Source organism: Streptomyces sp. NPDC018019, assembly GCF_044327805.1.
Lineage (GTDB): Bacteria > Actinomycetota > Actinomycetes > Streptomycetales > Streptomycetaceae > Streptomyces.
Window position 1 is genome coordinate 1 of record NZ_JBIRGD010000006.1, and the last position, 49,879, is coordinate 49,879.

General features: G+C 69.8%; 90 protein-coding genes and 1 tRNA gene (1 of these 91 cut by a window edge). 85 read left to right on the forward strand and 6 right to left on the reverse strand.

Features of this window, described 5'->3' with window-relative positions:
- The 5 genes from ACH4FX_RS11925 to ACH4FX_RS11945 all read right to left on the reverse strand — a co-directional run.
- Positions 1–602 (reverse strand): urease accessory protein UreF (locus ACH4FX_RS11925; protein WP_398477731.1); only part of this gene is annotated, 602 nt, incomplete at its 3' end.
- Positions 603–646: 44 nt separating this feature from the next.
- Complete coding sequence (locus tag ACH4FX_RS11930) at positions 647–2,599, reverse strand: urease subunit alpha (RefSeq protein WP_398478405.1); 1,953 nt, start codon at positions 2,597–2,599, stop codon at positions 647–649.
- 5 nt (positions 2,600–2,604) lie between these two features.
- Positions 2,605–3,318, reverse strand: a complete 714-nt coding sequence (locus tag ACH4FX_RS11935) for an urease subunit gamma (protein WP_398477733.1) — start codon at positions 3,316–3,318, stop codon at positions 2,605–2,607.
- Between the two features lie 359 nt (positions 3,319–3,677).
- A complete protein-coding gene (locus tag ACH4FX_RS11940) occupies positions 3,678–5,585 on the reverse strand; it encodes an AAA family ATPase (RefSeq protein WP_398477734.1) in 1,908 nt (635 codons plus the stop codon).
- Between the two features lie 454 nt (positions 5,586–6,039).
- Entirely contained in the window at positions 6,040–6,684 is a 645-nt protein-coding gene (locus ACH4FX_RS11945; protein ID WP_398477735.1) for a uridine kinase, read from the reverse strand.
- Between the two features lie 239 nt (positions 6,685–6,923).
- Between ACH4FX_RS11945 and ACH4FX_RS11950 the strand changes: the two genes are divergently transcribed.
- Together ACH4FX_RS11950 and ACH4FX_RS11955 are read left to right on the forward strand one after the other, a co-directional pair.
- Positions 6,924–8,282, forward strand: coding sequence for a peptidase C39 family protein (locus ACH4FX_RS11950; protein ID WP_398477737.1), 1,359 nt, complete (start codon positions 6,924–6,926; stop codon positions 8,280–8,282).
- Positions 8,283–8,746: 464 nt separating this feature from the next.
- Positions 8,747–8,974 carry a hypothetical protein gene (locus ACH4FX_RS11955; protein WP_398477739.1) on the forward strand — a complete coding sequence of 76 codons (228 nt, stop codon included), beginning with the start codon at positions 8,747–8,749 and terminating at the stop codon, positions 8,972–8,974.
- Between the two features lie 4 nt (positions 8,975–8,978).
- Here ACH4FX_RS11955 and ACH4FX_RS11960 read toward each other — a convergent pair whose 3' ends face one another.
- A complete protein-coding gene (locus ACH4FX_RS11960; protein ID WP_398477741.1) occupies positions 8,979–9,113 on the reverse strand; it encodes a hypothetical protein in 135 nt (44 codons plus the stop codon).
- A gap of 228 nt (positions 9,114–9,341) precedes the next feature.
- Here ACH4FX_RS11960 and ACH4FX_RS11965 point away from each other — a divergent pair, with 228 nt between their 5' ends.
- The 83 genes from ACH4FX_RS11965 to ACH4FX_RS12375 all read left to right on the forward strand — a co-directional run.
- The gene (locus ACH4FX_RS11965; RefSeq protein WP_398477743.1) at positions 9,342–10,349 is read left to right on the forward strand and encodes a DUF932 domain-containing protein; all 1,008 of its coding nucleotides are present in this window, start codon (positions 9,342–9,344) and stop codon (positions 10,347–10,349) included.
- Between the two features lie 270 nt (positions 10,350–10,619).
- A complete protein-coding gene (locus ACH4FX_RS11970) occupies positions 10,620–10,973 on the forward strand; it encodes a hypothetical protein (protein WP_398477745.1) in 354 nt (117 codons plus the stop codon).
- A gap of 8 nt (positions 10,974–10,981) precedes the next feature.
- Entirely contained in the window at positions 10,982–11,197 is a 216-nt protein-coding gene (locus tag ACH4FX_RS11975; protein ID WP_398477746.1) for a hypothetical protein, read from the forward strand.
- Positions 11,198–11,397: 200 nt separating this feature from the next.
- A complete protein-coding gene (locus ACH4FX_RS11980; RefSeq protein WP_398477748.1) occupies positions 11,398–11,667 on the forward strand; it encodes a hypothetical protein in 270 nt (89 codons plus the stop codon).
- A gap of 129 nt (positions 11,668–11,796) precedes the next feature.
- On the forward strand, positions 11,797–12,027 hold the full coding sequence (locus ACH4FX_RS11985; protein ID WP_398477750.1) for a hypothetical protein: 231 nt from the start codon (positions 11,797–11,799) through the stop codon (positions 12,025–12,027).
- 122 nt (positions 12,028–12,149) lie between these two features.
- The gene (locus tag ACH4FX_RS11990) at positions 12,150–12,332 is read left to right on the forward strand and encodes a hypothetical protein (RefSeq protein WP_398477752.1); all 183 of its coding nucleotides are present in this window, start codon (positions 12,150–12,152) and stop codon (positions 12,330–12,332) included.
- Positions 12,326–12,994, forward strand: a complete 669-nt coding sequence (locus ACH4FX_RS11995) for a hypothetical protein (RefSeq protein WP_398477754.1) — start codon at positions 12,326–12,328, stop codon at positions 12,992–12,994. Before ACH4FX_RS11990 ends, ACH4FX_RS11995 begins: the two co-directional genes overlap by 7 nt.
- Before the next feature lie 68 nt (positions 12,995–13,062).
- Positions 13,063–13,293, forward strand: coding sequence for a hypothetical protein (locus ACH4FX_RS12000; protein ID WP_398477756.1), 231 nt, complete (start codon positions 13,063–13,065; stop codon positions 13,291–13,293).
- 471 nt (positions 13,294–13,764) lie between these two features.
- Positions 13,765–13,857, forward strand: a tRNA-Arg gene (locus ACH4FX_RS12005).
- A 104-nt stretch (positions 13,858–13,961) separates the two neighbouring features.
- Positions 13,962–14,180, forward strand: coding sequence for a hypothetical protein (locus tag ACH4FX_RS12010; protein WP_398477757.1), 219 nt, complete (start codon positions 13,962–13,964; stop codon positions 14,178–14,180).
- Positions 14,177–14,341 (forward strand): hypothetical protein, encoded by a 165-nt coding sequence (locus tag ACH4FX_RS12015; protein WP_398477759.1) that lies wholly within the window; start codon positions 14,177–14,179, stop codon positions 14,339–14,341. Before ACH4FX_RS12010 ends, ACH4FX_RS12015 begins: the two co-directional genes overlap by 4 nt.
- Entirely contained in the window at positions 14,338–14,499 is a 162-nt protein-coding gene (locus ACH4FX_RS12020; protein ID WP_398477761.1) for a hypothetical protein, read from the forward strand. The genes ACH4FX_RS12015 and ACH4FX_RS12020 overlap by 4 nt, the downstream gene beginning before the upstream one ends.
- A gap of 52 nt (positions 14,500–14,551) precedes the next feature.
- On the forward strand, positions 14,552–14,965 hold the full coding sequence (locus tag ACH4FX_RS12025) for an NUDIX domain-containing protein (protein ID WP_398477763.1): 414 nt from the start codon (positions 14,552–14,554) through the stop codon (positions 14,963–14,965).
- Entirely contained in the window at positions 14,962–15,309 is a 348-nt protein-coding gene (locus ACH4FX_RS12030; RefSeq protein ID WP_398477765.1) for a hypothetical protein, read from the forward strand. Before ACH4FX_RS12025 ends, ACH4FX_RS12030 begins: the two co-directional genes overlap by 4 nt.
- Positions 15,310–15,382: 73 nt before the next feature.
- Positions 15,383–16,795: a DNA cytosine methyltransferase gene (locus ACH4FX_RS12035; RefSeq protein WP_398477767.1), complete on the forward strand. Its 1,413-nt coding sequence runs from the start codon at positions 15,383–15,385 to the stop codon at positions 16,793–16,795.
- 128 nt (positions 16,796–16,923) lie between these two features.
- Positions 16,924–17,658, forward strand: coding sequence for a hypothetical protein (locus ACH4FX_RS12040; protein ID WP_398477769.1), 735 nt, complete (start codon positions 16,924–16,926; stop codon positions 17,656–17,658).
- On the forward strand, positions 17,636–18,040 hold the full coding sequence (locus tag ACH4FX_RS12045) for an endonuclease VII domain-containing protein (RefSeq protein ID WP_398477771.1): 405 nt from the start codon (positions 17,636–17,638) through the stop codon (positions 18,038–18,040). The genes ACH4FX_RS12040 and ACH4FX_RS12045 overlap by 23 nt, the downstream gene beginning before the upstream one ends.
- Positions 18,037–18,216, forward strand: a complete 180-nt coding sequence (locus ACH4FX_RS12050; protein WP_398477773.1) for a hypothetical protein — start codon at positions 18,037–18,039, stop codon at positions 18,214–18,216. Before ACH4FX_RS12045 ends, ACH4FX_RS12050 begins: the two co-directional genes overlap by 4 nt.
- A complete protein-coding gene (locus tag ACH4FX_RS12055; protein WP_398477775.1) occupies positions 18,209–20,017 on the forward strand; it encodes a hypothetical protein in 1,809 nt (602 codons plus the stop codon). The genes ACH4FX_RS12050 and ACH4FX_RS12055 overlap by 8 nt, the downstream gene beginning before the upstream one ends.
- A 19-nt stretch (positions 20,018–20,036) precedes the next feature.
- Positions 20,037–20,270: a hypothetical protein gene (locus ACH4FX_RS12060; RefSeq protein WP_398477776.1), complete on the forward strand. Its 234-nt coding sequence runs from the start codon at positions 20,037–20,039 to the stop codon at positions 20,268–20,270.
- On the forward strand, positions 20,267–20,467 hold the full coding sequence (locus ACH4FX_RS12065; protein WP_398477778.1) for a hypothetical protein: 201 nt from the start codon (positions 20,267–20,269) through the stop codon (positions 20,465–20,467). Before ACH4FX_RS12060 ends, ACH4FX_RS12065 begins: the two co-directional genes overlap by 4 nt.
- Before the next feature lie 140 nt (positions 20,468–20,607).
- Positions 20,608–21,174, forward strand: a complete 567-nt coding sequence (locus ACH4FX_RS12070; RefSeq protein WP_398477780.1) for a TerD family protein — start codon at positions 20,608–20,610, stop codon at positions 21,172–21,174.
- Positions 21,171–21,386, forward strand: a complete 216-nt coding sequence (locus ACH4FX_RS12075) for a hypothetical protein (protein WP_398477782.1) — start codon at positions 21,171–21,173, stop codon at positions 21,384–21,386. The genes ACH4FX_RS12070 and ACH4FX_RS12075 overlap by 4 nt, the downstream gene beginning before the upstream one ends.
- Complete coding sequence (locus ACH4FX_RS12080) at positions 21,376–21,642, forward strand: hypothetical protein (RefSeq protein WP_398477784.1); 267 nt, start codon at positions 21,376–21,378, stop codon at positions 21,640–21,642. Before ACH4FX_RS12075 ends, ACH4FX_RS12080 begins: the two co-directional genes overlap by 11 nt.
- On the forward strand, positions 21,639–21,893 hold the full coding sequence (locus ACH4FX_RS12085; protein WP_398477786.1) for a hypothetical protein: 255 nt from the start codon (positions 21,639–21,641) through the stop codon (positions 21,891–21,893). The genes ACH4FX_RS12080 and ACH4FX_RS12085 overlap by 4 nt, the downstream gene beginning before the upstream one ends.
- Entirely contained in the window at positions 21,894–22,715 is an 822-nt protein-coding gene (locus ACH4FX_RS12090; protein ID WP_398477788.1) for a hypothetical protein, read from the forward strand. It abuts the gene before it with no gap.
- A 178-nt stretch (positions 22,716–22,893) separates the two neighbouring features.
- Entirely contained in the window at positions 22,894–23,769 is an 876-nt protein-coding gene (locus ACH4FX_RS12095; protein WP_398477790.1) for a bifunctional DNA primase/polymerase, read from the forward strand.
- Positions 23,766–24,269, forward strand: coding sequence for an XF1762 family protein (locus tag ACH4FX_RS12100; RefSeq protein WP_398477792.1), 504 nt, complete (start codon positions 23,766–23,768; stop codon positions 24,267–24,269). Before ACH4FX_RS12095 ends, ACH4FX_RS12100 begins: the two co-directional genes overlap by 4 nt.
- A 32-nt stretch (positions 24,270–24,301) precedes the next feature.
- Positions 24,302–24,724: a MazG-like family protein gene (locus tag ACH4FX_RS12105; RefSeq protein WP_398477794.1), complete on the forward strand. Its 423-nt coding sequence runs from the start codon at positions 24,302–24,304 to the stop codon at positions 24,722–24,724.
- Positions 24,724–24,921 (forward strand): hypothetical protein, encoded by a 198-nt coding sequence (locus tag ACH4FX_RS12110; protein ID WP_398477796.1) that lies wholly within the window; start codon positions 24,724–24,726, stop codon positions 24,919–24,921. Before ACH4FX_RS12105 ends, ACH4FX_RS12110 begins: the two co-directional genes overlap by 1 nt.
- A gap of 306 nt (positions 24,922–25,227) precedes the next feature.
- Positions 25,228–25,512: a hypothetical protein gene (locus ACH4FX_RS12115; protein ID WP_398477797.1), complete on the forward strand. Its 285-nt coding sequence runs from the start codon at positions 25,228–25,230 to the stop codon at positions 25,510–25,512.
- Positions 25,509–25,721 (forward strand): hypothetical protein, encoded by a 213-nt coding sequence (locus ACH4FX_RS12120; RefSeq protein ID WP_398477799.1) that lies wholly within the window; start codon positions 25,509–25,511, stop codon positions 25,719–25,721. The genes ACH4FX_RS12115 and ACH4FX_RS12120 overlap by 4 nt, the downstream gene beginning before the upstream one ends.
- On the forward strand, positions 25,718–26,077 hold the full coding sequence (locus ACH4FX_RS12125; RefSeq protein WP_398477801.1) for a hypothetical protein: 360 nt from the start codon (positions 25,718–25,720) through the stop codon (positions 26,075–26,077). Before ACH4FX_RS12120 ends, ACH4FX_RS12125 begins: the two co-directional genes overlap by 4 nt.
- Positions 26,078–26,091: 14 nt before the next feature.
- On the forward strand, positions 26,092–27,000 hold the full coding sequence (locus tag ACH4FX_RS12130; protein WP_398477803.1) for a glycoside hydrolase family 16 protein: 909 nt from the start codon (positions 26,092–26,094) through the stop codon (positions 26,998–27,000).
- Positions 27,000–27,245 (forward strand): hypothetical protein, encoded by a 246-nt coding sequence (locus tag ACH4FX_RS12135; RefSeq protein ID WP_398477804.1) that lies wholly within the window; start codon positions 27,000–27,002, stop codon positions 27,243–27,245. The genes ACH4FX_RS12130 and ACH4FX_RS12135 overlap by 1 nt, the downstream gene beginning before the upstream one ends.
- 66 nt (positions 27,246–27,311) lie before the next feature.
- The gene (locus ACH4FX_RS12140) at positions 27,312–27,503 is read left to right on the forward strand and encodes a hypothetical protein (RefSeq protein ID WP_398477806.1); all 192 of its coding nucleotides are present in this window, start codon (positions 27,312–27,314) and stop codon (positions 27,501–27,503) included.
- Positions 27,503–27,745 (forward strand): hypothetical protein, encoded by a 243-nt coding sequence (locus tag ACH4FX_RS12145; RefSeq protein WP_398477808.1) that lies wholly within the window; start codon positions 27,503–27,505, stop codon positions 27,743–27,745. Before ACH4FX_RS12140 ends, ACH4FX_RS12145 begins: the two co-directional genes overlap by 1 nt.
- Positions 27,742–28,206: a hypothetical protein gene (locus ACH4FX_RS12150; protein ID WP_398477810.1), complete on the forward strand. Its 465-nt coding sequence runs from the start codon at positions 27,742–27,744 to the stop codon at positions 28,204–28,206. The genes ACH4FX_RS12145 and ACH4FX_RS12150 overlap by 4 nt, the downstream gene beginning before the upstream one ends.
- Positions 28,203–28,466: a hypothetical protein gene (locus tag ACH4FX_RS12155; RefSeq protein WP_398477812.1), complete on the forward strand. Its 264-nt coding sequence runs from the start codon at positions 28,203–28,205 to the stop codon at positions 28,464–28,466. The genes ACH4FX_RS12150 and ACH4FX_RS12155 overlap by 4 nt, the downstream gene beginning before the upstream one ends.
- Before the next feature lie 202 nt (positions 28,467–28,668).
- Positions 28,669–29,124, forward strand: coding sequence for a hypothetical protein (locus tag ACH4FX_RS12160; RefSeq protein ID WP_398477814.1), 456 nt, complete (start codon positions 28,669–28,671; stop codon positions 29,122–29,124).
- Positions 29,121–29,351: a hypothetical protein gene (locus tag ACH4FX_RS12165; protein WP_398477815.1), complete on the forward strand. Its 231-nt coding sequence runs from the start codon at positions 29,121–29,123 to the stop codon at positions 29,349–29,351. Before ACH4FX_RS12160 ends, ACH4FX_RS12165 begins: the two co-directional genes overlap by 4 nt.
- Complete coding sequence (locus ACH4FX_RS12170; RefSeq protein WP_398477817.1) at positions 29,351–29,692, forward strand: hypothetical protein; 342 nt, start codon at positions 29,351–29,353, stop codon at positions 29,690–29,692. The genes ACH4FX_RS12165 and ACH4FX_RS12170 overlap by 1 nt, the downstream gene beginning before the upstream one ends.
- Positions 29,689–30,075 carry a hypothetical protein gene (locus tag ACH4FX_RS12175; RefSeq protein WP_398477819.1) on the forward strand — a complete coding sequence of 129 codons (387 nt, stop codon included), beginning with the start codon at positions 29,689–29,691 and terminating at the stop codon, positions 30,073–30,075. Before ACH4FX_RS12170 ends, ACH4FX_RS12175 begins: the two co-directional genes overlap by 4 nt.
- Entirely contained in the window at positions 30,075–30,272 is a 198-nt protein-coding gene (locus tag ACH4FX_RS12180) for a hypothetical protein (protein WP_398477820.1), read from the forward strand. Before ACH4FX_RS12175 ends, ACH4FX_RS12180 begins: the two co-directional genes overlap by 1 nt.
- On the forward strand, positions 30,269–30,718 hold the full coding sequence (locus tag ACH4FX_RS12185) for a hypothetical protein (RefSeq protein ID WP_398477822.1): 450 nt from the start codon (positions 30,269–30,271) through the stop codon (positions 30,716–30,718). Before ACH4FX_RS12180 ends, ACH4FX_RS12185 begins: the two co-directional genes overlap by 4 nt.
- Positions 30,718–30,987, forward strand: a complete 270-nt coding sequence (locus ACH4FX_RS12190; RefSeq protein ID WP_398477824.1) for a hypothetical protein — start codon at positions 30,718–30,720, stop codon at positions 30,985–30,987. The genes ACH4FX_RS12185 and ACH4FX_RS12190 overlap by 1 nt, the downstream gene beginning before the upstream one ends.
- Positions 30,988–31,285: 298 nt before the next feature.
- The gene (locus tag ACH4FX_RS12195; RefSeq protein WP_398477826.1) at positions 31,286–31,540 is read left to right on the forward strand and encodes a hypothetical protein; all 255 of its coding nucleotides are present in this window, start codon (positions 31,286–31,288) and stop codon (positions 31,538–31,540) included.
- The gene (locus tag ACH4FX_RS12200) at positions 31,537–32,550 is read left to right on the forward strand and encodes a hypothetical protein (RefSeq protein WP_398477828.1); all 1,014 of its coding nucleotides are present in this window, start codon (positions 31,537–31,539) and stop codon (positions 32,548–32,550) included. Before ACH4FX_RS12195 ends, ACH4FX_RS12200 begins: the two co-directional genes overlap by 4 nt.
- Positions 32,547–32,858, forward strand: coding sequence for a hypothetical protein (locus tag ACH4FX_RS12205; protein ID WP_398477830.1), 312 nt, complete (start codon positions 32,547–32,549; stop codon positions 32,856–32,858). The genes ACH4FX_RS12200 and ACH4FX_RS12205 overlap by 4 nt, the downstream gene beginning before the upstream one ends.
- Before the next feature lie 88 nt (positions 32,859–32,946).
- Positions 32,947–33,162 (forward strand): hypothetical protein, encoded by a 216-nt coding sequence (locus ACH4FX_RS12210; RefSeq protein ID WP_398477831.1) that lies wholly within the window; start codon positions 32,947–32,949, stop codon positions 33,160–33,162.
- Between the two features lie 82 nt (positions 33,163–33,244).
- Positions 33,245–33,421 carry a pRL2-8 gene (locus ACH4FX_RS12215; RefSeq protein WP_398477833.1) on the forward strand — a complete coding sequence of 59 codons (177 nt, stop codon included), beginning with the start codon at positions 33,245–33,247 and terminating at the stop codon, positions 33,419–33,421.
- A gap of 137 nt (positions 33,422–33,558) precedes the next feature.
- Positions 33,559–33,699: a hypothetical protein gene (locus ACH4FX_RS12220; protein ID WP_398477835.1), complete on the forward strand. Its 141-nt coding sequence runs from the start codon at positions 33,559–33,561 to the stop codon at positions 33,697–33,699.
- Complete coding sequence (locus ACH4FX_RS12225) at positions 33,699–33,890, forward strand: hypothetical protein (RefSeq protein ID WP_398477837.1); 192 nt, start codon at positions 33,699–33,701, stop codon at positions 33,888–33,890. The genes ACH4FX_RS12220 and ACH4FX_RS12225 overlap by 1 nt, the downstream gene beginning before the upstream one ends.
- Before the next feature lie 7 nt (positions 33,891–33,897).
- Positions 33,898–34,020 (forward strand): hypothetical protein, encoded by a 123-nt coding sequence (locus ACH4FX_RS12230; RefSeq protein ID WP_398477839.1) that lies wholly within the window; start codon positions 33,898–33,900, stop codon positions 34,018–34,020.
- 10 nt (positions 34,021–34,030) lie between these two features.
- Complete coding sequence (locus ACH4FX_RS12235) at positions 34,031–34,186, forward strand: hypothetical protein (protein WP_398477841.1); 156 nt, start codon at positions 34,031–34,033, stop codon at positions 34,184–34,186.
- A 97-nt stretch (positions 34,187–34,283) separates the two neighbouring features.
- Positions 34,284–34,487, forward strand: a complete 204-nt coding sequence (locus ACH4FX_RS12240; protein ID WP_398477843.1) for a hypothetical protein — start codon at positions 34,284–34,286, stop codon at positions 34,485–34,487.
- Positions 34,484–34,672 (forward strand): hypothetical protein, encoded by a 189-nt coding sequence (locus ACH4FX_RS12245; RefSeq protein ID WP_398477844.1) that lies wholly within the window; start codon positions 34,484–34,486, stop codon positions 34,670–34,672. The genes ACH4FX_RS12240 and ACH4FX_RS12245 overlap by 4 nt, the downstream gene beginning before the upstream one ends.
- The gene (locus ACH4FX_RS12250) at positions 34,669–34,839 is read left to right on the forward strand and encodes a DUF6257 family protein (protein ID WP_398477846.1); all 171 of its coding nucleotides are present in this window, start codon (positions 34,669–34,671) and stop codon (positions 34,837–34,839) included. The genes ACH4FX_RS12245 and ACH4FX_RS12250 overlap by 4 nt, the downstream gene beginning before the upstream one ends.
- A 30-nt stretch (positions 34,840–34,869) precedes the next feature.
- Positions 34,870–35,121, forward strand: coding sequence for a hypothetical protein (locus tag ACH4FX_RS12255; RefSeq protein ID WP_398477848.1), 252 nt, complete (start codon positions 34,870–34,872; stop codon positions 35,119–35,121).
- Positions 35,122–35,205: 84 nt separating this feature from the next.
- Positions 35,206–37,350, forward strand: coding sequence for a cell division protein FtsK (locus tag ACH4FX_RS12260; protein WP_398477850.1), 2,145 nt, complete (start codon positions 35,206–35,208; stop codon positions 37,348–37,350).
- Between the two features lie 141 nt (positions 37,351–37,491).
- A complete protein-coding gene (locus ACH4FX_RS12265) occupies positions 37,492–37,743 on the forward strand; it encodes a hypothetical protein (RefSeq protein WP_398477852.1) in 252 nt (83 codons plus the stop codon).
- A gap of 94 nt (positions 37,744–37,837) precedes the next feature.
- Positions 37,838–38,014, forward strand: coding sequence for a hypothetical protein (locus tag ACH4FX_RS12270; protein WP_398477854.1), 177 nt, complete (start codon positions 37,838–37,840; stop codon positions 38,012–38,014).
- Between the two features lie 82 nt (positions 38,015–38,096).
- Positions 38,097–38,261: a hypothetical protein gene (locus ACH4FX_RS12275; RefSeq protein ID WP_398477856.1), complete on the forward strand. Its 165-nt coding sequence runs from the start codon at positions 38,097–38,099 to the stop codon at positions 38,259–38,261.
- 75 nt (positions 38,262–38,336) lie between these two features.
- Positions 38,337–38,906: a hypothetical protein gene (locus ACH4FX_RS12280; RefSeq protein ID WP_398477858.1), complete on the forward strand. Its 570-nt coding sequence runs from the start codon at positions 38,337–38,339 to the stop codon at positions 38,904–38,906.
- A complete protein-coding gene (locus ACH4FX_RS12285; RefSeq protein ID WP_398477860.1) occupies positions 38,899–39,180 on the forward strand; it encodes a hypothetical protein in 282 nt (93 codons plus the stop codon). The genes ACH4FX_RS12280 and ACH4FX_RS12285 overlap by 8 nt, the downstream gene beginning before the upstream one ends.
- Positions 39,138–39,554, forward strand: coding sequence for an SsgA family sporulation/cell division regulator (locus tag ACH4FX_RS12290; protein WP_398477861.1), 417 nt, complete (start codon positions 39,138–39,140; stop codon positions 39,552–39,554). Before ACH4FX_RS12285 ends, ACH4FX_RS12290 begins: the two co-directional genes overlap by 43 nt.
- Positions 39,551–39,802 carry a hypothetical protein gene (locus ACH4FX_RS12295; RefSeq protein WP_398477863.1) on the forward strand — a complete coding sequence of 84 codons (252 nt, stop codon included), beginning with the start codon at positions 39,551–39,553 and terminating at the stop codon, positions 39,800–39,802. Before ACH4FX_RS12290 ends, ACH4FX_RS12295 begins: the two co-directional genes overlap by 4 nt.
- On the forward strand, positions 39,799–40,245 hold the full coding sequence (locus ACH4FX_RS12300) for a hypothetical protein (protein WP_398477865.1): 447 nt from the start codon (positions 39,799–39,801) through the stop codon (positions 40,243–40,245). The genes ACH4FX_RS12295 and ACH4FX_RS12300 overlap by 4 nt, the downstream gene beginning before the upstream one ends.
- Positions 40,242–40,478 carry a hypothetical protein gene (locus ACH4FX_RS12305; protein WP_398477867.1) on the forward strand — a complete coding sequence of 79 codons (237 nt, stop codon included), beginning with the start codon at positions 40,242–40,244 and terminating at the stop codon, positions 40,476–40,478. Before ACH4FX_RS12300 ends, ACH4FX_RS12305 begins: the two co-directional genes overlap by 4 nt.
- The gene (locus ACH4FX_RS12310; protein ID WP_398477869.1) at positions 40,471–40,884 is read left to right on the forward strand and encodes a hypothetical protein; all 414 of its coding nucleotides are present in this window, start codon (positions 40,471–40,473) and stop codon (positions 40,882–40,884) included. Before ACH4FX_RS12305 ends, ACH4FX_RS12310 begins: the two co-directional genes overlap by 8 nt.
- Positions 40,881–41,222: a hypothetical protein gene (locus ACH4FX_RS12315; protein WP_398477871.1), complete on the forward strand. Its 342-nt coding sequence runs from the start codon at positions 40,881–40,883 to the stop codon at positions 41,220–41,222. The genes ACH4FX_RS12310 and ACH4FX_RS12315 overlap by 4 nt, the downstream gene beginning before the upstream one ends.
- A complete protein-coding gene (locus ACH4FX_RS12320; RefSeq protein ID WP_398477873.1) occupies positions 41,219–41,953 on the forward strand; it encodes a LuxR C-terminal-related transcriptional regulator in 735 nt (244 codons plus the stop codon). The genes ACH4FX_RS12315 and ACH4FX_RS12320 overlap by 4 nt, the downstream gene beginning before the upstream one ends.
- Positions 41,950–43,320, forward strand: a complete 1,371-nt coding sequence (locus tag ACH4FX_RS12325) for an AAA family ATPase (protein WP_398477875.1) — start codon at positions 41,950–41,952, stop codon at positions 43,318–43,320. Before ACH4FX_RS12320 ends, ACH4FX_RS12325 begins: the two co-directional genes overlap by 4 nt.
- A 1,311-nt stretch (positions 43,321–44,631) precedes the next feature.
- Complete coding sequence (locus tag ACH4FX_RS12330) at positions 44,632–45,363, forward strand: hypothetical protein (protein ID WP_398477877.1); 732 nt, start codon at positions 44,632–44,634, stop codon at positions 45,361–45,363.
- Between the two features lie 170 nt (positions 45,364–45,533).
- Complete coding sequence (locus tag ACH4FX_RS12335) at positions 45,534–45,896, forward strand: DUF6221 family protein (protein ID WP_398477879.1); 363 nt, start codon at positions 45,534–45,536, stop codon at positions 45,894–45,896.
- Entirely contained in the window at positions 45,893–46,309 is a 417-nt protein-coding gene (locus ACH4FX_RS12340) for a DUF6221 family protein (RefSeq protein WP_398477881.1), read from the forward strand. The genes ACH4FX_RS12335 and ACH4FX_RS12340 overlap by 4 nt, the downstream gene beginning before the upstream one ends.
- Positions 46,310–46,340: 31 nt before the next feature.
- Positions 46,341–46,523 (forward strand): hypothetical protein, encoded by a 183-nt coding sequence (locus tag ACH4FX_RS12345; RefSeq protein WP_398477883.1) that lies wholly within the window; start codon positions 46,341–46,343, stop codon positions 46,521–46,523.
- A gap of 184 nt (positions 46,524–46,707) precedes the next feature.
- Positions 46,708–47,082: a DUF6221 family protein gene (locus ACH4FX_RS12350; RefSeq protein ID WP_398477885.1), complete on the forward strand. Its 375-nt coding sequence runs from the start codon at positions 46,708–46,710 to the stop codon at positions 47,080–47,082.
- Positions 47,079–47,474, forward strand: a complete 396-nt coding sequence (locus tag ACH4FX_RS12355) for a DUF6221 family protein (RefSeq protein ID WP_398477887.1) — start codon at positions 47,079–47,081, stop codon at positions 47,472–47,474. Before ACH4FX_RS12350 ends, ACH4FX_RS12355 begins: the two co-directional genes overlap by 4 nt.
- Positions 47,471–47,830, forward strand: coding sequence for a hypothetical protein (locus ACH4FX_RS12360; protein ID WP_398477889.1), 360 nt, complete (start codon positions 47,471–47,473; stop codon positions 47,828–47,830). The genes ACH4FX_RS12355 and ACH4FX_RS12360 overlap by 4 nt, the downstream gene beginning before the upstream one ends.
- Positions 47,827–47,967: a hypothetical protein gene (locus tag ACH4FX_RS12365; RefSeq protein WP_398477891.1), complete on the forward strand. Its 141-nt coding sequence runs from the start codon at positions 47,827–47,829 to the stop codon at positions 47,965–47,967. The genes ACH4FX_RS12360 and ACH4FX_RS12365 overlap by 4 nt, the downstream gene beginning before the upstream one ends.
- Positions 47,968–48,425: 458 nt before the next feature.
- Complete coding sequence (locus ACH4FX_RS12370; RefSeq protein WP_398477893.1) at positions 48,426–49,634, forward strand: transglycosylase family protein; 1,209 nt, start codon at positions 48,426–48,428, stop codon at positions 49,632–49,634.
- 93 nt (positions 49,635–49,727) lie between these two features.
- Positions 49,728–49,879 carry the 5' portion of an HNH endonuclease signature motif containing protein gene (locus ACH4FX_RS12375; protein ID WP_398477895.1) on the forward strand. The gene runs 139 nt beyond the window's last position, so the window shows 152 of its 291 coding nt (coding positions 1–152); it begins with the start codon at positions 49,728–49,730; its stop codon lies off the right edge, out of view.

The window sequence follows — 49,879 nt, forward strand, 5'->3', positions numbered from 1 at the left end:
GCGGGCAGCGCACCGGTCCCCTCCGCGGGCACCCGGCGGGCCGCGTCGGCGGCCTGCCCGGCGACCTGTTCCAGCGGCCCCGCCAGACGGGCCAGCACGGCGGTCGCCTCGAACGGGTCCAGGCTGAGCAGGCGGACGGCGGCGGTGGCCGGGCCGCTGACGTTCTCATACGCCGCGGCACAGGCGGCATCCAGCGGCACCAGCCCCGCCGAGCGGGCCGCCAGCCCCAGCACGATGGGCTGGTGCGCGCCGCGCGGCCGGGCCGCGGCCAGCGCGTCCAGCTCCGCCGAGGGCCAGGTGGCGCGGGCGGCGCGCATCATCTGCCGTCCGAGCCGGCGCGCCGCCAGCCGCAGCGCGGGCACCGGCGTCCGGGCATCGGCCGCCTCATCCAGCACCACCGGATCGCACCCGGCCGCCGCGGCCGCGGCCAGGGCCGCCGCGACCAGGCCCGCGGTGTGCAGCCGGCCCCGGCAGAACGCCTCCAGGCTCACCGCGTCCCGGATCCGCCCCGCCTTCACGGCCGCCTCAGCACCACCGGAATGCGCATGCCCGCCCGCCGGAAACCGGCCGTCCGCCAGAACGAGCAGCGCCGCCCGGCTCATCGCCGTACCTCCTTCTTCGGCCTCTCGCACGTGTACCGGACCGCTCAGAAGAGGAAGTAACGCTGGGCCATCGGCAGTTCGGACACATAGGCCCGGTCGACGATCTGGTCGTCGACGAACGACGTCACGTCCGTCACCTTCGCTCCGCCGATGACGACCTCGTAGGTGTCGGGGTCGATACGGACATCGGGAGTGGCGTCGTTCTCCCTCATGTCGGCCTTGGTCACCGTGCGCGTGTCCTTGATGGCCCGGAACCCCTTGGTCAGCCTGCGCCCCTTGGCCAGCCCCTTCCTGAGGGCCCGCTCGGTGACGAAGTTGTACGAGATGGCGCCGGGAGCCAGCCCCGTGGCTCCCCACATGGGGCGCGGCAGCACCGGCTGCGGGGTCGGGATGGAGGCGTTGGCGTCACCCACCTGCGCGTAGGCGATCTGGCCGCCCTTGATGACAAGGTGCGGGCTGACCCCGAAGAACTTCGGCTCCCACAGCACCAGGTCGGCCAGCTTGCCGCACTCCACCGAGCCCACGACGGCATCGATGCCCTGGGCGAGGGCGGGGTTGATGGTGTACTTGGCGACGTAGCGGCGGGCGCGCCGGTTGTCGGCCGGCGGCTCGGGCTCCGGCGTACCGCCCTGCTCCGTGTTCTCGGGACCGGTCTGCGGCCTGTCCTTGGGCTGGTCCTCCGGCAGGAAGCCGCGGCGCACCTTCATCACATGCGCGGTCTGCCAGGTACGCATGATCATCTCGCCGATGCGGCCCATGGCCTGGGCGTCCGACGACATGATCGAGATGGCGCCGAGGTCGTGCAGAACGTCCTCGGCCGCCATCGTCGAGGGCCGGATCCGGGAGTCGGCGAACGCCAGGTCCTCCTCGACCTTGGGGTTCAGGTGATGGCAGACCATGACCATGTCGAAGTGCTCCTTGACCGTGTTGACGGTCAGCGGCCGGGTGGGGTTGGTGGAGGCCGGCAGCACGTTCGGCTCGGAGACCATGGCGATCATGTCGGGCGCGTGGCCGCCGCCGGCGCCCTCGACGTGGAAGACGTGCAGGGGCCGCCCGGCGACGGCGTCGAGGGTGTCCTGGACGAAACCGGCCTCGTTCAGCGAGTCGGCGTGCAGCGCGAGCTGGACACCGGTCTCCTCGCAGACCCGCAGACACGCGTCGATGACGGCCGGGGTGGCGCCCCAGTCCTCGTGGACCTTGAGCCCGATGACGCCGGCGTCCACCTGATCCAGCATGGACTCCTTCGACATGGTGGCGCCCTTGCCGAGCAGCCCGATGTTGACCGGGAAGCCGTCCAGCGCCTCGAAGGCGCGGTCGAGGTGCCAGGAACCGGGCGTCACGGTGGTGGCCTTGCTGCCTTCCGCCGGCCCCGTTCCGCCGCCGATCAGCGTGGTGACGCCCGCGGCCAGCGCCTCACGCACCTGCTCTGGGCAGACGAAGTGCACGTGCGTGTCGATTCCGCCGGCGGTCAGGATGCGGCCGTTGCCCGCGATCACCTCGGTCTCCGGGCCGACGACGAAGTCGGTGGGCGCCGGGCCGATGCCGTGGTGACGGGTGCCGCTCTCCGCGTGCAGAGGATCCATCGTCTCGGGGTTGTACGCCTTGCCCAGCGCGACGATCTCGCCGTCCCGGATGGCGACGTCGGCCTTGACGACGCCCCAGTGGTCCAGCACCACCGCGCCGGTGATGACGGTGTCGGGCGGCAGCACACGACCGCCGGCGGCCCGGCCGGTCTTGTGCCGGCCCGGGTTCCGCGGCGCGACGGACTGCCCCATCGACTCGCGGATCACTTTGCCGCCGCCGAAGACCATCTCGTGACCGCTGCGCCCGGGACCGCCCGACCAGTCGTCTTCGATCCTGATGCACAGTGCCGTGTCGGCGAGGCGGATACGGTCGCGGGTCGTGGGGCCGAACCGGTCCGCATAGTCGGCACGCGGCAGGGGATCGAAGGGGCCCGGCTCCGGCGGGCAGCAGGAGCAGTCGGGGCACGCGTCCATGGATGTCACATCTGCTCCTCGGCGAACGAGCCCTTGATGTCGTCGAGCGAACCCTTGGTCTTCCGGGGCAGTGCCCTGACCTTGCCGCGCAGGCCGTGGACCACGCGCTCACCCTCGATCGGCACGAGCTCGACCTCTTGGGTGATGCCGGGTTCGAACCGTACGGAGCTGCCGGCGGGGACGTTCAGCCGCTTGCCCCACGCCTTCTCACGAGAGAACCGCAGACCGTCGTTGGCCTCCGCGAAGTGGTAGTGGGAGCCGACCTGGACGGGACGGTCGGTCGGGTTCCCGACCGTCAGCGTCGTGATCTCGTTCTCCCTCCGGTTGCGTTCGTTGAAGACCACCACCGCGTCTTCCGCGCGCGGGGAGAAGTCGACTTTTCCCGGCCAGACGTCCGGCTCGTCGTCCCGGCCCACCGCCGGAAAGGGATCGTGGACGGTCACCAGCTTCGTCCCGTCCGGGAACGTGGCTTCCACCTGCACGTTCTCGATCATCTCCGGGACGCCATCCATCACCTCCTCCCGGGACAGCAGCTTCCGGCCGGAGGACATCAGGTCGGCGACGGTCCTGCCGTCCCGGGCGCCTTCGAGAACGTGCACGATCAGCAGGGCCATCGTCTCGGGATAGTTGAGCCGCACGCCCCGGGCCCTGCGCTTCTCGGCGACGTCCGCCGCCACGTGCAGCATCAGGCGTTCTTGTTCGTGTGGAGTCAGGTGCACAGCCGCATCCCTGCCTTCGCTCCTGTCCAGAACGTCCGCCCTGGACCGCGTGTTGGGCTCTGGCCACGCGTCACCGGCACCCCGGACAGCGTCCTGCGACGTCATCCCGTGCCGGCGCTCCAGCGCAACGGCCACCGACGGCCGTTCCCCAACCCGACATGGGCTCATCATGAGGACGCCGGTGGCCGGCGAGCGGCGGATCACGTGTCCGGCACCCGGATGAGTGAAGACCGGGCGGACCGGCAGAAGAGCGCGGCATTTGGTGCTCGCGGGCGGTCGGCCGACCCGTCGACCGCCCGGGGCGCCCGCGCTGCCGGGCGCCCCGGTGCCGTCGGAGCGGTGGCCTCGGAGCGGTGGCCTCAGAGCGGTGGCGGGGCGTCCGGGCCCGGGCCGGTGGCCGGACCGCGGCCGGAGAGGACCTCGCCGTACGCCTGCATCAGGTCCGGCAGGCGCAAGGTGGCCAGGTCGTCGCGGGTCGGGGTGCCGGACCAGGTGGACAGCCGCAGGTCACGGTAGGCGCAGCTCTTCTCGTACAGGGTGCGCAGGAAGCGGCCGTTGCCCAGTTCGTCGATCCAGCCCTGTTCGACGACGTGCCCGCTGATGCTCCGCAGCTCCTCCAGGGACTCCTCGTCCCAGTGGTCGCCGTTCTCGGCGGCCAGCACCTCGCCGATGGCGGTCAGCTCCGCCGGCCGGTAGCTCGGGAAGTCGACGCGCGAGGTGAAGCGCGAGGACAGGCCGGGGTTGGCGGCCAGCAGGCGGTCCATGCCCTCCGGGTAGCCGGCGAGGATGACGACCAGCCGGTCCCGGTTGTCCTCGGCCCGCTTGAGCAGCACCTGCAACGCCTCGTCGCCGTACGCGTCGCCCTTGCTGTACGCCGAGTTCGACAGGCTGTACGCCTCGTCCACGAACAGCACCCCGCCCAGCGCCGAGTCGATCAGCTCGTTCGCCTTCACGGCGGTCTGCCCCAGGAACTCGCCCACCAGGTCGGCCCGTTGCGCCTCGACGAGGTGGTCGCCGCCCAGCAGGCCGAGCGCATAGAACACCCGGCCGAGTATCCGGGCCACGGTGGTCTTGCCGGTGCCCGAGGGCCCCGAGAAGACGAAGTGTCGTTTCGGCGGCTGCACCGGCAGCCCCTGGCCCGCCCGCAGCCGGGCCATCCGCAACTGCGCCGACAGCGCCCTGACCTGACGCTTCACCGGCTCCAGCCCGACCATCCGCTCCAGCTCGGCCAGCGCCTTCTCCAGCAGCACCGGGTCGGACGGGCCGGTGGGCAGCTGGTCGGCGCCGCGTGGCGCGCCGAGCGCGGCCTTCTCCCGTACGGCCGGGCCGGCGTCCCCCGGCGAGCCGCCCGCCAGGTCGCCGTCCGGGCCCTCCGGCTCGGTCGCGGCCAGCAGCTCCCGCCCGTCCACCGGGTCGAGCGGGGACAGCGGATCGAGGTCGCCGCCCGCCTCCTGGCCGAGGCCGGAGGCGGAGACGGCCGCCAGGTCGGCCCCCTCCTCCAGGCCGTCCCCCTCGGCGATGGCCGCCAGCCGCGCCGAGGTGTCCATGAACGCCGGATCGACCCGGTGCACCGCGCGGTACAGCGGCAGCGCCGCCGCGCTGCGGCCGGTGCCCTCGTGGGCCCGGGCGAGCCAGTACCGCAGCTCCTTGCGCTGCGGCTGTTCGCTGCGGCAGCGCATCAGGGCGGCCGACAGCAGCGGCTCGGCCTGCCCGTACATCTCCTGGCGCACCCGTGCCATGCCGCCGAACAGCCCGGCCTCGATGCCGAGCAGCGGATCGTCGAGCAGAGGTTCGGTGTGCCGGACGAGCTGGTCCCAGTCCTTGACGAGATAGGCGCGGCAGGCGTGCAGGAAGCGCACCTGCGGGTCGGTGTCCACCGGCGGGCAGCCGGCCAGCGCCTGGTCCAGCTCGGCCACATGGCGGCCGTCGAGCCAGTGCGAGGCGTGGGCCAGCAGCAGGTCGCGGCCGGTCTCCAGCACCGGCTGCACCCACCAGCCCAGCCAGTACCAGGAATTGAGCGTGCGTCGATGCCGGGCCCGCTGTTCCCCGAAACGGTCGCGGTGCCGGTGCATGCGCAGCAGCGCGGTCGAGGTGTCCGCACGCAGCGCGTGCAGGCCGAGCCAGCCGTCGGCCATCGTCGGGTCCATCCGCACCGCGGCCCGGAACTCCTCCTCGGCCTGCGGGTACGCGCCTACCGTGTAGGCGTCCACCGCGCGAAGCCAGGCGAGTTCGGCCGGGGCGTGCGTGCCCTGGGTGCCGAAATCCATCACGTCCCCCACAAAACGTCCCCCGTGGTGTGCCGCCGGGCGAGTGCCAGGCCGCAGCGTGTTCGAACCGCCGTACTGCGGACGGGCGTTGCCCGCCGTCCGGGCTCTTCGATTGCGTCCTTCGGTGGCACAGACTCGCATCGTACCTGCGGTATCGGTGCAGGCCGAAGAGGGCGGTACGGGGGAAGACGGGGCTCCGCGGCGCGAAGGGAGCGGTGACATAGGGTGAGGGGCGGGCGGTACGCGACGCACCCCGGGCGTCCGGGCACAGAACGAAGCCCCCGATCACGGGGGAACAACCGGGGGCTTCGCGTCTGCGGGCGGTCCGTCAGAACCGCACATTGAGAACGTAAGTCCTGTACGCCCCCCAGGTCAAGCCGAGTTGAGGCAGTCGGCGGTACGCGCACGGCGACGATCTGCGTACCGCCGGTGGTCCGTCACGTACGGTGACGGTTCAGGGGGTACCGTCCGCCCCGCCCGGCCCCGGCAGCACCGCGTATCCCTCGGCGCGCCCGCGCACCAGCAGGGCGGCGTGCGGACGGGTGGGGTCCGCGGCGAAATGGGCGCGCTCCGCAGAGATCCAGTCATCCCAGAACCCGTCGAGCGCCGGACCGTCCCGCAGCCTTCCGCGTTCCCAGGACTGAGCTGCCGTCAGGTCCATCCACAGCAGACACGCCAGATACGGGCGCAGGGCGCGGCGGCCCGCGCCCACGCCCTCCACGACGACGGCGTGCGCCGGTGCCAGCTCGCGGCGCGCGGTGAACTCCCTGCGCTCCCAGTCGTACACCCGGTACCGCGCGGTCTCCCCGCGGGACAGCGGATCCAGCACCTCGTCCCGGAACCGGTCCGTCCAGGCGAACAGTTCGCGATGGGTGGCGATGTCGTCCACGTGGACGACCGGGGCGTCGCCGAGCGCCGCGGCCAGGCACCGCGCGAAGGTGCTCTTCCCGGACCCGGCGTGCCCGTCCACCGCGATCAGCCGCACCGGGCCGCAGGACGGGGCCAGCGCGCGCAGCCGGCCGGCGAGGCCGGTCAGGGCGGTCGCCCCGGGTGACGGCCGCGCCCCGGGCGGGAACGGCCGGGTCGGCTCTTGACGCACGCTGCTGCCTGTCTCCTGTGACGGGTGGGACGCGGCAAGATTACCGGTACGGGGTGTCCGGACCGCGGGCCGTCGAAGACCCGCCCCCGCGGGGGCCCGGACCCGCCCCGGCTGCCGCAAACAGCTGATCCCTGCCGCGACGCGCGACGAACGGCTGGCCGTCGGGCGGAGGCGGGGGAATAGTGGGGCTCCACCGCTCTCCTGGCTCAACCCTTCGCATCCGACTGGGGGACCCCACCATGAGCAGACCCACACCCCGGCGTACCGTTCTGGCCGCCGCCCTCGCCGTCGCGGCGGGCGCGGCGACCCCTCTGGCGCACGGCGCCTCCCCTTCCGCACCGTCCGCCGCACCGAAGGCGAAGCGTCTCGTGGACTACCGGGCCTGGCACACCGCAGCTGACTGGAACCAGGGCGTCGCGAACGGCACCCGTGTCGTGAGCGCGGGCCGCCCCGGGGTGGCGATCGACCGCCCGGCGGGCTCGGCCGACTACCGCGATCCGCACACCGGCACCACCGCCACGTGGGAGTACGCGGTCTGGACCTCCCCGGCCCGCCCCCTGAAGGTCCCCGCCACGGAAGCCGTCGTGTCCTGGAACGCCGACACACCGGCCGGCACCTGGATCACCGTCGAACTGCGCGGCACGTACAGCGACGGCGGGCGCACCCCGTGGTACGTGATGGGCCGCTGGGCCGCCGGGGACGGCGACATCCGCCGTACCTCCGTCGACGGCCAGAAGGACGGCAGGAGCAGCATCTCCACCGACACCTTCGCGATCGACGACCCCGCGAGCGGGCTGCGGCTGGCCTCCTACGAACTGCGGGCCACGCTCCACCGCAGGCCCGGCACCACTCTGACCCCCACCGTGTGGCGCCTGGGCCTGATGGGGTCCGACGTCCCCGACCGCTTCGACGTGCCGGCCTCGAAGCCGGGCGTGGCGACCGGCCGCGAGCTGGCCGTGCCGCGGTACTCGCAGGAGATCCACAAGGGGCAGTACCCGGAGTACGACAACGGGGGCGAGGCGTGGTGCAGCCCCACCTCGTCACAGATGATCATCGAGTACTGGGGCCGCAGGCCCACCGCCGCCGACCTGGCCTGGGTCAACCCGTCCTACGCCGACCCCCAGGTCTGCCACGCCGCCCGCTTCACCTACGACTACCAGTACCAGGGCTGCGGCAACTGGCCCTTCAACACCGCCTACGCGGCCACGTACCGGGACATGGAGGCCGCCGTCACCCGGCTCGGCAGCCTCTCCGACGCCGAGACCCTGGTCCGCGCCGGCATCCCGGTCATCACCTCGCAGTCCTTCCTGGCCCCCGAACTGACCGGCGCGGGCTACGGCACCGCCGGCCACCTGATGACCGTCATCGGCTTCACCAAGTCCGGCGACGTGATCGCCAACGACCCCAACTCGCCGGCCAACGCCGCCGTCCGCCGCGTCTACCAGCGCCGCCAGTTCGAGAACATCTGGCTCCGCACCAAACGCAAGAACGCCGAGGGCAAGGTCGTCAGCGGCACCGGCGGCATCTGCTACGTGTACTTCCCCACCGAGGTCACGGCGGTCCAGCGGCACGCGCTGGCCGCGGTCGGCATCTGCTGAACCCGTCGTTCCTCTCCGTCCCCTCCGGCGGCCGGGGCCGTCCGCCGTCTACCGGTTGCGCGCAACCTGTGGCGCAATGGGACCGACGGGGCCGATGGGGTTCCGGCAGTCGGAAGTTGGGGGAGGGACGCATGTCCGTAGCGGTGTGTTCATTGCTCTGGGACGCGGAGAAGCACGGGGCCGGCACGCAGAAGATCTCGTACGACAGCGACGGGTACCACCTGGTGCGCTTTCCGTACGCGGCGGACGCCGAGTCGTACGACCCGTGGAAGTTAATGACTTTATTACCTCGTCACTGACCTGCGGCAATCCGGCCCGTGGGGAATAGATGTTCCCATGGCGTCGCACTGGGTTTCCCGTTTCCGGAAACAGTCGCAGGCTAAATCGAACGGCACATGACCGCAGCCCATGCGTGCCGGGCGGCGGTCTTTTTGTGCGCCAGGCACGGCATCCCGAGGAGACCCGTGGACCGCATTGCGCAAGCCATCCGTATCTGTCTGCACCTGTACCGCCTGGTGTGGCGGCAGGCCAGAAAAGCTGCCCCGCCCCTGGTCGTCCTGTTCGGCGCGGCGTCCGTCGCCGCTCAGATCATCGGCGCGCAGACGGGGAACATCGTCCTGGTCTTCGCCCCTGTGGCCTACGCGGCAGTCCTGTGCGTCGGCTGCGCGGTACTGGAGCTGCCTTTGCGGTAGCGCGTCAGCCGGCGCCGCGCTCGCGCTTCCGCCGGGCGGCGTCGACCCGCCTCCGGAGGTCGGCGTTGACCCATGCGGTGACCGTTGTACCCGCTGCTGCCGCCTCTTCCAGCGCGGCCTTCCAGAGTTCGTCGGGCACGCGAATATTCCGCAGCGGCGTCTTCCCCGTGGCGGGCCGTCCCATGGCGTGGCCTCCCGGTTGATGTAGGTACAGAAAACCTAGCAGGGGTGCGGCCTCGCGTCTCCGCCGGTTCGTGGCGGGCAGCCTTTTGTGTACCTACATAAATCATGGCGGCGGCCATTGACGCCCTACGATCCCAGCAGGATTATGTAGGTACAGGAACCCTTAGTGACCAGGGAGGTCGCTATGTCGAAGGAAACGCATCAGTGGCTCAGTGAGAACACTCTGATCGGCTTCACCGACAAGCGCGGCACGGCGTGGCACTACCGGCAGGGCGACCAGAACCACTTCCCGGGCGCCGTCCCGGTGACCGAGGTCGAGAAGCGGCTGTTCGACTGGACGGCCGAAGAGAAGGAAATCTTCATCAAGTCCAGCGGCGGCAGCGGGACGATGCTGGTCCCCGGCCGCAAGGCGGTCGTCCGCAGCGACAACGGCCACGTGATGGGCGTCTTCAAGAACGGCTACCAGCCGCACCAGTACGGCGAGTGGCTGGTCAAGTCCGTGGCGAGCATCCTGGATGACTCCCTGTCCATCGGGTCGGCCGGACTGCTGCGGGGCGGCGCGGTCGCGTGGGTCTCGGTAGAGGTCCCCGACACGATCGAGACCCCGGAAGGCGTCAGGTTCCGCCCGAACCTTCTGGCGTGCGCCTCCTTCGACGGCAGCGTGGCGACGACCTTCAAGCGGGTCGTGACCAACGTCGTCTGCGACAACACCATGGCGGTCGCGCTGGGGGAGCGGCACGAGCAGGTGTTCAAGGTCAAGTCGACCAGCCGGAGTCTTGGCCGCCTGGGCGATGCCCGCCAAGCGCTCGGCATCGTGTACTCCACCGCGGACGACTTCGCGGCCAGCGTCAGGGAGCTGTGCGCGGTCAAGGTCGATGACGCCACCTGGACGCGGATCGTAAACGACCTTGCGCCGCTGCCCAAGGAGAAGGACGCCAAGAACACCCGCGCCCGCACCATGGCGGAGAACAAGCGGGCGGCGCTGCGCACGCTGTGGACGACGGACGAGCGTGTCGCCCCGTGGCGCGGTACGGCCTTCGGCGCCTGGCAGGCGATGAACACCTACCAGCACCACGGCAGCATCGTGCGCGGCATGGAGCGGCCGGAGCGCAACATGCTCCGTGCGGTCACCGGTGAGACCGAGACCGCCGACGCGGACACCGTCCGCCGTGTGCTCGCTCTGGCCGCCTGACCGCCCGGTCCCTCCCGGGAGGCACTGCTTCCCGGGCGGGGTGCCGCTTCCCGGGCCGACGCCCCGCACCTGTCCTCGGTGCGGGGTGTCACCTTGAGTGGCTACCGGCGCTTCGCCGGCCACCTGCCGGATGACGGCCCCGGTGCTACGGAAGACTCCGCACCGGCGCCTTTTATGTACCTACAGAAATCATGGCTGTAGCCATTGACGCTCCATGATCCAGGCGAGATTATGTAGGTACAGAAACAGTGGCTGAACAGGGGGAGCGGCATGAAAATCACCGTCGCTGAGTACCTGGTCACCCGGGGACTGCCCGCCACCTGGCGCTATGCCTCCCCGTTCGGCCGCATCGCTGCCGAGACCTACCGCAGCATCTACCGCCGCGAGCCCCGCAAGGCGTTCCGGCTGATCAACGGCCGCTTCCGGCGCGTGATGGCCTACCGAGCGAGCGAGCTGCACGTCCTCGCCGAAGCGTGGGAGAGCTACCCGCGCACCGCCAACCCGTCCGCCGTCCCGTCGCCGCGCCGCACCGTCGAACGCATCGACCGCGTGCTGGCCGACTACGTCAGCGGCGACGCGATGCGGTGGCAACCCAGCTCTGAGCCGCTGACGCGGCACCCGTAGGGGGAGTCATGAACGAGCAAGACATCAAGGCAGGCCAGCGCATCCGCATCCGCCGCTGGAAGCCCGACGCCAAAGCGCCCGTCACCATCACGGGCCTGGTCGTCGAAGCTGCCTGGCCCCACTGCGTCCAGCTCAATGACGACGACGGCGGACGCGGCTACTACGCCTACAGCCACCACAACCTCGGCACCGGTTGGCGCCAGGAGATCGAGGCAGCATCATGATCCTCTCCATCGTCGTCTGGGTCTGGGGCCACTGGTTCCTGTACATGTTCGCCGCCGCGCTGGTCATGGTGGCCGTGGCGGTGACCGTGAGGACCCGCTGATCGATCTTCCCGCCCCGGTCCGGTCTCCACGGACGTACGCAGCGATGCAGACCGGAGCACCCATTCCGATCCCACCCGCAAGCCCCAAGGAGGGGCGTCATGGGCAACGACTACGGCATCGCGCCGCTGGCCAGCTACCAGAACCCGGCTTACTGCGACTTGGACCGATCCGCAGCAGAGGCGTTGCGGCTGCCGCTGCTGGCACTGCTGCTCGGGCGTCCGGCCTCCGAGCGCGCAGAGTGGCTCGCCACACTCGTGGCCGGGTTCAGCGACGGACTTGAGTACCGGGAGGGTGTCAACCGCGAGTCGGACACGTACTGGGTGGGGCACCGCATGGCGCTGCTGATCGTGGAAGAGGGGCACGCCTGATGACGGGCGCAGCGCCTCGCTGGAAGTCCGGCCGTCCGAATATATCGCCGGTCACAGACTTCCAGGGCCTCAAGGAAGGCGACCAGGTCGAGGTTGGGCCCGAAGAGCAGGCACCTGAGGACGGCGACGATGCCTGAGCCCTACGCCTGGACGTGGACGGAAGACGGCATCCGCCGCCAGGCCAAGATCCACGTGACCCGTGACGACCGCACCGTGGTCTGGTCGCCGCGCTTCCTGGGAGATCCCCGCCCGTGGTTCGACGCGGACTATGCGGAAGGCGACCCCGCCGCGTACTTCGAGGACGCCGACCTCCTCACGCTAGGCATCCCGGTGGCCGCCTGGTCCGGCTTCGACGGCTGAACTCCCGCCCGGGACGCATCCCCCCGCCACCCGGGCGGGCCCCGCGGCGCCCCTTGCCTGTTCCCTCCCCTCCGGGCGGGGGCGCCGCCTCTTTCCCGATCACTGCCCCGGAAGGGGGCGTCATGGCACAGCGTCAGCTGTTCTGTCCGTACTGCGACCACACGTCCAGCCTGGGCAGCGCCCTGAACGAGCACGTGCAGTCCGAGCACCCGCCTCCGCTCCCTGCCGGCGCGTACGAGTGGAGCGTGGCCGTCTCGCTCGGCAGCTCCGTGGAGTGCGGCTACTACGACAACGGGGAGTGCTGATGACCAGCACACCGCCGGACGGATACGCCGTCCCGAAGACCGTCACGGGCCTGGTGACTTACGCAACGGCGTACGGCTGGAAGACGCTCGTGCAGTGGGCGGCCGACAGTGGGGGCAACCCGTTCGTCAACGTGGAGATCGGGCGGCTGCTGACTGCCGATGAGGCGAAGAGGCAGCGCGGCGACCGCTTCGATTTCAGGCTGACGTACCACTCGCGCAGCTGTACGCCTGGCATGCTCAAGAGGTTCGGCACCGGTCTCGCGCAGACCCCGGACAAGCCTCAGTGGCACGACGCTCCGGCGCTCTGGAAGATCCGCGAAGTGATCTACCTCAACCCCGCGCCTGACGCGGCCACCACCTTCAAGGGGCCGATCACCAAAGAGGAGTTCAACACCATCCCGAACGCCCGCGCGCTGCGCTTCTCGCACGACCGGATGGGGCGTCGGTACACAGAGTGGATCGAGAACATGCCCCGGTGGGGCTGGTCGCTCATGAGCGATTACGGCCAGCCGGAACACCCCTGCCACGTCTCCCGCGCCGACTCGCGCGCCATGGCCGCCGACCACCTCACCGCATTCCTCGCCCCGAGCCGCGCGTACGGCGGCGACCACCTCACCGTGGACGAATGGGAGATTGGGCCATGGCCTGTCCGGAGTACCTGACCCTGCATCTGAGCGGCCCGGCCCGCCGGTCGGCCCCTGAACCACAGCCTCAGAAGGAGGTGCATGTCATGACCAGCAACGAGCAGTGGCACCAGGACCGCATCCAGTTGTGGCAGAACCTCTGCGACGCACTGAACGCGCTGGAGGGCGCGGGCGAGCGGCCCGGCCTGAACCTGATTGAGGAGAACGGCGCCATCGTGCGGCGCTACGTCGACGGCGAGACCGCCCGCGTGAACCACTCCGCCTCGGAACCCGGCGTCTGGACGCTCGAAGTCGCCATGGATGTCTTCCCCGCCTGACCCGCACGGCCCCGGTCCGGTCGTAACGGACGTAGCCGCGAAGGCAGGCCGGGGCACCAAGACTCCCCGGGGGAGGGGACGCCCCCGCTCACGAGAAGGACCCCGGGCACTGGGAGTCCCTGCCCGGACAGCCCCGTCGCGCCGCACGCACGCGGCCGGCGGCGGGACCGCCCGCCTGGAACGCAGCGCGCCGCAGTGGTGGCCGGCGCAGCGCAGCCCAGCCGCCCGTTCAAGCCGGGCCGGGGCCTTCATCCAAGGAGGAGTAGTGCTGCTCTATCCGTACAGCCTTCCGCCCCCTGACAGGCTGACCACCCGTCAGCTCAGCGGCATGGACTGCGGCCGGTGGCAACTGCGGCCTGCTGCGCCCCGTCGGACGCCTGCTGGGTGCACAGGTCCTCGCGCACAAGGAATGCGCCGACGAACACCGGATCAGCGACTGATCACGCACTACCCCGCCGGTCCGGCGGGCCCGCCCCCGTAGCTCAGTCAGGAAGAGCCGGGCGCCGCCGATCCCAGTCCCCTGCGGCGGCGCCCGAGACCCCGGTTCGAGTCCGGGCGGGGGCACTTTCACGCACCGGTAACGCCCCGCCCCTTGGGGGAACGGGGCCCTTCGGCGTGCCTTCGGCGCCGCCCGCAGTACCCGCAGGCCCGGCCCCGGAGGGGGCGCCATGTCCGTCATCCACTTCCACTTCCGCATCACCGCCCGGCATCCGATCGCAGCCGTGCTGCGCCATCCCGTCCGTACGCGCCGCCTCGCCCGGCTGGAGATACTGCGCCTGCGTCTGCCGCTGGACGACCCCGACCGCCACGCGCTGGACAGCGACGCCGACGCGGCGTTCGCCGCCCTCGCCGTGTGTTTCGAGATACCGCCCGGCGGTGCGGAATGACGCAGCGCCGCGTGCAGCTCGCCAAGGCCGTACGCACCCGCAAGCGGGGCAGCGGCGGCGCGGGCGGGCAGCAGGACCGGGCCCGCGCTGCGAAGGCGTCCGGCCGGGCGCAGCAGGTCTCCCGTGCGGCAGGACGCTTCCTTGCGAGGACCGCACCGTGAACTTCGAGGTGAGCCCCGAGACGCTGCGCGCCGCCCGCGTCCTGTCGCAGAGCGATGTCGACCACCGCGCCCTGGTGCGCGCAGCCCTGGACGCCGCGCCGCTGGACGTGGCCGACGCCCGCAGCCATCACGCCGAGTACGGCTCGGCCGAGCACTAGGTGCGCCGCCCGACCGGGGCCGGCGCCACCACCGCAATCACCGAGGGGCGACATGACCGAGACCATTCAGTACACCGCCGACACTGTGGCCGTCACACCGGACGGCCGCGTTCTGCTCATCGAACGCGACTGGCCGCCGTACGAAGGTGAGTGGGCCCTTCCGGGGGGCCATGTCGATTCCGGGGAGGCGAGCCGGGCGGCAGCAGCGCGGGAGCTGGAGGAGGAGACCGGCGTCCGCGTGGACGCCGAGGACCTGCTCCCGGTCGGCACGTGGGCCGAGCCGGGCCGTGACCCGCGCGGCCGGTACGCCACGGACGTGTATCTCGCCCGAGTGCCCGCGGAGACGCCCGTCAAGGCCGGGAGCGACGCCCGTAACGCCCGGTGGTGGCCGCTGGCCGCCCTGCCGCCGCTGGCGTTCGACCACGCCGACATCATCGCAGCCGTGGCCTCCGGGAACCGGGGATGACCGAGGAGAACAGGCCCGCCGCAGTGACGGTCGGCGAGGACGTGGTGGCGCTGTACGAAGAAGTGCGCGCCGCCGCCGAGGCGAAGAGCCGCTGGGCGAAGCACGAGAAGGCGCTGAAGGCGCAGCTGCTGGACGCGCTCGGCTACGACCCCGAGGACACGCGCCCCGCGTCGTCGCTGGCGCTCGGGCCGGACGGGACGCCTGCCTTCGAGGTGGCCGTCACCTACCGGCGCGGCCTGGACGGCGAATACCTGAAGACGCGCTATCCCGCGGTGTACGCGGAGTGCGAGCGGGACACCCCGGTCAAGTCCGTAAGGCCGGCGTCGTCCGATCAGCACAACTAGAACCACAGCGCGCCCACCTGTACGCCCCGCTCCGGACATCGGCCGCGGGGCGCCCGCACGTTGAGAGGCACATGTGAATCCGGCACAGAAGGCAGCGCTGTTCGAGAGGCTGGCCGGTCTCGGGCCGGTCGAATGGCTGGACGGCTTCAGCGGCATCGGAGGATCAACTTTCGGAATCCATCTCATCCCAGGCCAGCGGACCGCCATGGCCATCAACCACTGGCCGGCCGCGGTAGCCGTCCACCAGGAAAACCACCCGGACACAAAGCATGACTGCGCAGACATTTCGCAGGTCGACCCGCGACGTTATGCACGTACGGACTGTGCGTGGTTCTCTCCCTCATGCACGAAGCACAGTATCGCCCAGGGTGCGCGGATGATGTCCGACACGGATGCGGCTGAACGCAGCAGGGCAACCATGTGGGATGTGCAACGCTTCGCGGAAGTGCACCAGTACCGCTTCATTATCGTGGAGAACGTAGTGGAGGTCAGGAAATGGTGGGCCTTCCGTGGCTGGCGGATTGCGCTGGAGGACACCGGCTACTGTCTTCATGAGGTTTTCCTGAACGCGGCGCACGCTAATATCCTGGGGCTCGCCGCCAACCAGTGGCGTGACCGGTGGTTCTGTCTGATGCACCCGAAGGGCACACCGTGCCCGGACACACAGCGGTGGCTCGCGCCGATGGCGCAGTGTTCCAACTGCGGCCATGTGCGCGGCCGTCAGGTGTGGAAGAAGGGCAAGGGCGCAGGCAAGTACCGCACGCAGTACATGTATGCGTGCCCGGCCTGTAACGAGGTCGTCCGGCCGTACGTCCGGCCGGCCCGTGAGCTGATCGACTGGGACCGCCCGGCGCAGTTGATCGGTGACCGGAAGGGCACGCTCGCCGACAAGACCATGTGGCGCATCGAATACGGACTGCGTACGTACGGCGCCTCTCTGGTCCCCGTGGAAGGCAGGGACGGCAAGCGGCCGACCGCCGCCGCAGGTCCCATGCGTACGGTGACAACGCGGAACGAGACCGGGATTGCCATCCCTCCGTTCATCGCGGAGCTGCGCGGCGGAAGCTCGAAGAGCCGCCGTGTCACCGAGCCGCTGTCCACGGTCTGCGCCAGCGGAAACCATCACGGACTGCTGATTCCGTATTACTCGCGTTCGAAGGCGCGGACCACGGAGCAGCCCTTCATGACCGTGACCACCGTCGACCGTGCAGGGCTGTTGCCCGACCCGTGCCGCGGGGCGTCTCTTACCGAGATTCTGTCCATGCACCGCAGGAAATCACGCGCCTGGCGCCACTTCGTGAATGCCTGCGGATTCCGGATGCTGGAACCCTACGAGTACGCCCGGTTCCAGGCGTTCCCCGACTCGTACCTGTGGGGCGAAGACACGTACAGCAAGCGCGACCGCGTGAAAATGATCGGCAATGCAGTGCCGCCGCCAATGGCGCGGGACCTGGTCGGCTGCGCCCTGGAATCAATGGCGGAGTGACCGACGGGGTGCCGGGGGAAAACGCCGGGCGGGCGCATTGGGGGCAGCCAGGCCGACCTGAAGACGGCTGATGTGCTCTGTGCCCCGATCCGGTTTCCTTGACCCCCGAGACAAGTGGGCTGGAACCGATGACGACGAATAACATCGAATTTCCTGAGCTAGGTGACGAGGAAGAGTGGGATGTTCCTCTTGACCTGCCCGCCATGGTCGGCCTGCTGGATATGGAGGTCCGTCCCATGGCCGCGCGGCCCGCACGGGAGCTGGCAGAAAGGGAGCACTACCTGCACCGCAAACCCGCGGTCTCCTTCGCGTTCGGGCTGTACTGCGAGGCAGCACCCGTGGGTCTGGTCACTCTGGGCTGCCCGGCAAGCGGCCATCTCCAGCGCGGCGCCTGTCCCGCGGAGCCGTCCCGGGTCATCGAGCTGAACCGGCTGTGGGTCGCCGACGCCATGCCGAAGAACACAGCGAGCTGGTTCGTATCCCGGGCGCTGCGCCAGGTGCCTCCGCACGTCATCGTGTCCTACGCAGACACCACACAGGGGCACATGGGCTACGTGTACCGCGCCATGTCGTTCCGCTACGCGGGCTGGACGGATATGGAGCGCCGCACCCCGCGGCTGGATTACGTGCCGCTGAGGGGCGGGCACAGCCGGGAGGCGATGCGCTCCGGATACCGAGGCACGGTCCGGCGCAAACCCAAGGTCAAGTACTGGACGACGACGGGGGATCGGCGCCAGCGGCGCCGGCTTGCCGCCCAGTGCACTTGGCCGTCGCTGGACTGGAAGCGGCTGCCGCCGCCGACCGAGCACCGGTATCACCGAATCACCAGGGAGGATCTGCATGGCCGCGGCCAGGCGCTGTAAGGACTGCCCGCCGGGCGCACGCCGCCCCGCTCCGCACCCCGGCCCGCGCTGTGCGACGCACCACCGGGCGGAGAACCGGCGGCGCAGGGAGGCGGCGCACGAGAGGTCTGCGCAGCGGACGTACGGGCTGGGGCCGGGTGAGTACGCCCGGCTCTACGCAGTGCAGGGCGGGCGCTGCGCAATCTGCCGCCGCGCCACGGGGGCGACGCGGCGCCTGAGCATTGACCACAACCACAGGGACGGGGCGGTGCGCGGCCTTCTGTGCCGCCCTTGCAACTCGATGCTCGGCCACGCGCGGGACAGCGTTCTCTTCTTCTCCCGCGCGATGGCGTACCTGGGCGATCCGCCTGCACGGCAACTCAAGGAAGGAGGCGACGGGTGATCTACACGAAGACCCAGAAGAGCGGACTGACGTGGCACGACCTGTGCGAACTGATCAAGACGGTGACGGGCTCGGGCGGCGGCGCGGCGCAGGACGCCTTGATCAAAGCAAGGGTCAGCTTCCGCGGCCGGCTCACGAGTATCAGCATCGACACCGGCGCGGACGACGATGGCTGAGGCACGGAAGTACCGCTGCCCGGACTGCCACAAGAACATCACGGCCACGACGGCCGACCGCTTCCGCAGGCACGACGGCGCCGACGGCAGCAAGTGCGGCATGTCAGCCGAATCCATCCCGGCGCACCTGCTCCAACGCGGGCCCGAGACGGACAACGACGACCGGCCCGTCAAGGGCCGCGACTACGCCGACTGCCCGGAGTGCGACCGCTCGCCGGCCATCGGCCGGGACGGCCGCCTCGCGGAGCACCGCAAGGACCCGCCGAAGCCGGAGATGTGCCCGGCGGGCGGCACGCCGTACAGGGCGCCCAGCGAGGACAGGAAGAACGAGCAGCCCACCGAGGCAGCGGAGCTGATCAGCAAGTGGGGAAAGGCCGCAAGGAAGATCGAGGAACGGAAGCTGCCGCCGCCCTCTCCGGAGTCGATGCCTACGCCGCCGGACTCGCCGAAGCCGCAGAGCGTCCGATCCGGCCTCTCGATAACTGCGACGAGCCCAACTGGTGCGGGCTGTGCGGGTGGTGCTGGTGCCGGGGAATCTACCCCGCTGCCGGAGATCCATGCGCTGGCGGCGGCGTTCCCGAAGAAGGCGGCGGCGCCGCGCCGGTGCAACATCACCACGAAGCACCTCTCGCACCAGTGGTTGCTGAACCGGCAGGCGTTGAGCTGCCCGGGGTATGCGCCGCCGGCTGCGCCCGGGGAACCTGCTCCGGGCCCGGCTTCTGCGGAGGCTGTTGCCGCTGTCTCGGAGGATGCTCCGTCCAGCACGGGCATCCACGAGTCGCAGACGAGCCCTGCTGCCTCAATCCACAGGGCGGCGTCTACGGAGAGTGCGACTGCCCGGAAGCTGACCGTAGGCGAACCGCCCCCGGCGGTGCCGGAGACGCTGGCCCGGTACGAGGCGATGCCGATCGCTGCCCCTTCGCCGATACCGGATGCGGGACCTTCGACGGCTGCAGGCCCGACGACCCCAGCCACTGCGCCGCCTTCGAGGACTGAATTCGCCCGGCCCGGCAGCCCGTTCAGCCAGCCGGACGCCGCGCCGCGCGTCGTCACCGAAGTCCAGCCGATGACGCTCAGAGGCGAGCAGATAGCGGCGCGGCTGAAGGAAATGTTCTATGCGTATTCCACCCGGCTGGACCGCAGCGTTCAGGAAACCATGGGCCCGAGCGACATCGGCACCCCATGTGACCGACGTATCGCAATGTCCCTTCTGCGCGTGGCTCCCGTCAGTCCCGGCCGAGACAACTGGGCCTCCTTCAAGGGAACCTGCATTCACGCCGGTCTCGCTGACATGTTCCAGTGGGCAGATGCCGGACAGGGGCGCTTTGCGGTAGAAGTACCACTGCAATTCCCTTCGGAGCGCGTACCGAAGGGGACAGCGGACCTGCTGGACCGCGTCCTGTTCATGGTCGGTGATCACAAAGTCCAGGGGCGCCGGAGCCAGGACCGGCTGCGTACCAAGGGCATGACGCCCCTCTACCGCGCGCAGCTCCATGTGTACGGCTTTGGCGCCCGTTTGAGGGGCGAGCAGGTCGATTACGTAGCGCTCATCTCCTGGCCCATGGAGGCGTCCACGCTGGACGATCTGTACGTAGTGGTGGAGCGCTACGACCCGCAGATCGCCCGCGACGCGCTGGCGCGGGTGGACGGGATAGCGGCCAAGATCAGCGACTGTGACCATTTCGGCGCGAACGGTGCACTGAAAGTCGCCGCCACATTTCCCGTTGCCGACGACTGCCGCTATTGCCAGTTCCACGCACCCGGTGATCCGGATATGACGCGCGGCTGCCCGGGTCGGTGACCAAGAGAATGGAAGAGAGATGAACGACGCAATCCAGTGGCTGGAAGCCGCCCCGGACAGTCCCGGGCGGCTGGAGCTGTGCGAGTTCGTAGACAGCCAGGAAGCCTGCTTCACGCCGGAGCTGCACATCGTGCACACGGCCGGCTGCTACGGCAGTCGCAGGACCTACGTACGCCCCATGTTTGAGCTGATTCCCGATGACGCTCACCCTGCCCCCGCGTACTACAGCCCGCCGCAGGACGGCAACGCATGAAGACCACCGTCTGTGACCACGAGCGCATCACCGTGACGGTCAGCGGCATCTGGCGGCATCTGCGCTGCCCCGACTGCCCGGCCTTCGCTCATGCGCCGTATCGGACGCCCGCGCTCCCGCCGCCGTTCGCCGTACAGGCGAAGGTCCGGCGCGGGACGAGGAAGCCGCGCACAGCCCGGCGCGGGGCGTCCCGGTGAGGCGCCTCGCGCACCGCCTCTTTCCGTTCCTGCACCGCTGGACGGAGGAGCCGCGCGTCCCGCTGGGCTGGACGTGCGCCGGCTGCCGTGCGCGCCGCAGGGAGATGCCCGGATGAACACAACGAGAGGAGACCCACCGCATGCTGAGTCTGAAGAAGAGGACCCCTGAGCTGCTGACGAACATCACGGTCCTGCGCGCCGGGGTCGCCTGGAGCACGTCCGGCGGCGGCAGGAAGGGGCTGCTGGGCAAGGTCAAGAAGTTCCGCGGCACGGACCTGGATCTCGCGTGCATCGCCCTGTCGGAGGGGCGCCCGGTCAGGATGGCGTGGTTCGACAACGAGGACCCCTTCGAGGACGGCTCGCTGGTCACCTCCGGCGACAACACCAGCGGCAAGGGCAGCGGCGATGACGAGATGGTCACCGCCCAGTTGGACGCCATACCCGCGAGCGTCGACGCGCTGGTCTTCGTTGTCAGCGCGTACAAGGAGGGCGTCTCCTTCAGCAACGTCGAAGGCATCACGCTGAACCTCTACGACGACGACAAGAAGATCGGCGCGTACTGGCCCGACATCGACGCCCGCGGCAACGCCTGCGTCATGGCCAGGGCGCGGCGCGAGGGCAGCGCCTGGTCGATCGAGATCATCAACGGGCTGGGCACCGCGCGCTCCAGGGACCAGCTCCTGCAACTCGCCCGGAGTGCCGTATGAAGAGCCGCGGCGGCGCCCTGCTGTCCTGGCTCGCCGTGATCGCCGCCCTGGCGCTGAACGGCTGCGGCGGCGAGAAGCGCACGTGCGCCGAGTGGGAGACGCACTACGTCACCAAGAGCGTGACGGACAAGAACGGCAAGAAGAAGACGCACAAGGTGCCCGTGCGCACCTGCGGGCGCTACGAGGAGAGCAAGGAGACGCATGCACCCTGACTCGCACCCGCTCGCAGGAAAGTCCGCGACCGCCGACCTCGGAGAGGGGCCGGCGGTCTTTGGCATTGAGGACTGGTGGGACCGCGTCGGCGGGGAGTCCTGGATGTTCTGCGAGGGCAATCCCGCCTGCCTGGCGTACGCGCTCCGGGGCGTGAGCTGCGATCTGCCGCTGGACGACGAAGTCCTCTACGGCAAGGACACGGGCGACTTCGGCCGGCTCATCCACGTCTCGGAGATCAGGGAAGAGGGGCCGTGACCATCGTCATCACCGACGGCCGGATGCGCGATGCCGAATGGTACCCGCGGGTGGGCGCCTGGCTCAGGGCCAACGGGATCGACGCCGAGAACGTCTCGTGCCGCCACCCCATCACGATCGAGGGCGACACGCTCGCGTACACGCGATGGCTCACCGACGACCAGGGGCAGCCGTACTTCCTTCCCGGCCAGAGCGACGCCGCGCACGCACCCGCCACCGCAACGATCACAGTCCCATGGAATGAGGCGTAAGTGACCACTCCGTTCGCACAGCCCGCCAAGGGCGGGGACTTCTTCTCGCCCCGCAACCACCCGGAATGGTTGGGCAAGCTGTTCCTGATCTATCCCGACGGCGTGGTGCAGAAGACCTTCCAGCCGGAGGAGGGGCCCGTCGACATCGTGGAAGCCGACGTGGTGATCATCGACCTCCCGGACCCGCAGACCGGCCAGCCTGTCGTGATGACGGGAGCGAGCATCGGCGGCAAGGGGCTCGTGCCGCAGCTCAAGAAGCAGGTCGGCGCGATGGTGCTCGGACGCCTCCAGAAGGCGGCGCCGCAGGGCCAGAAGGACGGCGCGTACTTCCTCGCGGACTACACCGACGCCGACGCTCAGATGGCCATGGCGTACGTCCAGGCGCACCCGCGGCAGCAGTTCACGCAGCCGCAGGTGCAGCAGGCGCCGCCCGCCGTTGCTCCGTACGGACAGCCGCCGCAGAACGTGACGCAGATGCCGGGGTATGGCGGGTCCCAGCCGAACGGCGCCGCCCCGGCTCCGCAGCACGTCTCTCAGGCCCTGCCGTACGACCCGTGGCAGGGCACCGCGACGGCCCCCGGTCCGGCACCCCAGGGGGCGCCCGCAGGCCCTCCTGCGGGGCAGTGGGGGACGCCGCCCGCCGGGCAGCAGCCCTTGCCGCCGACTGCCCCTTCGAACGGGGCTGCGACGGCGGCCCCTGCGGCAGCTGCCCCGCCCCTTGACCCCGGACTGGCCGACTTCCTGCGCAGCAAGGGCGTCAACCCCGACGGCATGTCGGACGCACAGGCCCGCATGATCGCGCAGACCTTCGCGCCCCAGTAGTAGCAGCAACGCACCATCACGCCAGACGCGCCCCGCTCCGGGCCGCGTCTTTTTATGCCCTGAGCGGGCCCGTGCAGCAGCGGGCCCGCTCTCGTCATGCGGGCAGGGGGTCGCATTCCCCCGTGCGGGAGGCAACCGGCCTCCAGCCCCCTGCCCGCTTGATGAGAGGAGAGCGGCGGTGAACCTGATCGCCCACGCCATCGCCGCCGTACAGCGCGGCTTCGCCGTCTTCCCGTGCAATCCCGCCGGGACGCGGTGCCCGCAGTCCGGCGACGTGATCGACAAGCAGCCGCACCTGCTCCGCCCGGACGCCCCGTACAAGATCCGGTGGAGCGAGGAGGCAACGTGCGACCTGGACCGGGTCATCGCGATCTGGACATGGTCCCCGGCGGCGAACATCGCCATCGCCTGCAAGCCGTCCGGCCTGCTGGTCGTGGACTGCGATGTCCCGAAAGACGGCACGGGGCCGGACGGCACGTACGCGCTGGTGGACCTGTGCGTCGCCCAGGGCGGCACGGTCGAGTCGCTGGACGCGACGCGCCATGTGGTGACCGGCAGCGGCGGGCTGCACCTGTATTACCGCTGGCCACACGGCGTGAAGGCGTCGCAGTCCTCGCCCGTCAAGGGTCTCGTGGACGTGCGCGGCAACGGCGGTGAGCACGGCGGCTACGTGCTCGCCGCCGGCTCGGTCACCACGGCCGGGACCTATACCGCCGACAACGCCTTTCCTGCCGCCGACGCACCGCCGTGGCTGGTGGAGCTGTGCCGGGAGAAGCCGCGCCCGGCCCGCCCCGCACCGCTGTTCGCGCAGCCGCGCGGCGCCAGCTCCGTCGCCGGACTGGTGCGCGCAGTCGAAAGCGCCCCGGACGGAGACCTCAACTCGATGACGTTCTGGGCGGCTCGCTCAGCCTGCTCCGACGGCATTCCGATTGAAGAGGCCGTAGCGCAGCTGGGCGATGCCTATGTAACGGCCAACGGCCGGGGTGGGGCGCGTCAGGCCGAATCCACGATCAGATCTGCCTACAGGAACCAGTCAAGAAAGGAGGGGCTTTGACGGCACAGGGGACGAGCGCTGAGCGGTCCCGGCTCCATTGCCTTCCCATAAGTTTTCGCCAGGCGTGTACGTGGATAGCGGAACATCACCGGCACAACAAGCCGCCGCGCGGGCATAAGTTCTCGATCGCCGCTGCGGATGAGGAAGGCACTGTCCACGGCGTGGCAATGGTCGGCCGCCCCGTGGCCAGAGCTTATGACAACGGCCGCACGCTCGAAGTGAACCGGACATGCACCGACGGTGCGTCTAACGTGAACAGCTTCCTCTACGCGGCGTCCTGGCGAATAGCTCGCGAGATGGGATATCTGCGCGTGGTGACGTACACGCAAGGTGACGAGCCTGGAACGTCTCTCGTGGCTGCTGGCTGGCGAGTAATCGGAAAGCGTCCGGCTCGCGGTTCGTGGCAAGAGAGCACGAAAGCCCAGGCACTCGTCAACATGCGTGACCCGAAAGGAAACGGCGGAGTTCCCAGGAAGGTCCGGGAAGTCCTGGCCTGGTAAGCGCTCCGCAATCAGCGAAGGAAAGAGGGACTGTGACCACATCCTGGAGGGCCATCACCCGCCTGACGGCATGGCTGGACGAACGCGACTCGATCAGCGACCGGGGCGAGTCCACCGCGCTGCGCATCCTGAAACTCTCCGAGGAAGTGGGGGAGGTGGCGGAAGCGTACGACGGGTACGCCGGACGGAAGCCGCACAAGGATATGGCGCGGCAGATCCTCAAACTGACGCAAAAGGCTGGCAAGGCAGTGCGGGCGTACATCGGCTACACCGGCCAGAATCCTCGCAAGGGCTTCACGCACACGAAGCATGACGTGCTGGAGGAACTGACCGACGTGGCGGTGACGGCACTGGTCGCCATGGAATCCCTCGCGCCGCTCGAAGCGGAGGCCGTGTTCCAAAAGCGCATCGAGAGGCTGTGCGAGCGCGTGCAGTGGAAGAGCGAGCGTGAGTAGTGGCTCTGAGCGAAATCGTCATCGCGGAGCTGAACGCCCGCATCGCCCAGCTCGAACTGCGACGGGCGCAGATGAACCTGAGCCTGCCCAGCGAGGGAGACGCGGCGAAAAGCCGCCGGTACCGCGAGCGGCGGCGCCTGGCATCGATGGCGGACGACTACCGCCGCCTGGTCGAACTCGCCCAAACGCACGGCTGACCCCGAAGGGGGGAGTCTCCATGGAAGACGTATGCCCCATCTGCGGGAAGAAGTTCCCGTGCCTGGACCACGCGAGCTGATGGCCAGGGCAAAGAAGAAGGCCGCACCGGACGCACACAACCTCGCCATTACGGCGAAGATCCGGGCGGACCTGGCGGAATGGAAACCGGGCCTGTGGGCGGAAACCGTCGCCTACGGGCCCGCATGCATATGCGGGCTCAGCGCCCGCTACCTCGAAGGAAACCGTGGATATACCAGGCACGGCATTCCTACCGGACGGTGCGAGAGGCACGGGAAAGAGCAGACATGAGCATCCGGGAATTCAACCGGAAAGCAAACCGGGCGCGGTGCGTGGAGGCGGCGCCGCGTTTCTGTGATCCGGGGCCGCGCTACTACTGCCCCGGCTGCGGGGAGGTGCAGCGCAGCTACGGCTCGCGGAAGACGGTGACGGGCAACCGCGTACAGAAGCACTGGCGCTGGACGGTGGCGGATGCCGGAGAGGGTGCCGACACCCTGACGCGCAGCGAGGTGCTGCGGCAGGTCCGCTGCGAGGGCGGGGCCATCGACCCGGTGAAGGACCGTGCGCCGTGAAGGGCCGCACTTTCGAAGACCTCGCCGGGGCGGAATGGGGCAGCGACGATGCCGCACCGCCGGTCCGGCGCTACGAGGCGACCGTGACCTTCGAGGACGCCGAGACCGGTGAGGAATGCGGCCAGGTCACCGCCACGGGCGGCGCCGCCTTCCTCGCCTTGGTCGTCCGCTCCACAGCCGACGCGTTCGAAGAGGACGGCACTCGGTGAGCGATCTCTACTACGCCTGCAAGAAGGGGCGTCCCGACAACGCCGTGTACGGCACGTGCCGCCACGAGGCGTGCCGGCCCGAGGGCCCGGTCTCCGCAGAACTGCTCCAGCTCTTTCCGGACGCGGAGCCCCCGGGTGCGCAGGAGCAGACCGACTTCGCTTCGCCGGCCGAAGCCGCGGAAGTCGTCGCCGCCTGCACGAGGCGGATCGCGACGCTCGGGCGCGCGGTAGAAGCCGCGCAGCACTCCATCTCCTGCTGGCAGCGCTCGCTGGAGCGCGATGCCGCAGAGCTGGACGGGCTCAGCCGCGAGTGTGCGTCCGCCATCGCCTTCATCACCCGAAGCACCGCCCCGTGAAAGAGACACACGCCATGATCCCTGCCTGGTCCCGCATCACGACCGCGGCAGCCGCCGTCGTCCTGACCGCGTCCTTCGCCGCGCTGCCCGGCGAGGCGCGGGCGGCGGCGCCGACGGCGGACGCCTGCCACACCACCGATTACAACCTGCCGCGCGGCGACTGCGGCAGCTTCCGGCAAACCTTCGCCGAGAACTTCAACGGCGACAGGGTGCCGCTGGGCTCCTTCTCCGACTGCGACCACAACGCCGACACCCGCCGGGCCTACTGCGGCGGCCTGAAGGGTGACTACCGGGCCAACTGGTGGGCGTACCCGCGGGGGTGGGAAGACACCGCGAAGTCCGGCGCCGACGGCAACGGCGGGCGGTCCGTCGGCGGGACGTACCACCCGGAGGACACGGTCAGTGTCGGCCCGTCAGCGAACGGCGACGGCCGCATGAACATCAACATGTGGCGGCCGGAGAGCGGCGGCGACATCCACTCCGCCGCCGTCGTGCCGAAGAAGGCGATGGAGCAGGCGTACGGGAAGTTCAGCGCCCGCCTGCGCGTCACCAAGCCGGCGCCCGGCTACAAGTCGGCGTGGCTGCACTACGGCAACGGCTGCGAGATTGACTACCCCGAGCAGAACTGGACGGACACGATCACCGGCTTCCATCACCCGTGTAACGGCGGCAAGCAGGGCTACTACCCGACCAAGGCCCGCTGGACCGACTGGCACACCGTGAGCACCGAGTGGACCCCGGACTCGGTCAAGTTCTACCTGGACGGCCGGCTCATCGGCCACGCGACCCGGGGGGTGGCATCGCAGCCGCTGTCCTGGATTCTCCAGAACGAGTCCGCCCTGTACGGCCCGTATGCCGCAGCGGGCAGCAGCGCCCGGATGCAGATCACCTGGGTGGCGACGTACGCGTGGAAGGGGAAGTGATGGACCAGCGCACGCGCGCCCACCTCAAGGCCGTCACCCAGGAGATGAAACGGCAGACCGATGACAGCGGCAGCTCTGCCCAGGTGTTCATATCCGGAATACTGACGGGGCTGGCCACGGCCGTACGCATCATGGACGGCGCCACGGCTGAGGACGCGCTCGAAACGGTGGACACGCAGCTCGCCGCCGCTGTCGGCCGCGCCTACCTCAGCGGCGACCTGCCCGACCGGCGCTTCATCAACTGACCAGCCCCGTCTGACCGGATCACCGGACGGCGGGGCTTCTTTGTGCCCTGAACAGGAAGGAACGCCATGAGCTACATCAACATCCATGCCGTCCAAGCCATCAACGGCAGTGACATCACCGCCGAACTCGGCCTCGATCCCGAGCCCGACCACTCACTGCGTGACGGCGAAGAGATCGTCGCCTGCGCTCGCATCCTGGACCTACTGGGTGATCTCAACAATGGCGAGGCACTCGTGATCACCAGGGAACTGTCGTGATGTCCCCCTCCGACCTGCTGGGCGCGGACCGGATCGTCTTCGGGCCGTTGCACATCGTGCGGCAGCGCCACCTGCCGCACCACCTGCCCGCCTGCGGGTGTCTGTGGTGCACGCCGCACTGCATCGGCTGCCGCCGCAGGATCACCGTGGATGCCCAGATCGCCTGGGACACGGACCCCTGGGAGCGGCCCGTCGCCCTGTGCGGCGGCTGCTGCGACGCGGCGGAGAAGGGGGCGGCATGAGCAGGGCCTCACGCTTCACCGCCGCATATGCCGTCCTGACGGCCGCGCACGAAGTAGCGGATCACATCGTCCAGCGGGACGCGGATGCCGTCGCCAAGGGCCGGGACGGCTGCGAGGGCAGGGCCGCGTGTCTCCGGCATGTCTCCAGCTACACCCTCACCCAGGCCTTCGCCCTTGCGGCAGCCGACCGCGGTCTCGGCCTGCGTCTGTCCTGGCGGTACGCCGCCGCGGGACTCGCGGTATCCGCGGTCACGCACTACGCCGCGGACCGGTCCGGCGGACGCTGGGACGAAGACCCGGAGAAGCAGCCCACGAGGCGGATGGTGCGCGCCGCACACGCGATCGGCAAGGGCAAGTGGCTGATGCGGGACCCGCAGGCCGGATACCGCTTCGACCAGGCGTGGCACAAGGGCTGGATCGCCGCTGCCGCGGCCGTCGCCTCCATGGGGCGCGAGGCATGACCCGCCCTCCGGCCGCGACGCGGATCACCGGCACGGGTGGCGACCTCCAGGTGCCGGGCCTTGCGACCTACACCAAGGATGTCGACTGGTTCGCGGTGGAGCGCGCTGCCAACGGGACGCTGGACCCGGGCGAACTCACCGGCGAGGAACGGCGCGAGGCGGCGCTGTTGATGCGGCGCCGGTACAGCAGGCGCGAGGTATCCGTCCGGCTCGGCATCTACGAGCGGCTGGTCCAGGAATGGGAGGAGGCGGACGCGTGAAAGCCCGCCGCGTAACCGACGGCATCCCGGCCAAGGGGGGCCGTCGGCGGCGCGGTCACGCCGTACCGCTGCGCGAGACGACGCCCGAGCAGTGTGAGCGGGTGCGCCTGCTCGTGGCGTCCCTCGCCCGCAGCGACGCGGACTGTGATCACCTGCTGGGCGCTCTGGGACTGGACGCCTCCGACACCGTGAAGGAAAAGACATGCACGAGACACCGCCCTGCCCGCACTGCCCCGACGGGCACACGCCGCCCGACGGCGGCAGCCAGCCGTGGGCCGCATGGCTGTCCGAAGCCCGTGACGGCGACGGGCAGCCGACGGTCATCCACGTCGCCCGCAGCGGCGGCGCGCACGTCGCCGAGTCCGACGCCCAGTGGCTGCGCGAACTGATCAACGACAGCGGGCGCCGGTACCGGAAGGCGACGAACCCCGTCGCCTTCGAGAACATCTCGATGGGTGACCGCATCAGCACTACGCCCCTGTGCCACGACATGGACATGCACCGCCTGGACGAAGATGCCGACGCCGGGACGCGCGCCGACATGGACGCCGGGAGCATCGGCCGGTGGCAGTGCTGGAAATGCGACTGCGAGGTCTACTCCGACGCGCAGGGAATCGTGACCGAGCCGCCGTACGACGCCTGCGGTGATCACGAGTGAGCGCCCGCGCCGCGCTGCTGAAGGCGCTGGCCGTGCGCGGCCCGTGGCGGCCCGACGGGCCGGACCTGGTCGCCGCGTTCGAGGCGGAGAAAGACGCCGGGACGCGCCACGGCATTGCCGCGCAAGTGCGCGGAGCCAAGGTGTGCGATCCAGCCGACGAGACGGAGAAGCACGTGAACGCAGTCCTCGCCAGCCTTGCCGACGAGAATGAAAGGGGACAGGGGTAGTGGACATCGTCTCTGACGAGATCCGACAAGAGCGCGAGAGGCGGGGCGAGCAGAATCACCCTGCCCTGACCGGCGATGCGACCGTGCAGTGCGATGCACGCGCCATGTTCGGCAGCTGGGCGGAGAAGTACCGCGCCAACAACCGCCGCGAGTTCGACCCCCGCGACACGGACCGCCGCCTGGACTGGACGGGAATCCTGCTGGAAGAGGTCTATGCGGCCCTGTCCGAATCGGACCCGGCGAAGATCCGCACAGAGCTGGTCCAGGTCGCCGCTGTCGCAGCCGCATGGATCGAGTGCATCGACCGCAGCGGCGAGTCAGTGCCGGGAGTTGAGGGATGACCAAGCGGACGGGGCGCCGCATCGGCGGCGATCCGCGCAGGGCGGGCGGGGACATCGCAGGTCCCGGCGGTCCGCGCGACCGCGACGCGGTGATCATCGACACCACAGACTCCGTGCTGCTGGACGCCACCAGCGTCTGCCTGATGGAGACCGGCAGCGGCCATGAAGTGGTTCTTGCTGCGCTGCTGGAGGGACGGATCAACCAGAGCAGCGAGCGCAGCCGCGTGCTGTACCTCATGAACAGTGACGGCGCCGCTGCGCTGGTCACCGAACTGCTGGCGCTGGCTTACCGCGTCGGACCCGAATTCGGCAAGACCCTGATCTCCCGTGTCCGCCGGCTCGTGGACGAAGGCGCCGCAGAACCGCCCGGGGGCAGCGACTGATGCGCCTGACCGTGAAGTCCGCCGGGCGACGGGTCGAGATCCGCATCAGCGGCGACTCGCCCGGGCTGCTGGCTGCGGCAGAGGCGTCGGCGCAGAGACTGCTGGACGCGCTGCCGCCCGAGACCGGGCGCCCGCCGTTCGGCTATGCCGTGAGCAGCGAGACCGAACGCGCAGAAAACGAGGACGATGAATCATGACAGGTCACCAGGGACCGCTGTCCGGCATCGAAGTCCGGGACCGCTGTCCGTACTGTCCGGGCGAACGGCTTGTTCCCCGGCACATGTTGGAACTGCACATACAGGAGAGGCACGCGACCGAGGACGCTGCCCTGCCAGGGCTGCACCCTCTCGCAGCGGTGATCGCGCGGACGCTGCGCAGTACGCCCGTGCCGCCTCACCTTCCGGAGGGCCTGGTGGCCCGGCTGGCCGTCGCAGTTGCCGTCTATCTGGACAAGCAGACCAGTGGCGACGCCCCCCACCGCTACCTGTCCACCGGCTGCCTGCACGGGGAGCACGGCTACTGCCAGTCCAGCACCGGCAGCAACGGCACCAAGGTCCCGGCTACTTGCAAATTCTGCGCGGCGCCGTGTGAGTGCCCGTGCCACCAGGCTTCAGACCTGCCCCGCGAAGGCGGAGTCGCCTGATGCCCCGCGTGATCCGCGTCCGCGGCGTCGAGACGGTCCTCGCCGCCGACGGCTGCGAGCCGTCTGAGTACGACCCGCAGTGCGGCTGGGAGCCCGGCTACCGTGCCGTCCAGGCCGGCCGCCGCCAGGTCAACGTCTTCCACGACGGGCCTGGCGAGGAAGGCGGCCTGGAGCAGTACACGGCCGAACTCCGGGCCACCGGGTTCCACGTCGTGGCCGACCAGATGCCCGGCGGCGGACGGCGCCGCCTGCATGTCACCCGCCCCTGACCCGTTACGGCGGCGCGGCGGCCTCCGCCCCGGTGATGACGAGCGGGGGCTTCGCTGACCGGGCGTCCGGCGGCCACTAGCGCACCGCACACCAAGAGCGCAAGGCCCCGTATTCCGGGCGCCTGTTCTATGCCACATTCGAAGAGCGGCCCCCGGCGGCGTTGGAGCGCCACCGGGGGCCTGACCGCACATCCTGAACCAACCAGGAGACGGCTATGAAAGATCATGTCATGCCCGTGCGCGGGCGGACCCTCCCCTTCACGCCACGTCCCGCCGCGAACAGCGGGGGGCGGGCCTGATGGGACTGCGCGACAAGGTCCGCGGCGCCGCGCTGGACGCCACCACCGGACGCAACGGCGAACCCGCAGCCTCGCTGCGCGCCACACAGTTGGCCACCGCCGCGGCGAGCGCGGCAACGAGCGCCGGTCACACGGAACTCGCCGCCGCGGCCGGAGCAGCCGCAGCGCTGATCGTCGCCGCGGACTGCGCCCGCAACCAGCCGCACGGCGGCGACGGGTACGCGACGTTCGATGACGAGGACGGCGCCGGATGAGCCTGCAATCCTCCGTGATGCCGTGGCGCGCCGTACTGGCGGCCCTGTCCCTGGCGGCCCTGGGTACCACAGGCTGGTCGCTGTACGTCGTCGGGCTGCACTTCAAGGCGCCGGAACTCGTGGCAGGGGCCACGGTCGCCGTGTTCGACGGCACCGCGTACGCCTGTCTGCGCCTCGCCTCCGAGGCGTCCGCAGCGGGGCGCTCCGCCGTCGGAGCGCGGCTCGCCACGCTGGTCAACAGCGGCATATCCGTCTACCTGAACTGCTTCCATGCTGACCTGATCGACGGTGGCGTGCAGGCGGCGCTGCTCTTCAGCGCCCCGACGCTGGCCCTGCTCGCCGTGTCCGAGCTGTCGTGGGCGGGGCCGCGCGCCGCCGCCCGCAAGGCCCTGGGCGAGATCCCCTTCAGGCTTCCGGCGTTCGGCGGCTGGGCATGGCTGCTCGCGCCGCGGCGCGCCGGACGCGCCGTCAGGGAGCGAGCACTGGACCACATCAAGAGCGCCGGACAGCCTGTCCGGACAGATCCGGGCAGGGAGCGGAGCGCCACGGACAGGCTGCGCGACCTCTTCGCCGGGTACGAGCCGGAGGACGCGATCCGCTTCGCCCACGAGTCCATGCCGACCGAGGGGCCTGCGGCGCTGGCAGAGGTGCTGCGCACCTACGGCGTCAATGTGGACGCCTTCCAGGTGGCGCTGGTCCTGAACGGCCGTCCTGCCGAGATCACGGTCGATCGTCCGGACACTGTCCGGACAGATCCGGACATGATCAAGGCAGCCGATCCGCAGACCGGGCCGACCAGGGCGGACATTGTCCGGACACTGTCCGAGCAGCATCCGGAGGGCATCACCGACGCGGTGCGGCAGCTCGTCGCCCGCGAGATCACCGACCGGGACGCGGTCGTATCGATCACGCGCGAGGTACTGGGTCCGGACACGAATCCGGACACGGTCCGGCGCACCTTCGACCGCGAGATCGGCAAGGCTGGCGGCCAGTTCGGGTTCCGCACATGAGCGAGCCGGCCGAACCTGCCATACGGCAGCAGATCGGCATGACGCATGACGGGCGGCCCCTGTACGCGTGGCCCGAGTCCGCGCCGCCCGTCCTCAACCAGCCGATCAAGGCGCACCCGTGGGGCGCGTACCTGGGGGGCGGGTGCCTCGTGCTCGCCGCCCTGGCCGTCGTGGCGTTCATCCTCATGGCCATCCTGATCGGCCTGTCCATCGCCCTGGCGGTGCTCGCCGTCGCTCTGGTCGCCCTGACCACCTGCGTCCTGGTGCTGCGCTCGGTGTGGCGCGACTACCAGCGCGAACGGTACTGACGGCCGCCTCCGTCCTTCGCGGCACGCCCGCGGGGGAGCGGAGGGGCCGGACAGACCGGGCCCGCACGCACCGGAAGGACCACCAGCCATGAGCGCAGCACGCCACTTCTTCGAGGACGGCGCCTTCCCGGGCGACCTGGAGACGGACATCCAGGACGACAACGCATCGGCGCACGGGGCGCGGCGCGACTGCGAGCGCCACGGACAGACCGAGATGGCGCAGCAGATGGGCAGGGCCAAGGACGAGTGTCTGGACGAACTGACCGATCTCAAGGGCGGCACGTGGCGCCCGAAGCACACCTGACCAGCTGCCCGCGTCGCCCCGGCCTGCTCCGGGGCGGCAAGGGGAGCCGGGACAGTCCCGCGCCCACGAGAAATGAGATGGCATGTGCAAGATCATTCCCCCTGGCGAGTGCCCGCAGTGCTACCACCACGGGAATTGCCTCCACAACCCCTGGTCCAGCGATTGCGAGCCGTCGAAGGGCGACTGCCAGCAGTGCATCGCCTGCAAGGCAGCCGGCCACCCCAACCTCGTGCCGAAGACCGAGTCCACCTGGTGGTGACGGCTGCCCGCGTCGCCCCGGCACCGGCCGGGGCGGCAAGGGGAGCCGGGACAGCCCCGGCATCGAAAAAGGAAGAGCCATGCCACGTAAGCGCGACTACAGCGGCATGAACGAACAGGAAACTGCACGACTCGGCGGTGGACGACCTGCGCTGCCAGAGCCGGGCCAGGGCCTGGGGGCTGAACGACCAGGCCGCACGGTTCAGCGACGCCGCGGACGACAAGGTGCGGGAGCTGAACGATCGGGTTCGCGCCGAAGAGGAAGAGCGGGAGACCTGATGGCCAAGAACGTCCGCAACGAAGCCGGCGCCGTCGAGGCCGACGACCTGACGCAGATCGGGTCCGCCAGCGGTGCGACGCACCTGGGCGACGGCGGCCGGGCCATCAGCACCGAGATCGACGGCGACGGCACCACCGTCATCAACGGCGACCACACGCACACCAACGTCAGTCACACCTTCAACAAGTAGGAGCCCTATGTACCTCTTCCGCCGCAACAACACCGACGACCCCGAGGGTCGCAAACTGACGGCCGCTCGCGACGCGCTCGCCAGCGACCCCGTCAACCGCGGCGACGGCACCGACACCAACCGCCCCTGAGAGGAACACCGTGCCCCTACCCCGTCAGCTCCCAGCTGGCTCTTCCCGCTCGCTCCTGATCCTCGACGCCTACGCCGACGCCCTGCGCGCTGCGGGTGAGGACGTGCAGGTCGTCTACAGCGCGCACGGCGACGTATTCAAGATCGTGCACCGGGCGGAGGGGTAGACCGTACCCCCGTCGTGCACCGCCTGACCCTCCGCCCGGCAGCCCCGCACGGACGGTGAGAGAAGCCGGGACAGCCCCGGCCGGAAGGAGACTGACCATGGCGAAGAACCGCGGCAACGAGGGTACCGACGTGTCGGCCTGCGCCCAGATGCGGATCGAGTCTGTGGATGCCCCCACCCACCTGGGCTCAGGTGACCAGATCAACGGCACCCAGATCAACGGTGACGGCGCCACCGTCATCAACGGCGACGGTGCCACCGCCGACATCAGCCATACCTTCAATGAGCAAGGCAGGACATGAAAGACACCCGCTACGAAGCCGAGGTCGACTTCGAACGCGCCGACGGCAGCCGCGTCACCTACCGCGGTGACGGCGTCGGGCCCGACGGCGAGAGCGGCGACCAGCTCCTGGACGGCGCCGAAGCCGCGGCGCTTGCCGAAGAGCCGGGCGCACATGTCATCGCTTCCCGGGTCCGGCACGCATGAGCTACAAGGACCCGCCACTGACGGCCTGGGAGAAGACCCGGCTCGCCTGGCTGGGCGCCCGGATGTGCAAGCGCGAGCTGCTGGCCGGCGAAGACGTATACCAGGACGACCTGCAAGACGAGTTCGACCAGATCCTCAGTGACGCCTGGGCACGCGCCGGGCGCTGACCGACATCCACAACGGCGAAGGAGCCGACCGTGGGCTACATGTACTACGAGGTCACGCGCCAGGACGGCGTGACGATCGAGGCCGGATACGGCGTACCGGCCGTCTGTGAGAAGGACGGCTGCGACGAAGAGATCAACCGCGGCCTCGGCTGCCTCTGCGGTGAGGTGCCCGGCGGTGACGAGTACGGCTGTGGCCGGTACTTCTGCGGCTGGCACCTGTACGGCGCTCCCGCTGACGAGCCCGGCGGCCGGTGCGCCGACTGCCGCGACCAGCGGCGCTGACACAGACACCAGGGGCGGCCATACCCCGCGAAGGTCACCGGCCGCCCCTGGTCCTCCTGCACACGAGCACAGGACTACACCAGCATGACGGACACCCTCACACCCGCGATACCCGCTGCCCGCACGCCTGCGCCGGAGACGGCGCGGGCGGTGGACCTGACCAAGCAACCTCCTCCAGCCCCCGGACCGCCACCGGAGCCGGAGGACGACGGCCGGCCTTCGCGGCCCGTCGACCCCCCGGGCCTTCCCCCACCCGGCGTCACCACCGTCAGGCGACGGCCCATCGTCGCGCCGTGGCTGAAGAACCGGCGCGACTTCCTCGCCGCAGCCCAGCGCTGCGGGGGGCACGTGCTGTACGCCTCGCTCTTCCACGGGCTGCGCGTCCCCGCCTACACCGCCCGCCTGGCCACCATGGCGCCGCGCGGCGCCGCGCGTCTGGTCACCTCGACCGGCCGCTGGATCTGGGACCGCGAGGCGGCGCCACTGCGGGGCGCGGCCGTACGCGATGAGGCGATCAGCGAGTACATGCTGCTCGCCCGCATCCGCAGCCACCGCGTCAAGCTGCGCGGCCTGGTGGCCGTCATCAGCGCAACGCTCGGCCTCGCCTTCGCACTGACGCTGCTGGTGATGGCGCCCGGCTGGCTGGCCGCCGCCGCGGCGGCGGGCGTGCTCGCGCTCGGCTATGCCGGGCAGCAGCCGGACGCGCCGGTCATCGGGCCGGCGGTCATGAAGACCGAGCTGGAGAAGCTGACCGGGTCGATCGTCCTGCGCGGCCTCGACTCGATCGGCAACGCCAAGATCAGCGCGGCCATCAAGAGGGGCCTGGGCGAGGACACGGGCCTGAAGTTCGTCTCGGAGATCTGCCGCGACGGCCCCGGATACCGCGCCGAGATCGACCTGCCGTACGGGGTGACGCCCGAGGACGTGATGGAGGAGCGGCAGGCGCTCGCCTCCGGCCTGCGGCGCAAGATGGGCTGCGTGTGGCCGTCCGGCGACCCGGACGAGCACGAGGGCCGGATGGTCCTGTGGGTGGGCGACAGGCCCATGAACGAGGCGAAGAAGCCGGAATGGCCGTTGTTGAAGTCGGGGCAGGTGGACCTCTTCGACCCAGTGGTCTTCGGCAACGACCAGCGGATGCGCTGGATGCGCGTCACGTTGATGTTCGCCTCGGTGATCATTGGCAGCATCCCCCGCATGGGCAAGACGTTCCTGATGCGCCTGCTGCTGCTGATCTGCGCGCTGGACCCCCGCTGTGAGCTGGACATGTTCGACTTCAAAGGCACCGGGGACTTCAGGACACTGATGCCGGTGGCGCACCGGTACCGCTCGGGCGAGGAGGACGAAGATGTCCTGTACTGCCTGGAATCGCTGAGGGAACGCAAGGCGGAGCTAAGGCGCCGCGCAAAAGTCATCAACTCTCTTCCGCACGACATCTGCCCGGAATCCAAGGTCACCTCGGCGCTGGCCGGTGACAGAAGCCTGGGGCTGCACCCCATAGCCATCGCACTTGATGAGTGCCAGGTCGCTTTCGAGCACGACCAGTACGGCGAAGAGATCGAGTCGATCTGCGCCGACCTGGTCAAGCGGGGCCCCGCGCTCGGCATGATCGTCATGTTCGGGACACAGCGCCCCGACAAGAAATCGCTGCCCACCGCGATCAGCGCAAACGCGATCCTGCGGTTCGCGCTCAAGGTCATGGGACAGATCGAGAACGACATGATCCTGGGCACGTCGATGTACAAAGCCGGGTACCGCGCGACGATGTTCTCCCGCGGCGAGAAGGGCATCTGCTGGATGTCCGGCGAAGGGGACGACCCGTCCATCGTGTGCGGCAGTTTCATCGATGCGCCGAAGGCCGAACTGGTCGTCGCGCGGGCCCGCAAGCTGCGCGAGGAGTACGGCAACATCACCGGCTACGCGATCGGCCAGCAGCCGGAGACTGGGGAGCCGGAGTACGACCTGCTCGCCGACATCCTCAAGGTCACCGGGGCAGATGAAGAGCGAATCTGGAACGAACGGATCGCCGCGCGGCTCAACTCCCTGAGGCCCGAGGTATACGGCGGCTGGAAGGGCGAGACGGTGACTGCCGCCCTCAAGCCGACCGCCGTCGTCGTCGACCAGCGGTGGGGGATCGCCGATGACGGCGAGGGCAGGAATCGGCGGGGCATCCTGCGTGCCGATGTCATCGCCGCCGTCACCAAGCGTGACGAGAAGAAGGCCGCGGCCTGAGCGTCGCCCGCCGCTAGGCCTAGCACCCCCCCACTGCTAGGTCTAGCACCCCCGCTAGCACCCGAACCCCACCGTAACCAGGCGTCTAGCACCTAGCAGCCGCCTTCCCGGGAAACGGGAAACACCCCACAGGAGACCCGCATGCTCCTTGTCCTCGTCGCTGCTATAGCGGTCCTCGCGATCGTCTTCGGCTACCCGCTGCTGTGCTACCTCTCGCCGCTCACCGCCTGCCGCCGCTGCGACGGCTGGGGTCACGCAACGAAGACCGGCCGCGACGGGCAGCTCAGGCGCGGCAAGGACTGCCGCCGCTGCCGCACGACCGGCAAGCGCGTCCGCATCGGCCGGCGCATCTACGAGCGCGCCGCCGAAGTCCACCGTCTCGGCTCGAAGTGACATGCGGCTGAGCGTCCGGCCCCCGTCCCTCACGGAGCAGTCCGCGGGGGAGCAGCGGCCGGACGGACCGGCTGACAGATCAAGGAGGCACTACATGTCCCGAGAGAGCCGCGCGACCGACGAGATGAGGGCCGCCGCCCTGCGCAACGACCTGCACCGCTACCGGCGGGAGGCGGATGCCGACACCGAATTCAGCGACGTTGTCGCCAACGGCATGACGCACGATGTCGGCTACCCGCCCGAGGGGCACGGCTACCCCGAGCAGGACTGACGCACCGTCCGCACACCGCCTCCGCCGGTCCGCCCGCCCGGCGAGGGCGTCCGCGTACCCGCACAGCAGAAGGAGACCCGCAATGAGCATCCGCGACAAAATCTTCGGCACCCGTGAGGCCATTGAAGCGCACCGCCGGGCGAGCGAAGACCTGGAGGCGCAGACGGACCCGGACAGCGACGAGTTCCTGGCCGCCAACGACCGCAAGGGCGAGACCGCCAAGGATGTGCCCTGGTTCCGCCGCTGACATCACCCGCACACCGCCCCTGCCGCGACCACCGCGGCAGGGGCGTCCGCATACCCGCACACCGGAAGGAAGAGCATGAGCACCCGGGGATTCCTCAGCTTCGCCGTCGATGGCGAGACCAAGACCTCGTACGTCCACCACAGCGCGCATCCGGAAGGTCTGGGACTGACTGTTCTCGCCTGGCTGCTCACAGCCGACTTCGCAGTCGCCAAGAGCGCCGCCCAGGCGCTGCGCGTCGTCAGCGAAAGCGACGAACCGACGGCACAGGACATCACCCGCCTGTGGCAGTACTACGACCCGAACGTCGGCGGGCGCTCGGAGCACCCGACCTGGTACCAGCTGCTGCGCGGCACCCAGGGCGATCCGGCCGCGATCCTGGACGCCGGAGTGATCGAGGATGCGTCCTCCTTTCCGGCCGAGTCGCTGTTCGCCGAGTGGGGCTACGTCATCGACTTCGACACCCAGGCGCTGGAGGTCTACTGCGGCTTCCAGGAAGAGCCCCACGACGAAGGGCGCTTCGCCGCCCTGGCTCCGACCGGGGACGGCTACTGGCCGGTGCGGCTGACCGTCTCCTGGCCGCTGGACGCCCTGCCGAGCGACGCCGTGTTCACCGACGACGTGGAGAGGGCGGAAGCCGGTGCCTGAGCACCTGCTCTGGCTCGCCGCATCAGTGGTCATCGGCGGCGCCGCGGGCTTCATCGTCTCCGCGTTGATGCCGTCCGGGCGCAGGCGCGGTCCGCACCGCCGCTGGTGGCGAAGGCATCCGCCCGGCCGGGCCGGCCGCAGCTTGGAGAGGAGCGCACCGGCCCCGCTCGCCGACGCCGTCACCGAGACCGTTCTGTACATCCCGGCACTGCCCGTCCCTGAGGGGGAGGAATGGACACCCACCGCATCTGCGCGCCGCTCGATCTCGAACTGATCGAATCCGACCGCAGCCTGACACCGCTCGACGCCGTGCTGATCTACGACAGCAGCGATCCGTTCGTGATCAGGCTGGACATCGACCAGGGGGAGTGCCCGGCCACTGTCTGGGCGCTGGGGCGTGACCTGCTGGCCGACGGCATCGGCTCAGCACGCACCGCGGGCAGCGGCGACGTGAAGATCAGGCGCTGCGACTCCCATCAGATCCACATCCGTCTGACCGCCTCCAGGGGCGAAGCGCGGCTCATCGCCTCATGGGACCAGGCGTACCGCTTCGTGCGGCAGACGTACGGACTCGTGCCGCGCGGATGCGAGGCCGACCATGTGGACATCGACGCCGAACTGCGGCTGCTCCTGGGGGAGGCAGCGTGATCATCACGGGTGCCGCCAGGATGGCGGACGCGCTGCGCGAGCTGGAAGAGCCCGGCTCCCGCGCCCGCAGGCAGGAACTGATCGCCGCCGTCGTCCACTTCGCCGAGGAGCGCCAGCGGCGCGCGTCGGCGCAGAAGATCATCGACAGCCTGGAAGCCCAGTACGCCAGCGGCATGTACGAGGCGGGGATGCGGCGTGCCGCATTCCTGACCTCGCCCGAGATCAGCCAGGGATGGGAGACGCAGTGAGCGCACGCGAGGAACTGTTCGAGGCGATGACCGGCGGCTGGCCGCTGGCACCCGGCGAAGCGGAGAGCGTGAACCGGATGATCGACGCCTTCCGCGCCGAGGTGCTCGGCGAGGCCGCCCCGCTGCTGGATGCCGTGTGCGAGAAGGAAGGAGAAGAGCGGTGTCCGGACGGGGGCGCCGTGATCACCCGTGACGACCAGTCCGGGACTCCGTACGTCGTCATGACCGGAAGCATTCCGCTCGGGACCGCCGCGTCCCTGGAGGCGGCACAGGCACACGCGGAAGCCGAGGCAACGCGGTACGGAACCACACGCGAACTCCGCTGGGACGTGCACTACGCCGGCTGCCGGCTGATGAGCCGTACCGGCGGGCGTGGCCGTTTCTCGTGGTCTCAGTACTGGGTCGCCGAGGTGCCCGTCATCGTCAGTGGAGGTGCGGCATGACCACCCGCACCCACCAGTCCGTACGGCTGGATGTGCTGCTGGCCGAAGCCCGCCGCACCCCGCACACGCAGATCACGTCCGGGTCGGCGATGCACCTGTACGCGCGGCTCGGCCTCGCCTGCCGACGGACCACCGCCCAGGGCGACCTGCGCGCCGCCGCCGCACGCGGTTGGCTCACCCCGCACGGACCCGACAACCGACGGCACTACACACTCAGGGGGAACCGTGACTGACCGCCTCGCACAGATCAAGGCCCGTGCCGAGGCGGCCACCTCGGAACCATGGCTGCTTCAGGAAGACGACGGCGATACGTTCCGGGCCCCCGCCTGGGAGATCGTGCACGCCCAGTCAGGACGCATGCTCGCGCGAGTACCAGACTGGGCTGTCTCTGACGCCGAGTTCATCGCCCATGTGCCAGCCGACGTGCCGTGGCTGGTCGACCAGCTGGAGCAGGCCCGGAGTATCGCCGTCGGGCTGGAGAACGAAGTGGCGCGGCTGCGGGGCCTCGTCGCCGACTTCATGGACCCCGACCCGTGCCACTACGACCACCACGGCTACTGCCAGGCGCACTCCTGGTTGCAGACCGATCCCGCCTGCCCCCACCGCCGGGCGCGCGAACTCGAAGGCGGTGCGGCATGAGCAGCCTGGACGCGGCGACATGGGGGTACTGCCCGCACTGCCGCCGGGAGGTCGAGACACGGCGTATGCGCGGCGTGCTGCGGCTGATCGGGCACCGGACGGGCGCCGCCTTCCCGAGTGACTGCGAGGGGTCACACGGCCCGCCCGGCGTGCCGCCCGGCGACGAGGCGGGCGACTGGTCGTGGGTGAGCACTGAGGAGCGCGAGGCCCGGGTCAGGGAGGTTATGCCGGGACCGGGCGGGGGCGGCCGGCACACGGCCGACTGGTACCTGGCCAGCCGGAGCATGGGCTTGCGGACGGCTGCGCCGGTGCGTCCGCCGGGGAGCCGGGAGCCGTGACCCTGCTGTGCAGGAAGGGCCTGCACGACCTTGACGACCCGGCGGTGGCCCGGACCGCGGCCTGCCCGTGCGGGTGCGCCCGGCGCTACTGCCTGCTGTGCCGTACGGCCGCGGAACGCGAACGCCGGGCACGCGCCCGGGAAGTGCGCCGCGGCCCCGTCCAGCTCGAATGGACGGGGCCGCGGCGGCTCTCGCGCTCGGGGCGCTACCAGCGGCGCAGGGGCCGCGGCGCCCCGCTCGGGCTGCGCACCGGCAGGCTGGCCTACCGGATCACGCCGCAGGAACGGCAGGTCCTGCAACTGCTGGCCGACGGACTGTCCGGCAGCGAGATCGCTGAGCGGCTGTGGCTGGCCCGGCTCACCGTCCGCGACCGGCTGATGAAGAACATCCGGCTGAAGTACGGCGTCGCATCGAACGCGGCGGCCGTCGCCCAGGGCCTGAAGCGCGGCGCGGTCCGGCCCGACCCGGCGGGGCGCAGGCTGCCGAGAACCAAGGCCGTGCGGGACGGGGCGCGGTCCGTCATCCGCCTGGTCAAAGGAGAGCGCCGGCCGCGGCACGACCGTTCGCGCGCTCTCCAGGCGATGCTGGACGGCCTGTACGCCTGGAGCGAGGCGCACGCCGTGAGCCTGCTGTGGTCGGCGGGGCACATCACCTCGCGCCATGTACCCCAGACACGCAACGCCTACCGGGGGGAGGGCGTGCGCACGCGAGCAGCGAAAGAGGCGGCATGACAGCGACGCAGGCCGGGGCGCAGTCCCCTTTTGCCCAGCCCGCACGGACCCTTTCCGGCGCGGCCCTCGAAGCCCTCGCCCAGGCGCGCGCCGCCGAGACGGATGACGCACGCTACGCCGCCATCGCCCTTCTGGTGCCCGACGGCCAGAAGGGCGAATTCGAGGAGCTGGTCAAACTCGCGGTGCACAGCGAGGCGGCGAAGGAACGGCGGGAGAAGGACACCGAGAAACGCCGCCTGCGGCTCCTGGAAGAAGCCCGGAAAGAATACGAACAGGAATGCACCGAACGCCTCACATCCAGCGAGGGCATGGCGGAAGCGGCGCAGCAGTTCGCCTCAGGAGTCATGGACCGTGACGGCATCCTCGCAATGCCGGAGGCCATTCCGCTCATCAATGACTTCCTGTGCCGCGAGCAGCTGTGCCGCATCTTCGGGCCGCCGAAATCGCTGAAGAGCTTCATCGCACTGGATATGGCCATGTCCGTCTCCACGGGGGTGAGATGGGCCGGCTACGGCACACACCGGGCCCGCGTGCTCTACGTCGTGGCGGAGGGCGCACGGGGCACCAAGCGGCGCATGGCCGCCTGGGAGCAGCACCACGGCGGCATGCTGTCCGAGGTGCGGTGGTATCCGAGGGCCGTCCAGATCGGCGACCCGGAGCAGATGCGGCAGCTCATCGCGTACTGCGCGGTGCTCGGGGTGGGCTTCGTCATCTTCGACACGCAGGCGCGCTGCACGGTCGGAAGGGAGGAGAACTCCAACAGCGAGATGGGCCAGATCATCGCCGCGCTGGACGCCCTGAAGGAAGCGACCAGCGCCTGCGTCCTGCTCGTGCACCACAGCGGCACGGAGGGCGGCAGGGGGCGCGGCGCAACCGCCTGGGACGGCGCGGTCGATGCGGAGTTCGAGGTCAGGCGCGAGGAGGGCTCGACCAGGGTGGTACTGCGCACCCGCTTCCAGAAGGACATCGAGGAAGCCCCGGAGATCGCCCTGGAGGGGGTCAGGACAGGAGAGTCGCTGGCCTTCCAGCCCGAAGGGGACACCCCGCCGCCTCCGGTCGAAATCCTGGTCACGGACAAGCAGGCGATGGCACTGCGCGCGGTTTCGGAGTTCGGGGAGATCGGCGTTGCCGTCACGGGCATCGCCGCGGCGCTCGGACTGACCTCCAAGGAACGCAACTCCATGGGCACCCGCGTCAGCGCGCTGCTGGAGAAAGGCTTCCTCAGGAAGGTCAGCGGCACCGCCCGGTACGAGATCACCTACCACGGCAGGCGGCAGCTCGACGCGATCACCTCCGCGCTGCGCAGCGAGACGCCGGCGGAACCGGAGCCGGACCCGGAACAGCCCGGACTCGACATCGATACGTGATCGTGTCGTGCCCGTCGTGAGTCCGTCGTGCCCGTGTCGTGGATGCGGCACGACGCCTCGGACCGCCCCCGGGCGTCGTGGATGCGTCGTGCCCGTCGTGCCCTGTCGCGGCCGAATCCACGACATATCCACGACGCCGGTCGCGACGGGGGTGCGACAGGCCCCGGAACGGGCCGGATTTTGACATGACGACCAGCTATGTCAATGGCCTCTGAGCAGGTGTGTCGTGACCTCATTAGCACCCTGACCTGCGATGTCGTGGATGTGTCGTGGATTTCAAGATCATGTCGTGCCGTTTGTCGTGGATTCGTCGTGCCCTGTCGTGAGGGTGTCGTGAGTACTGCAACGCTCTGACCAGCGACGTCGTGAGTCGTCGTGAGCGCGTCTTGTTTTTTCAAGGTCATGTCGTGTCGGGGTGGGGGGTCTAGGAACTAGACCCCACCCACGACAGACCCGACAGGACAGGAGGAAAAGAAAGATCCAATGCAAGGTCATCTCATAGACACAGAGATCAAACTGGCCACCTGCAACCGCTGCGGAAGCTACGTGTTCGCATGCCGTGTCTCCGGCGTCGCAACGGCAGCGGATCCCGAACCGCTGGACGGAGAGTCCTACCGCGCCGCGCTGATCGCCGGGCGCCGGACCTATGACGTGATGACGCAAGCCGCTGGGCGGCCCTGGAAGCTGATCGCGCGGACGGCGGCGGCCTCTGCGACGCCGCGTGTCATCGTCGCCGCCCACGCGTGCGGCGCCCTGGGGCTGGACACCACGTCGGTGACCGAGGTGCCGGCGGACCCTTGCCCAGCCCCTGCGAGCGCTACGGCGGGCTCTGCGGGGGCGCTGGCGGCCCTGGGGGCGTCGGAAGCTGCGCCGACTGCGACAGGCCGCCGTTCTGAGCCCGTGGCGGTGTGCGGGCGCTGTGGTGTCGTCATCCTGTCCGGCGCCCCCCGCTGGTCGGTCGTGTGGGGCTCCCGCACCGTCTGGGCGGAGCACGACGGCCCCTGTCCATGATTTGAAGCTCTGTACGCCTTTGCACGGCCCTGGCGGGCGTCGCCCGCCTCCCGGTGCCGCCTGGGGTGTCCGAGGGCGTCCTGAAGGCGTCCAGGGCTGTCCTGGGGTGTCTGGGCCCGCCCGCTCCCTGCCGAGAGAGGCTGCTCATGATCTGTAAGGAATGTGCCTGGGAGGCCGACCACCCCGTTGCTGCACGGGAGTTCCCGGAGCGCGGCCACGGCGCCTGCCGCGGCGTCAGCTGGTGCGACTGCGCCCACGGCGAGCGCAATCCCTGGAATCTTCCGGAGCGGGGGAGCAGCGGTGAATGATGCCGAAGCCATCGCAGAGTCCGCCGCACAGCTCGCCACCGGATGTGAAGAGCGCGTGCAATTCACGGTCATCGTCCGCCAGCACGCGCCGCAGTGCCGGCTCCAGCGGGCGGCCATGACGCCGGGGCGGCGCAAACACCATGAATGCGACTGTCCGGGCCATCTCGAAGAGCGGGCGGAGACGAAGCGGTTTCCTGCGCTCATCCAGCAGTTGGAGGCGGCCGTGTTCGAGCCGGCGTCTGCCGCCGGTGATTCCGGGGGCGGGGCCGACAAGCCGCATTCGAATCCGCCCGGCAATCAGGCTGTGCTGGATCTGCTGTTCGCCGTCAAGGCGCGGACGTTCGGCTATTACCACCAGCTGCGGAACGCACTGTTCCCGGACTACCGCGATGCTCCGGCCACGTCGACCGCCAATGCGCTGGCACAGATCGCCGACTGGGCGGCCATGGCGTGTGACGGGACGCTGGAGTGCAGCGAGGAACTGGTGCACGACATCCGCACGGGGCTCGGCCGGCTCGTGCGCGGTGCGAGGATCACGCTCGGCCACGACGCCCCGCAGCGGATGCTGGCCGACACCGTCTGCGGCGAGTGCGGCGGCGCCCTGGTGGTCGCCGACGACGCCTCCTCGGACGTGCGCTGCATCGGCACGCCGGAGGCGCCGCCGTGCGGTACGAAGTACTTCAGGTGGCAGTGGGTCGACCTTCTGGAAGGGGAGGGTGCGTGAGGGGCTACGACTGTGTGCGCATCGAGATCACTGCTTTCGTCTCCGGCACAACGCGCCGGATGACGAGGAGCAGGACCGTCTGTGGGAAGAGCTGTGCGAGCGCGTCAGAGCGGTCGCGGGAGATCCGAAGTACGCCGACCTGTGCGTGACGATGTGAGGTGGAGGACCGGATGACCGATGGGCTCGCCGTATTCCTGCGGGCGAGGGTTGCAGAAGACATGGAAGCTGCCGCAGATGCGGCGGTTGCCGGGTGGGATGACCGCGACGTGGACGCAGGCAGCCCGGTGGCGCGCCATGTCGTACGGCATGACCCGGCCCGGGTGCTGATCGAGGCCGGGTCCCAAAAGCGCATCATCGAAGAACACGCGCCGTCCAGGCCGGAGTACCTGAAGCGCACGGAGCGGGGCTGCCAGACGTGCTGCACTGCTCAGGCATGGGATGCGCAGGCGAACGAGTCGAACTGCCTGACTCTGCGCCTGCTCGCCCGTCCCTACGACGACCACCCCGATTTCCGCGAGGAGTGGCGGTCGTGAACGCTGATCTTGTCGAGTTCATCCGGGCGCGGCTGGACGACGACGAGCAGGTGGCACGGGCGGCGAGTGACGGTCCATGGGCTGCGTGGGTGGGACCGCCGCTGCAAAGGCTCGGCGCGCTGATGCATCCTGTCCGGACAGCCGGGGAGGGCCCTTCGTTGCAGCCCACGATCGAGACGGCCTTGTGGATGGACTCGCGGCACATCGCGGAGTGGGACCCGGCCCGCGTCCTCGCCGAAGTCGAAGCCAAGCGGGGGGTTCTCGACAGGTACGAGCGCGCACTGGAGAACCGTCGCGCCCACCCGGGCGACCTCGCGTCAGCTGGTGCAGTCCTTGCGCTGCATGGGGTGGTCAAGACGCTCACCCTGCCCTACGCCGGTCATCCCGACTACCAAGAGCGGTGGCGCCTGTGAGCGGCGACGGCTGGACTGCCGAGGTGAGTTCATGGCCCGCACGGAGGCCGTGGCCGCGATCGACCGCAACTCCGAGCGCGTGCAGGAGCTGGCGGGCCGCATGAACCGCTCCGAGGGCAAGGGTGCCGGGATGCACGCCGGGCGGGCCTACCTGGTGGACGGGGCCGGCGTGCTGGGCACTGTGATCGCCATCTATCTGGCCGTCAGCAAGTGAGGGAAGCGGTACTACTGGGGTCGACCTTCTGGAAGGGGAGGGATACGTGAGTGAGTCCGAGGAAACGGTGACGGTGAGCCTGGTGTGTGATGAGTGGGAGGAGCCGTTCGTCCGTCCGGACCATCACCCGAGGGCAGTTGGGGCAGCGGCTTATGCAGATTGAAGAAATGGCGGCGGAGGGCCAGTGACTGACGACCTGGTCGCGTTCCTGCGGGCGCGGCTCGATGAGGATGAGGCTCGTGCCTTTCACTGGCACGGTCTTGCGTGTGAGATCTTCCGGCGCATCGGTGGGGGCTTGAACACCATGGTTGCCGTGGTGGCCATGCTCCATGAGGCGCCGGGCGCCGTATGCGACTGCGACGGGCCGGCCCGCCTCCTTTCTGATATCGGGGCCAAGCGGCTGGTCCTCGCCGAGTACGAGAAAGAGGAGCGGGTGATGGAACGGGGCCACGTCACCGGGTGGACGGAGGGAGGGCAGGCCGCGCGCCTCACGGCGCTCAGGGCGTTTGCCGCCGTATACGCCGATCACCCGGATTTCCGAGAGGAGTGGCGGCCGTGAGTGCTGATCTCGTGGAGTTCATCCGGGCGCGGCTCGGCGAGGACGGGGAGGCAGCCCGAGCGACGACCGAGCGGCAGCCGTATACCGAGTGGGACGCGGTCGGAGCGGGTGACGACAGTGATTCCAGGCTGTCTCACTGGGAGGTCGTGAAGATTGCGTGCCCGCATCCGACTCCGGCGGCGAAAGCGATCGCTGTTCACATCGCCCGCCACGACCCGGCCCGTGTGCTCGCCGAAGTCGAAGCCAAGCGGGAGATCGTGGATGACCTGGCTGCGGTCGCCGGCGGGGACTACATCGACGCTGGCGAGCCGGTGCTCGCTGAACGCGTCCTGCGCCTGCTCGCCCTGCCTTACGGCGGGCATGCGGATTTCAATGAGAGGTGGCGGTCGTGAGCGATCACTCAGCGGCGCAGACCGACGTGCTTGTCAGTTCATTCCTTCTGCGCGAGTTCCTGGAAGTCGCCCGCGAGAGCGTGGGGAGCGTTTCGCGCTGGCGCCGCCGCCAGGTGAGCGACGACGCCCGGCACCTCGCCGGCTGCCCGACCGCGAAGGTCGTCGGCCAGGAGGCAGGCGTCGACACCTCCGACCCGGACTGCGGGTACGCGACGCTCACGGCTGTGATCGGCTGCGAGCACGGCCGTGAGCATGAGTTCGCGTACGGCGACTTCGGCGACCTCGCCGACCTGATCGCGCGGGTTGTCGATGAAGAGTCGCGCAGGCTAGCTCAACGTGAGGAGCGGCGTCCGTGAATATCTGGCGCGCTTACTGGCATTCGTACGGCATCGGCTACGGGCTCTTCCGGGCATTCATGGTCACCATGTGGGGGGCGAGCGGCGTCGGCATGCTCGCCGGTCTCGCGTGGACCTGGTGGGAGGGCCGGCCGTGAGGCTCGCCGACACCGAGGCGGCCTGCCTGTACACCGGCAGACCGCGCGGAACGCTGTACCGCTGGGCAACGGAGGGGCGCATCACCCGGCACGGCAGCAGAGCGCAGAACGGGGCTCTGTGGGACGTTGACGAGCTGCCCGCGCGTATTCCGGGCGAGCCTTTGCCCAAGCCGCCTCCCGTGCGCCAGGGGGCAGTTGCTTGACACTGTGAGCTCGGTGACTGAAGATGGGGCCGTACCAGGCGTGCCCAGAGCCGCCTGAAGAAGCTCCCCCGGACCCGCCTGCTGACCCTGGTGGGTCCTTTTGCTGTGCGCCGCCGTCGGGCGGCGCGGCTGGAGCCCGTGGCCCGGTAATGCGGCCACGCGGATACGGACGGCCGTCTGAAGGCCGTTCCGCTGCCCGCTTCACTGGCGGGCCCGTGGTTTGAGCGGGGGCAGACCCTTACCCGAGGGAATCTCGTGGTGAATGAACGTGCTGACGTACTTTCGGCTTCCGGGCGTCACAGGAAGCCCAAAGCGTGGAAATCCAAACGCAAGTTCGCCGTAATCGCGGCAACGGGCGTGGCGGGGACGGGGCTTACCGCCGTCGCGGCGCGTCCGGCCGAAGCCGCGCCCGCCAGCGTCTGGGACAAGGTCGCCCAGTGCGAGTCCGGCGGCAACTGGAAGATCAACACTGGCAACGGCTTCTACGGGGGCCTCCAGTTCACCCCGAGCACCTGGCGGGCGTTCGGGGGCGGTAAGTATGCCTCCCGCGCTGACCGGGCGACCAAGGCGCAGCAGATCGCGATCGCCGAAAGGGTGCTCAAAGCCCAGGGCCCCGGTGCATGGCCCGTGTGCTCCGTACGGGCCGGTCTCCGGCGCGGTATGGCCGCGCCCTACAGCGGGGCCGCCAAAGCGGCGGCGCCCAAGTACAAGAAGGCGCCGAAACGCGCTGCCAGCGGCACCGGGGCCAGGGCGGCGGCGTACGCACTGCGGCAGCTCGGCAAGCCGTACGTCTACGGCGCCACCGGCCCGTATGCCTTCGACTGCTCGGGCCTGACCCAGGCGGCATGGCGTGCGGCTGGCGTATCCATCCCCCGCACCTCCCAGGCGCAGTGGCGGGGGCTGAAGCGGGTGCCCCTGAAGAACCTTCGGGTCGGCGACCTGGTGGCCTACTACCGGGGCGCCTCGCACATCGGCATTTACATCGGGGGCGGGCGCGTTGTGGAGGCACCCCGCCCGGGGCGCAGTGTCCGGATCTCCAGGGTCAATTCCCAGCCCGTGCTGGGGGCGGTGCGTCCCGCCGGCTCGACAACGGGGGGCGGGGTGGTGGCCAAGGCCGCCCCGAAGAACAAGGGGGTGCCCCGTACCCAGGGGGCCGCTGGCGCCACGAAGGGGGCTTTCTCCGCCAAGGGGGACACACCCAAGGGCAGGGGGGCCGAACAGCGGGAGGGCGCCCGCAGCGGCAGGGGGCCTCTCGACGGGACGGGTACTCCCAAGGGCGGTGGCGCCCGTGCAGTAGCAGGAGCCAAGCAGTACAAGGTCAAGCGTGGTGACAGCCTGTCGCGTATCGCCGCAGCACACAACGTGCGTGGTGGCTGGCGAACGGTCTACCGCGCCAACCGCTCTGTGGTCGGAAGCAACCCCCACATGATCTACCCAGGCCAGAGCCTGGGGCTGCCCCGGTAGCCCGCCTGTCCATGCGTACCGCACTTCGCTTGTGCTGTCTGAGCCTCACCGTCATGGCACACATGTGTCCCGATACAAGGAGCACTGTGTGCCATGGCTGATGAGGTTGTCCGTTGTGCTGGACGATCAGGTGCTCGATGGAGAACAGCAGTAGCACAGCTCAAGCGTGAGTCCTCGCCTGTGTGCTGGATCTGTGGTGCCGACATCGACATGACACTGGACTACCGAGACCGAATGTCATGGAC

Bases quoted from the DNA above. Each gene is read 5' to 3' on its own strand.
- ACH4FX_RS11930 (WP_398478405.1), bottom strand. From the start codon at position 2,599: ATGGACGCGTGCCCCGACTGCTCCTGCTGCCCGCCGGAGCCGGGCCCC.
- ACH4FX_RS11940 (WP_398477734.1), bottom strand. From the start codon at position 5,585: ATGGATTTCGGCACCCAGGGCACGCACGCCCCGGCCGAACTCGCCTGG.
- ACH4FX_RS11950 (WP_398477737.1), top strand. From the start codon at position 6,924: ATGAGCAGACCCACACCCCGGCGTACCGTTCTGGCCGCCGCCCTCGCC.
- ACH4FX_RS11965 (WP_398477743.1), top strand. From the start codon at position 9,342: ATGTCGAAGGAAACGCATCAGTGGCTCAGTGAGAACACTCTGATCGGC.
- ACH4FX_RS11970 (WP_398477745.1), top strand. From the start codon at position 10,620: ATGAAAATCACCGTCGCTGAGTACCTGGTCACCCGGGGACTGCCCGCC.
- ACH4FX_RS11975 (WP_398477746.1), top strand. From the start codon at position 10,982: ATGAACGAGCAAGACATCAAGGCAGGCCAGCGCATCCGCATCCGCCGC.
- ACH4FX_RS11980 (WP_398477748.1), top strand. From the start codon at position 11,398: ATGGGCAACGACTACGGCATCGCGCCGCTGGCCAGCTACCAGAACCCG.
- ACH4FX_RS11985 (WP_398477750.1), top strand. From the start codon at position 11,797: ATGCCTGAGCCCTACGCCTGGACGTGGACGGAAGACGGCATCCGCCGC.
- ACH4FX_RS11990 (WP_398477752.1), top strand. From the start codon at position 12,150: ATGGCACAGCGTCAGCTGTTCTGTCCGTACTGCGACCACACGTCCAGC.
- ACH4FX_RS12000 (WP_398477756.1), top strand. From the start codon at position 13,063: ATGACCAGCAACGAGCAGTGGCACCAGGACCGCATCCAGTTGTGGCAG.
- ACH4FX_RS12010 (WP_398477757.1), top strand. From the start codon at position 13,962: ATGTCCGTCATCCACTTCCACTTCCGCATCACCGCCCGGCATCCGATC.
- ACH4FX_RS12015 (WP_398477759.1), top strand. From the start codon at position 14,177: ATGACGCAGCGCCGCGTGCAGCTCGCCAAGGCCGTACGCACCCGCAAG.
- ACH4FX_RS12025 (WP_398477763.1), top strand. From the start codon at position 14,552: ATGACCGAGACCATTCAGTACACCGCCGACACTGTGGCCGTCACACCG.
- ACH4FX_RS12030 (WP_398477765.1), top strand. From the start codon at position 14,962: ATGACCGAGGAGAACAGGCCCGCCGCAGTGACGGTCGGCGAGGACGTG.
- ACH4FX_RS12040 (WP_398477769.1), top strand. From the start codon at position 16,924: ATGACGACGAATAACATCGAATTTCCTGAGCTAGGTGACGAGGAAGAG.
- ACH4FX_RS12045 (WP_398477771.1), top strand. From the start codon at position 17,636: ATGGCCGCGGCCAGGCGCTGTAAGGACTGCCCGCCGGGCGCACGCCGC.
- ACH4FX_RS12055 (WP_398477775.1), top strand. From the start codon at position 18,209: ATGGCTGAGGCACGGAAGTACCGCTGCCCGGACTGCCACAAGAACATC.
- ACH4FX_RS12060 (WP_398477776.1), top strand. From the start codon at position 20,037: ATGAACGACGCAATCCAGTGGCTGGAAGCCGCCCCGGACAGTCCCGGG.
- ACH4FX_RS12065 (WP_398477778.1), top strand. From the start codon at position 20,267: ATGAAGACCACCGTCTGTGACCACGAGCGCATCACCGTGACGGTCAGC.
- ACH4FX_RS12070 (WP_398477780.1), top strand. From the start codon at position 20,608: ATGCTGAGTCTGAAGAAGAGGACCCCTGAGCTGCTGACGAACATCACG.
- ACH4FX_RS12075 (WP_398477782.1), top strand. From the start codon at position 21,171: ATGAAGAGCCGCGGCGGCGCCCTGCTGTCCTGGCTCGCCGTGATCGCC.
- ACH4FX_RS12080 (WP_398477784.1), top strand. From the start codon at position 21,376: ATGCACCCTGACTCGCACCCGCTCGCAGGAAAGTCCGCGACCGCCGAC.
- ACH4FX_RS12115 (WP_398477797.1), top strand. From the start codon at position 25,228: ATGAGCATCCGGGAATTCAACCGGAAAGCAAACCGGGCGCGGTGCGTG.
- ACH4FX_RS12130 (WP_398477803.1), top strand. From the start codon at position 26,092: ATGATCCCTGCCTGGTCCCGCATCACGACCGCGGCAGCCGCCGTCGTC.
- ACH4FX_RS12135 (WP_398477804.1), top strand. From the start codon at position 27,000: ATGGACCAGCGCACGCGCGCCCACCTCAAGGCCGTCACCCAGGAGATG.
- ACH4FX_RS12140 (WP_398477806.1), top strand. From the start codon at position 27,312: ATGAGCTACATCAACATCCATGCCGTCCAAGCCATCAACGGCAGTGAC.
- ACH4FX_RS12145 (WP_398477808.1), top strand. From the start codon at position 27,503: ATGTCCCCCTCCGACCTGCTGGGCGCGGACCGGATCGTCTTCGGGCCG.
- ACH4FX_RS12150 (WP_398477810.1), top strand. From the start codon at position 27,742: ATGAGCAGGGCCTCACGCTTCACCGCCGCATATGCCGTCCTGACGGCC.
- ACH4FX_RS12155 (WP_398477812.1), top strand. From the start codon at position 28,203: ATGACCCGCCCTCCGGCCGCGACGCGGATCACCGGCACGGGTGGCGAC.
- ACH4FX_RS12160 (WP_398477814.1), top strand. From the start codon at position 28,669: ATGCACGAGACACCGCCCTGCCCGCACTGCCCCGACGGGCACACGCCG.
- ACH4FX_RS12175 (WP_398477819.1), top strand. From the start codon at position 29,689: ATGACCAAGCGGACGGGGCGCCGCATCGGCGGCGATCCGCGCAGGGCG.
- ACH4FX_RS12180 (WP_398477820.1), top strand. From the start codon at position 30,075: ATGCGCCTGACCGTGAAGTCCGCCGGGCGACGGGTCGAGATCCGCATC.
- ACH4FX_RS12185 (WP_398477822.1), top strand. From the start codon at position 30,269: ATGACAGGTCACCAGGGACCGCTGTCCGGCATCGAAGTCCGGGACCGC.
- ACH4FX_RS12190 (WP_398477824.1), top strand. From the start codon at position 30,718: ATGCCCCGCGTGATCCGCGTCCGCGGCGTCGAGACGGTCCTCGCCGCC.
- ACH4FX_RS12195 (WP_398477826.1), top strand. From the start codon at position 31,286: ATGGGACTGCGCGACAAGGTCCGCGGCGCCGCGCTGGACGCCACCACC.
- ACH4FX_RS12200 (WP_398477828.1), top strand. From the start codon at position 31,537: ATGAGCCTGCAATCCTCCGTGATGCCGTGGCGCGCCGTACTGGCGGCC.
- ACH4FX_RS12205 (WP_398477830.1), top strand. From the start codon at position 32,547: ATGAGCGAGCCGGCCGAACCTGCCATACGGCAGCAGATCGGCATGACG.
- ACH4FX_RS12210 (WP_398477831.1), top strand. From the start codon at position 32,947: ATGAGCGCAGCACGCCACTTCTTCGAGGACGGCGCCTTCCCGGGCGAC.
- ACH4FX_RS12215 (WP_398477833.1), top strand. From the start codon at position 33,245: ATGTGCAAGATCATTCCCCCTGGCGAGTGCCCGCAGTGCTACCACCAC.
- ACH4FX_RS12225 (WP_398477837.1), top strand. From the start codon at position 33,699: ATGGCCAAGAACGTCCGCAACGAAGCCGGCGCCGTCGAGGCCGACGAC.
- ACH4FX_RS12230 (WP_398477839.1), top strand. From the start codon at position 33,898: ATGTACCTCTTCCGCCGCAACAACACCGACGACCCCGAGGGTCGCAAA.
- ACH4FX_RS12240 (WP_398477843.1), top strand. From the start codon at position 34,284: ATGGCGAAGAACCGCGGCAACGAGGGTACCGACGTGTCGGCCTGCGCC.
- ACH4FX_RS12245 (WP_398477844.1), top strand. From the start codon at position 34,484: ATGAAAGACACCCGCTACGAAGCCGAGGTCGACTTCGAACGCGCCGAC.
- ACH4FX_RS12250 (WP_398477846.1), top strand. From the start codon at position 34,669: ATGAGCTACAAGGACCCGCCACTGACGGCCTGGGAGAAGACCCGGCTC.
- ACH4FX_RS12260 (WP_398477850.1), top strand. From the start codon at position 35,206: ATGACGGACACCCTCACACCCGCGATACCCGCTGCCCGCACGCCTGCG.
- ACH4FX_RS12265 (WP_398477852.1), top strand. From the start codon at position 37,492: ATGCTCCTTGTCCTCGTCGCTGCTATAGCGGTCCTCGCGATCGTCTTC.
- ACH4FX_RS12270 (WP_398477854.1), top strand. From the start codon at position 37,838: ATGTCCCGAGAGAGCCGCGCGACCGACGAGATGAGGGCCGCCGCCCTG.
- ACH4FX_RS12275 (WP_398477856.1), top strand. From the start codon at position 38,097: ATGAGCATCCGCGACAAAATCTTCGGCACCCGTGAGGCCATTGAAGCG.
- ACH4FX_RS12280 (WP_398477858.1), top strand. From the start codon at position 38,337: ATGAGCACCCGGGGATTCCTCAGCTTCGCCGTCGATGGCGAGACCAAG.
- ACH4FX_RS12290 (WP_398477861.1), top strand. From the start codon at position 39,138: ATGGACACCCACCGCATCTGCGCGCCGCTCGATCTCGAACTGATCGAA.
- ACH4FX_RS12305 (WP_398477867.1), top strand. From the start codon at position 40,242: ATGACCACCCGCACCCACCAGTCCGTACGGCTGGATGTGCTGCTGGCC.
- ACH4FX_RS12315 (WP_398477871.1), top strand. From the start codon at position 40,881: ATGAGCAGCCTGGACGCGGCGACATGGGGGTACTGCCCGCACTGCCGC.
- ACH4FX_RS12325 (WP_398477875.1), top strand. From the start codon at position 41,950: ATGACAGCGACGCAGGCCGGGGCGCAGTCCCCTTTTGCCCAGCCCGCA.
- ACH4FX_RS12335 (WP_398477879.1), top strand. From the start codon at position 45,534: ATGACCGATGGGCTCGCCGTATTCCTGCGGGCGAGGGTTGCAGAAGAC.
- ACH4FX_RS12345 (WP_398477883.1), top strand. From the start codon at position 46,341: ATGGCCCGCACGGAGGCCGTGGCCGCGATCGACCGCAACTCCGAGCGC.